At 68.8% G+C, this 53378-nt stretch carries 60 protein-coding genes (2 of these 60 running past the window's edge); 25 read left to right on the forward strand and 35 right to left on the reverse strand.

All coding sequences use genetic code 11. The features are described from left to right. Positions 1–971, forward strand: the 3' portion of a protein-coding gene (locus tag KCG34_RS19155) for a P1 family peptidase (protein WP_211937208.1). The gene continues 28 nt to the left of window position 1, outside the view; the window shows 971 of its 999 coding nt (coding positions 29–999); its start codon lies beyond the left edge, outside the window; it ends in the stop codon at positions 969–971. On the opposite strand, the gene ygfZ is transcribed toward KCG34_RS19155, so the two are convergent. Beyond that, the gene (gene ygfZ / locus KCG34_RS19160) at positions 968–1786 is read right to left on the reverse strand and encodes a CAF17-like 4Fe-4S cluster assembly/insertion protein YgfZ (protein ID WP_211937209.1); all 819 of its coding nucleotides are present in this window, start codon (positions 1784–1786) and stop codon (positions 968–970) included. The genes KCG34_RS19155 and ygfZ overlap by 4 nt on opposite strands. Before the next feature lie 61 nt (positions 1787–1847). Here ygfZ and KCG34_RS19165 point away from each other — a divergent pair, with 61 nt between their 5' ends. From KCG34_RS19165 to KCG34_RS19185, 5 genes are read left to right on the forward strand one after another with little or no spacing between them, the layout of a single operon-like run. Next, the gene (locus tag KCG34_RS19165) at positions 1848–2843 is read left to right on the forward strand and encodes a glycosyltransferase family 9 protein (RefSeq protein WP_211937210.1); all 996 of its coding nucleotides are present in this window, start codon (positions 1848–1850) and stop codon (positions 2841–2843) included. Continuing rightward, positions 2827–4164 (forward strand): dihydroorotase, encoded by a 1338-nt coding sequence (locus tag KCG34_RS19170; RefSeq protein ID WP_211937211.1) that lies wholly within the window; start codon positions 2827–2829, stop codon positions 4162–4164. The genes KCG34_RS19165 and KCG34_RS19170 overlap by 17 nt, the downstream gene beginning before the upstream one ends. A gap of 3 nt (positions 4165–4167) precedes the next feature. After that, positions 4168–4653, forward strand: coding sequence for a helix-turn-helix transcriptional regulator (locus KCG34_RS19175; protein ID WP_211937212.1), 486 nt, complete (start codon positions 4168–4170; stop codon positions 4651–4653). After that, positions 4650–5057: a VOC family protein gene (locus tag KCG34_RS19180; protein ID WP_211937213.1), complete on the forward strand. Its 408-nt coding sequence runs from the start codon at positions 4650–4652 to the stop codon at positions 5055–5057. Before KCG34_RS19175 ends, KCG34_RS19180 begins: the two co-directional genes overlap by 4 nt. Beyond that, positions 5054–5290, forward strand: a complete 237-nt coding sequence (locus tag KCG34_RS19185) for a hypothetical protein (protein WP_211937214.1) — start codon at positions 5054–5056, stop codon at positions 5288–5290. The genes KCG34_RS19180 and KCG34_RS19185 overlap by 4 nt, the downstream gene beginning before the upstream one ends. A gap of 83 nt (positions 5291–5373) precedes the next feature. Here the strand turns inward: KCG34_RS19185 and KCG34_RS19190 are convergent, their stop codons facing one another. The 8 genes from KCG34_RS19190 to KCG34_RS19225 form a co-directional block, all read right to left on the reverse strand. Continuing rightward, entirely contained in the window at positions 5374–5718 is a 345-nt protein-coding gene (locus tag KCG34_RS19190) for a GIY-YIG nuclease family protein (protein ID WP_211937215.1), read from the reverse strand. 658 nt (positions 5719–6376) lie between these two features. Beyond that, complete coding sequence (locus tag KCG34_RS19195; protein WP_211937216.1) at positions 6377–6604, reverse strand: formate dehydrogenase subunit delta; 228 nt, start codon at positions 6602–6604, stop codon at positions 6377–6379. Then, positions 6601–9444: a formate dehydrogenase subunit alpha gene (fdhF, locus tag KCG34_RS19200; RefSeq protein WP_211937217.1), complete on the reverse strand. Its 2844-nt coding sequence runs from the start codon at positions 9442–9444 to the stop codon at positions 6601–6603. Before fdhF ends, KCG34_RS19195 begins: the two co-directional genes overlap by 4 nt. Before the next feature lie 4 nt (positions 9445–9448). Next, positions 9449–10990 (reverse strand): formate dehydrogenase beta subunit, encoded by a 1542-nt coding sequence (locus KCG34_RS19205; protein ID WP_211937218.1) that lies wholly within the window; start codon positions 10988–10990, stop codon positions 9449–9451. A gap of 4 nt (positions 10991–10994) precedes the next feature. Further along, positions 10995–11423, reverse strand: coding sequence for an NAD(P)H-dependent oxidoreductase subunit E (locus KCG34_RS19210; RefSeq protein ID WP_211937219.1), 429 nt, complete (start codon positions 11421–11423; stop codon positions 10995–10997). Between the two features lie 128 nt (positions 11424–11551). Then, positions 11552–12355, reverse strand: a complete 804-nt coding sequence (gene fdhD / locus KCG34_RS19215) for a formate dehydrogenase accessory sulfurtransferase FdhD (RefSeq protein ID WP_211937220.1) — start codon at positions 12353–12355, stop codon at positions 11552–11554. Beyond that, positions 12352–12825, reverse strand: a complete 474-nt coding sequence (locus KCG34_RS19220; protein WP_211937221.1) for an SRPBCC family protein — start codon at positions 12823–12825, stop codon at positions 12352–12354. The genes fdhD and KCG34_RS19220 overlap by 4 nt, the downstream gene beginning before the upstream one ends. After that, positions 12822–13175, reverse strand: coding sequence for an ArsR/SmtB family transcription factor (locus tag KCG34_RS19225; protein WP_211937222.1), 354 nt, complete (start codon positions 13173–13175; stop codon positions 12822–12824). Before KCG34_RS19225 ends, KCG34_RS19220 begins: the two co-directional genes overlap by 4 nt. A gap of 197 nt (positions 13176–13372) precedes the next feature. Here KCG34_RS19225 and KCG34_RS19230 point away from each other — a divergent pair, with 197 nt between their 5' ends. Continuing rightward, positions 13373–13906, forward strand: a complete 534-nt coding sequence (locus tag KCG34_RS19230) for an AAA family ATPase (protein WP_211937223.1) — start codon at positions 13373–13375, stop codon at positions 13904–13906. Positions 13907–13999: 93 nt separating this feature from the next. Beyond that, the gene (locus KCG34_RS19235) at positions 14000–14785 is read left to right on the forward strand and encodes an SDR family NAD(P)-dependent oxidoreductase (RefSeq protein ID WP_211937224.1); all 786 of its coding nucleotides are present in this window, start codon (positions 14000–14002) and stop codon (positions 14783–14785) included. Between the two features lie 21 nt (positions 14786–14806). On the opposite strand, the gene cobS is transcribed toward KCG34_RS19235, so the two are convergent. Continuing rightward, a complete protein-coding gene (cobS, locus tag KCG34_RS19240; RefSeq protein ID WP_211937225.1) occupies positions 14807–15805 on the reverse strand; it encodes a cobaltochelatase subunit CobS in 999 nt (332 codons plus the stop codon). Positions 15806–15871: 66 nt separating this feature from the next. Then, a complete protein-coding gene (locus KCG34_RS19245; protein ID WP_211940897.1) occupies positions 15872–16522 on the reverse strand; it encodes a J domain-containing protein in 651 nt (216 codons plus the stop codon). A gap of 70 nt (positions 16523–16592) precedes the next feature. Here KCG34_RS19245 and KCG34_RS19250 point away from each other — a divergent pair, with 70 nt between their 5' ends. From KCG34_RS19250 to KCG34_RS19260, 3 genes are all read left to right on the forward strand, one after another. Beyond that, a complete protein-coding gene (locus KCG34_RS19250; RefSeq protein ID WP_211937226.1) occupies positions 16593–16868 on the forward strand; it encodes a BolA family protein in 276 nt (91 codons plus the stop codon). Between the two features lie 64 nt (positions 16869–16932). Beyond that, positions 16933–17187: a type II toxin-antitoxin system VapB family antitoxin gene (locus tag KCG34_RS19255; protein WP_211937227.1), complete on the forward strand. Its 255-nt coding sequence runs from the start codon at positions 16933–16935 to the stop codon at positions 17185–17187. Further along, positions 17184–17597 carry a type II toxin-antitoxin system VapC family toxin gene (locus KCG34_RS19260; protein ID WP_211937228.1) on the forward strand — a complete coding sequence of 138 codons (414 nt, stop codon included), beginning with the start codon at positions 17184–17186 and terminating at the stop codon, positions 17595–17597. Before KCG34_RS19255 ends, KCG34_RS19260 begins: the two co-directional genes overlap by 4 nt. A 7-nt stretch (positions 17598–17604) precedes the next feature. On the opposite strand, the gene KCG34_RS19265 is transcribed toward KCG34_RS19260, so the two are convergent. From KCG34_RS19265 to KCG34_RS19275, 3 genes are read right to left on the reverse strand one after another with little or no spacing between them, the layout of a single operon-like run. Then, positions 17605–18846, reverse strand: a complete 1242-nt coding sequence (locus tag KCG34_RS19265; protein ID WP_211940898.1) for an HlyC/CorC family transporter — start codon at positions 18844–18846, stop codon at positions 17605–17607. A gap of 41 nt (positions 18847–18887) precedes the next feature. After that, positions 18888–20009, reverse strand: coding sequence for a 3-dehydroquinate synthase (gene aroB / locus KCG34_RS19270; RefSeq protein WP_211937229.1), 1122 nt, complete (start codon positions 20007–20009; stop codon positions 18888–18890). Continuing rightward, positions 20006–20560, reverse strand: coding sequence for a shikimate kinase (locus tag KCG34_RS19275; protein ID WP_211937230.1), 555 nt, complete (start codon positions 20558–20560; stop codon positions 20006–20008). Before KCG34_RS19275 ends, aroB begins: the two co-directional genes overlap by 4 nt. Positions 20561–20693: 133 nt before the next feature. Here KCG34_RS19275 and KCG34_RS19280 point away from each other — a divergent pair, with 133 nt between their 5' ends. The 4 genes from KCG34_RS19280 to KCG34_RS19295 all read left to right on the forward strand — a co-directional run bounded on the left by KCG34_RS19280 (position 20694) and on the right by KCG34_RS19295 (position 25192). Further along, positions 20694–22151 (forward strand): hypothetical protein, encoded by a 1458-nt coding sequence (locus tag KCG34_RS19280; RefSeq protein WP_211940899.1) that lies wholly within the window; start codon positions 20694–20696, stop codon positions 22149–22151. Position 22152: 1 nt separating this feature from the next. Next, positions 22153–23064 carry a site-specific tyrosine recombinase XerD gene (locus KCG34_RS19285; RefSeq protein ID WP_211937231.1) on the forward strand — a complete coding sequence of 304 codons (912 nt, stop codon included), beginning with the start codon at positions 22153–22155 and terminating at the stop codon, positions 23062–23064. Between the two features lie 94 nt (positions 23065–23158). Next, entirely contained in the window at positions 23159–24145 is a 987-nt protein-coding gene (locus tag KCG34_RS19290; protein ID WP_211937232.1) for an aldo/keto reductase, read from the forward strand. An 84-nt stretch (positions 24146–24229) separates the two neighbouring features. Next, positions 24230–25192, forward strand: coding sequence for an acetyl-CoA carboxylase carboxyltransferase subunit alpha (locus KCG34_RS19295; protein WP_211937233.1), 963 nt, complete (start codon positions 24230–24232; stop codon positions 25190–25192). Between the two features lie 73 nt (positions 25193–25265). Here the strand turns inward: KCG34_RS19295 and KCG34_RS19300 are convergent, their stop codons facing one another. The 4 genes from KCG34_RS19300 to KCG34_RS19315 are packed head-to-tail and all read right to left on the reverse strand — an operon-like array spanning position 25266 to position 28338. Continuing rightward, positions 25266–26273: a threonine aldolase family protein gene (locus KCG34_RS19300; RefSeq protein ID WP_211937234.1), complete on the reverse strand. Its 1008-nt coding sequence runs from the start codon at positions 26271–26273 to the stop codon at positions 25266–25268. Positions 26274–26314: 41 nt separating this feature from the next. Next, positions 26315–27466, reverse strand: coding sequence for an epoxide hydrolase family protein (locus KCG34_RS19305; protein WP_376788203.1), 1152 nt, complete (start codon positions 27464–27466; stop codon positions 26315–26317). Positions 27467–27520: 54 nt separating this feature from the next. Next, entirely contained in the window at positions 27521–27727 is a 207-nt protein-coding gene (locus tag KCG34_RS19310) for a type II toxin-antitoxin system RelB family anti-toxin (protein WP_211937235.1), read from the reverse strand. Continuing rightward, positions 27724–28338, reverse strand: a complete 615-nt coding sequence (locus KCG34_RS19315) for a hypothetical protein (protein WP_211937236.1) — start codon at positions 28336–28338, stop codon at positions 27724–27726. The genes KCG34_RS19310 and KCG34_RS19315 overlap by 4 nt, the downstream gene beginning before the upstream one ends. Before the next feature lie 138 nt (positions 28339–28476). Here KCG34_RS19315 and KCG34_RS19320 point away from each other — a divergent pair, with 138 nt between their 5' ends. Then, positions 28477–28743, forward strand: a complete 267-nt coding sequence (locus KCG34_RS19320) for a glyoxalase superfamily protein (protein WP_211937237.1) — start codon at positions 28477–28479, stop codon at positions 28741–28743. Here the strand turns inward: KCG34_RS19320 and KCG34_RS19325 are convergent. Continuing rightward, positions 28721–29329 carry a TetR/AcrR family transcriptional regulator gene (locus tag KCG34_RS19325; RefSeq protein WP_211937238.1) on the reverse strand — a complete coding sequence of 203 codons (609 nt, stop codon included), beginning with the start codon at positions 29327–29329 and terminating at the stop codon, positions 28721–28723. The two genes, KCG34_RS19320 and KCG34_RS19325, sit on opposite strands and share 23 nt — an antisense overlap. Positions 29330–29412: 83 nt before the next feature. Between KCG34_RS19325 and KCG34_RS19330 the strand changes: the two genes are divergently transcribed. Then, positions 29413–30804, forward strand: coding sequence for a carotenoid oxygenase family protein (locus tag KCG34_RS19330; RefSeq protein WP_211937239.1), 1392 nt, complete (start codon positions 29413–29415; stop codon positions 30802–30804). Here KCG34_RS19330 and xseA read toward each other — a convergent pair. Further along, complete coding sequence (xseA, locus tag KCG34_RS19335) at positions 30801–32252, reverse strand: exodeoxyribonuclease VII large subunit (protein WP_211940901.1); 1452 nt, start codon at positions 32250–32252, stop codon at positions 30801–30803. The genes KCG34_RS19330 and xseA overlap by 4 nt on opposite strands. A 111-nt stretch (positions 32253–32363) precedes the next feature. Between xseA and KCG34_RS19340 the strand changes: the two genes are divergently transcribed. The 6 genes from KCG34_RS19340 to KCG34_RS19365 all read left to right on the forward strand — a co-directional run bounded on the left by KCG34_RS19340 (position 32364) and on the right by KCG34_RS19365 (position 39568). After that, a complete protein-coding gene (locus KCG34_RS19340; RefSeq protein ID WP_211937240.1) occupies positions 32364–32987 on the forward strand; it encodes a cupredoxin domain-containing protein in 624 nt (207 codons plus the stop codon). Between the two features lies 1 nt (position 32988). Beyond that, positions 32989–35334: a putative bifunctional diguanylate cyclase/phosphodiesterase gene (locus KCG34_RS19345; RefSeq protein ID WP_211937241.1), complete on the forward strand. Its 2346-nt coding sequence runs from the start codon at positions 32989–32991 to the stop codon at positions 35332–35334. A 13-nt stretch (positions 35335–35347) separates the two neighbouring features. Then, positions 35348–36586 carry a hypothetical protein gene (locus tag KCG34_RS19350; protein WP_211937242.1) on the forward strand — a complete coding sequence of 413 codons (1239 nt, stop codon included), beginning with the start codon at positions 35348–35350 and terminating at the stop codon, positions 36584–36586. 112 nt (positions 36587–36698) lie between these two features. After that, the gene (locus KCG34_RS19355; protein WP_211937243.1) at positions 36699–37079 is read left to right on the forward strand and encodes a hypothetical protein; all 381 of its coding nucleotides are present in this window, start codon (positions 36699–36701) and stop codon (positions 37077–37079) included. Between the two features lie 59 nt (positions 37080–37138). Next, the gene (gene purD / locus KCG34_RS19360; RefSeq protein ID WP_211937244.1) at positions 37139–38413 is read left to right on the forward strand and encodes a phosphoribosylamine--glycine ligase; all 1275 of its coding nucleotides are present in this window, start codon (positions 37139–37141) and stop codon (positions 38411–38413) included. A gap of 84 nt (positions 38414–38497) precedes the next feature. Further along, complete coding sequence (locus KCG34_RS19365) at positions 38498–39568, forward strand: phosphotransferase (protein ID WP_211937245.1); 1071 nt, start codon at positions 38498–38500, stop codon at positions 39566–39568. Here KCG34_RS19365 and lpxK read toward each other — a convergent pair. The 4 genes from lpxK to KCG34_RS19385 are packed head-to-tail and all read right to left on the reverse strand — an operon-like array spanning position 39524 to position 44290. Then, the gene (gene lpxK, locus KCG34_RS19370) at positions 39524–40552 is read right to left on the reverse strand and encodes a tetraacyldisaccharide 4'-kinase (RefSeq protein WP_211937246.1); all 1029 of its coding nucleotides are present in this window, start codon (positions 40550–40552) and stop codon (positions 39524–39526) included. The genes KCG34_RS19365 and lpxK overlap by 45 nt on opposite strands. Further along, positions 40549–41814: a 3-deoxy-D-manno-octulosonic acid transferase gene (locus KCG34_RS19375; protein WP_249138085.1), complete on the reverse strand. Its 1266-nt coding sequence runs from the start codon at positions 41812–41814 to the stop codon at positions 40549–40551. The genes lpxK and KCG34_RS19375 overlap by 4 nt, the downstream gene beginning before the upstream one ends. Next, positions 41811–42512 (reverse strand): lysophospholipid acyltransferase family protein, encoded by a 702-nt coding sequence (locus KCG34_RS19380; protein WP_211937247.1) that lies wholly within the window; start codon positions 42510–42512, stop codon positions 41811–41813. Before KCG34_RS19380 ends, KCG34_RS19375 begins: the two co-directional genes overlap by 4 nt. Continuing rightward, on the reverse strand, positions 42509–44290 hold the full coding sequence (locus tag KCG34_RS19385) for an ABC transporter ATP-binding protein (RefSeq protein WP_211937248.1): 1782 nt from the start codon (positions 44288–44290) through the stop codon (positions 42509–42511). The genes KCG34_RS19380 and KCG34_RS19385 overlap by 4 nt, the downstream gene beginning before the upstream one ends. 91 nt (positions 44291–44381) lie before the next feature. Between KCG34_RS19385 and KCG34_RS19390 the strand changes: the two genes are divergently transcribed. After that, a complete protein-coding gene (locus KCG34_RS19390; protein ID WP_211937249.1) occupies positions 44382–45047 on the forward strand; it encodes a protein tyrosine phosphatase family protein in 666 nt (221 codons plus the stop codon). 22 nt (positions 45048–45069) lie between these two features. On the opposite strand, the gene KCG34_RS19395 is transcribed toward KCG34_RS19390, so the two are convergent. From KCG34_RS19395 to KCG34_RS19410, 4 genes are read right to left on the reverse strand one after another with little or no spacing between them, the layout of a single operon-like run. Continuing rightward, positions 45070–45315, reverse strand: coding sequence for a DUF4170 domain-containing protein (locus KCG34_RS19395; protein WP_211937250.1), 246 nt, complete (start codon positions 45313–45315; stop codon positions 45070–45072). Positions 45316–45325: 10 nt separating this feature from the next. Then, positions 45326–46129 (reverse strand): 3'(2'),5'-bisphosphate nucleotidase CysQ, encoded by an 804-nt coding sequence (locus KCG34_RS19400; protein ID WP_211937251.1) that lies wholly within the window; start codon positions 46127–46129, stop codon positions 45326–45328. After that, complete coding sequence (locus KCG34_RS19405; RefSeq protein ID WP_211937252.1) at positions 46126–47457, reverse strand: TldD/PmbA family protein; 1332 nt, start codon at positions 47455–47457, stop codon at positions 46126–46128. Before KCG34_RS19405 ends, KCG34_RS19400 begins: the two co-directional genes overlap by 4 nt. 46 nt (positions 47458–47503) lie before the next feature. Next, on the reverse strand, positions 47504–49033 hold the full coding sequence (locus KCG34_RS19410) for a UbiD family decarboxylase (RefSeq protein WP_211937253.1): 1530 nt from the start codon (positions 49031–49033) through the stop codon (positions 47504–47506). Between the two features lie 64 nt (positions 49034–49097). On the opposite strand from KCG34_RS19410, the gene KCG34_RS19415 reads away from it, so the two are divergent. Beyond that, positions 49098–49334, forward strand: coding sequence for a hypothetical protein (locus KCG34_RS19415; protein WP_211937254.1), 237 nt, complete (start codon positions 49098–49100; stop codon positions 49332–49334). Positions 49335–49400: 66 nt separating this feature from the next. Here the strand turns inward: KCG34_RS19415 and KCG34_RS19420 are convergent, their stop codons facing one another. From KCG34_RS19420 to KCG34_RS19450, 7 genes are all read right to left on the reverse strand, one after another. Beyond that, positions 49401–49706 carry an endonuclease domain-containing protein gene (locus KCG34_RS19420; protein WP_249138086.1) on the reverse strand — a complete coding sequence of 102 codons (306 nt, stop codon included), beginning with the start codon at positions 49704–49706 and terminating at the stop codon, positions 49401–49403. 136 nt (positions 49707–49842) lie between these two features. After that, positions 49843–50187 carry an MmcQ/YjbR family DNA-binding protein gene (locus KCG34_RS19425; RefSeq protein WP_211937255.1) on the reverse strand — a complete coding sequence of 115 codons (345 nt, stop codon included), beginning with the start codon at positions 50185–50187 and terminating at the stop codon, positions 49843–49845. A gap of 34 nt (positions 50188–50221) precedes the next feature. Next, positions 50222–50566, reverse strand: a complete 345-nt coding sequence (locus tag KCG34_RS19430) for a VOC family protein (RefSeq protein ID WP_211937256.1) — start codon at positions 50564–50566, stop codon at positions 50222–50224. A 63-nt stretch (positions 50567–50629) separates the two neighbouring features. Further along, positions 50630–51277: a class I SAM-dependent methyltransferase gene (locus KCG34_RS19435; RefSeq protein ID WP_211940904.1), complete on the reverse strand. Its 648-nt coding sequence runs from the start codon at positions 51275–51277 to the stop codon at positions 50630–50632. Then, entirely contained in the window at positions 51277–52227 is a 951-nt protein-coding gene (locus tag KCG34_RS19440; protein WP_211937257.1) for a fatty acid desaturase family protein, read from the reverse strand. Before KCG34_RS19440 ends, KCG34_RS19435 begins: the two co-directional genes overlap by 1 nt. A 76-nt stretch (positions 52228–52303) precedes the next feature. Then, positions 52304–53086, reverse strand: coding sequence for an enoyl-CoA hydratase/isomerase family protein (locus KCG34_RS19445; protein WP_211937258.1), 783 nt, complete (start codon positions 53084–53086; stop codon positions 52304–52306). Beyond that, positions 53083–53378, reverse strand: the 3' end of a protein-coding gene (locus KCG34_RS19450; protein ID WP_211937259.1) for an acyl-CoA dehydrogenase family protein. 886 nt of this gene lie beyond the right edge of the window; the window shows 296 of its 1182 coding nt (coding positions 887–1182); the start codon falls outside the window, past its right edge — the gene reads right to left on this strand; the stop codon is at positions 53083–53085. Before KCG34_RS19450 ends, KCG34_RS19445 begins: the two co-directional genes overlap by 4 nt.

The raw sequence follows: 53378 nt of genomic DNA on the forward strand, positions 1-53378 counted from the left end.
TCACCGACGTGCCGGGCCTCCTCGTGGGCAACGCCACCGACGAGCGGGTGATCAGCGGCGTCACCACCGTGCTCTGTCCCGGCGGTTGGCGCGCCAGCGTCGACGTGCGCGGCGGCGGGCCTGGCGTGCGCGAGACCGAGACCCTGCAACCGGTGAACAGCTTCGCGGTCGCCCATGCCGTGGTGCTGTCGGGGGGCTCGGTGTTCGGCCTGGGCGCCGCCGACGGGGTCGCGGCGGCCCTGTCCGAGGCCGGGGAGGGGATCGAGATCCGCCCGGGTTTGAGGCGCGCGCCGATCGTGCCCTCGGCCATCCTGTTCGACCTGGGCAATGACGGCGACAAGGCCTGGGGCCTGGACCCGCCCTATCGCGCCATGGGCCAGGCTTCGGTCGGCGCCGCGGCTGCCGACTTCGACCTGGGCTCGGTGGGCGCCGGGCGCGGGGCCATGGCCGGGACGCACAAGGGCGGTCTGGGCTCGGCCTCGATCGACCTCGGCGAAGGCCTGATCGTCGGCGCCCTGGTGGCGGTCAATCCGGTGGGCTCGGTCTATATGGCCGACGGCCAGACCTTCTGGGCCTGGCCTTATGAGATCGACGGGGAGTTCGGCGGCGTGCGGCCTGGCGAAATGGCGCCGGCTGTCGAGCCCTTCCCCGACCATTCGCGCCTGGCCGCCTTCGGCCGCCTCAGCCCTGGCGCCAACACCACCATAGCCGTGGTGGCGGTCACCGCCGACCTGACCACGGCCGAGTGCAAGCGCATCGCGACCATGGCCCAGGACGGGCTCGCCCGCGCCATCCGCCCGGTGCACACCCCGGTCGACGGCGACAGCGTTTTCGCGGTGGCGAGCGGCCAGGTCTCGCTGGGCGCCGAGGCCGAGCGCCGGCTCAAGATCGCCATGCTGGGCGCGGCTGCGGCCGATGTCCTCGCACGAGCGATCGCGCGGGGGGTGTTCGAGGCGAGAACCCCGTCCTAGCCCTCCGCCAGCCACCCCGGCCGCAGCACACTCACCGGCCGTCCGTCGACGGTCAGATCCGCGCCTTCGATCCGGTCCAGCCGCAGCAGCGCCATGGCCGCGCCGTCACGGCCGCTCAGCACCTGGCCGGCGCGCAAGCTCCCCGCCAGCACTTCGGCGCCCGGCGCCGGCGGCGGGCCGTCGAAGCGGATCGCCAGCATGCGGTTCTTGATCGCCCCGCGCCGCTTCATGCGGCTGGTGGTCTCCTGGCCGACGAAGCAGCCCTTCTTGAAGTCGACGCCGTTCAGCAGATCGAAGTCGGCCTCGATCGGATAGGTGGTCTCGGGCGGGCAGTCGGCGTCGGGATCGGGGACGCCGAGGGCCAAGCGATGGGCGTGATAGGCGGCCTCGTCGGTCATGATCGCCCCATGCGGTGGCTCGGCGCCATAGCCGCGCGCGCCCATCAGATGCAGCCGTGGGTCCTCGGCCCAGCCAGGGCCATGCGGGACCGGCGCCTGCCAGGCTGCGAGCACCGTTCCCTCGCGCGCGGTGATCTCGACCTTGGCCCTGAGGCGGTAAATCGTGAGGCGCTGGATCAGGGCCTCGCGCCGGTCGGCCGCCACATCGACCAGGCAGCCGTCGTCCAGGCCGAAGAGGAACAGGTCGAACAGCAGCTTGCCCTGGGGCGTCAAAAGAGCGCCGAAGCGCAACTCGCCGGGCTTCAGCGTCTCCGCGTCCTGAGTGATCAGGCCTTGCAGGAAACTCTTCCAATCCGGGCCGGTCACGGCGATCAGGGCGCGGGAGGCGAGGGGGGCGATCAGAGGCGGCAGGGTCATATCGCACACATGGCGCCGCATGTGCTGGAGCGCCAGCACTTGACGCCCTATAGATGGGCCGATGGCGGACAGACCCTTCCCGATCCTCTTCATCTCCAGCACCCGGATCGGCGATGCGGTGCTGAGCAGCGGCCTGATCAAAAAGCTGCACGAGGAGATCCCGCACGCCCGCTTCACCATCGCCGCCGGCCCCCTGGCCGCGCCCCTGTTCACCGCGGTCCCCAATCTCGAGCGGGTGATCGTGATGGCCAAGGAAAAGCGCTCCGGCCACTGGTTCAAGCTGTGGAGCCAGGTGCGCGGCCGCCGCTGGGGCCTGATCGTCGACATGCGCGGCTCCGGCGTGGCGCGCTTCCTGTCCAGCCGCCGCCGGGCCATCTATCGCCGCATCCCCGGCGCTGCTCCGGTGCACAAGGTGGTCGAGGCGGCGCGGGTCTTGAAGGTGGAGGACGAGCCCCCGGCCCCTTTTCTCTACACCACCCCCGAGATCGAAGAGGCCGCCGAGGCTTGGCTGGCCGGCCACGGCCCGATCCTGGCCGTGGCGCCGGGCGCCAACTGGGTCGGCAAGGCCTGGCCGCCGGAACGCTTCGCCGAGGCCTGCGCCCGCATCCTGGGGACGCATGGCTCGATGCCGGACGGGCGCCTTCTGATCGTCGGTTCGGCCGCCGATCGCGAGCCGGCCCGGGCGGTCAAGCTGGCGGTGTCGCGCGACCGCATCATCGGCGGCGAGCCGGGCAAGCTGGACCTGCTGACCACCTATGCCTGCCTCAAGCGCGTGCGGCTGTTCATCGGCAATGATTCCGGCACCATGCACCTGGCCGCCGCCGCCGGGGCGCCGACCATCGGCCTGTTCGGCCCCTCGGACGACGCCCTCTACGCCCCCTGGGGGCCGAAGGGCCGGGTGGTGCGCGGCTCGCGCGACCTGGCGGCCATCCGCAAGGTCGATCCGGAGCTGAACCAGGCCGTGTGCCACATGTTCGATCTCAGCGTGGATTCGGTGGTGGAGGCCGCCGCCCGCCTGCTCAAGGAAACGGAGGTTCCCCTTGCCGCAAACCTATGACCTGATCGTGCGCGGCGGCGAGGTGGTGAACCATGCCGGCCGCGGCCTGGCCGACGTCGGGATCAAGGACGGGCGCATCGCCGCCATCGGCGACCTGGCCCAGGCCTCGGCGGGCGAGGTCTATGACGCCACGGGCCTTCATGTCCTGCCGGGCGTTATCGACACCCAGGTGCACTTCCGCGAGCCGGGCCTGGAGTGGAAGGAAGACCTGGAGACCGGCGCCCGCAGCGCTGTCCTCGGCGGCGTCGTGGCGGTGTTCGAGATGCCCAACACCGAGCCGACCACCACCGACGCCGAGGCCCTGGCCGACAAACTGGCGCGGGCCAAGGGGCGCATGCACTGCGACCACGCCTTCTATGTCGGCGGCACGCACGAGAACGCAGAGTTCCTGGGCGAGCTGGAGCGTCTGCCCGGCTGCTGCGGGGTCAAGGTGTTCATGGGCGCCTCGACCGGCACCCTCTTGGTGGCCGACGACGAGGGCGTGGAGAAGGTGCTGCGCAACATCAACCGCCGCGCGGCCTTCCACTCCGAGGACGAATACCGCCTGGCCGAGCGCCGGCCGCTGGCGCGCACCGGCGACTGGACCAGCCATCCGGAGGTGCGTGACGCCCAGTCGGCGATCCAGTCCACCGAGCGGCTGGTGCGGCTGGCGCGCAAGGTCGGCAAGCGCATCCACGTGCTGCACGTGACCACGGCCCAGGAGATCGAGTTCCTGGCCGGCTGCAAGGACGTGGCCAGCGTCGAGCTGACCCCCCAGCACCTGACCCTGACCGGGCCCGAGGCCTATGAGCGGCTGAAGGCCTTCGCCCAGATGAATCCGCCGATCCGCGATGCGTCGCACCAGCCAGGCCTGTGGCGCGCGATCGAAATGGGCGTCGCCGACGTGTTCGGATCCGACCATGCCCCGCACACCCGAGAGGAGAAGGCGCGGCCCTATCCGGCCTCGCCCTCGGGCATGCCGGGGGTGCAGACCCTGGTGCCGATCATGCTGACCCACGTCGCCAATGGCCGGCTGACCCTGGAGCGGTTCGTCGACATGACCAGCCACGGCGCCCAGCGGGTATTCGGTCTGGCCGGCAAGGGGCGCCTGGCCGAGGGCTATGACGGCGACCTGACCATCGTCGACCTCAAGGCCCGCCGCACCATCACCCACGAGATGATGGCCACCCGCTCCGGTTGGACCCCCTTCGACGGCTTCGAGGCCAAGGCCTGGCCGGTGGCGACCATCGTCCGTGGCCGGATCGTGATGCGCGACGACGAGGTGACAGCCGAGGGGACCGGCCAGCCCTGCCGGTTCGTGGAGACCCTGGGGGCGGCGTAGCCCATGGCCGCTGGCCAGGATCCCGAACTCCTGCGCCGCCTGCTACGGGCGAAGGACCGCATGGACGCCGCTTCGGACGAGGCCTGGCCTATCCGCAGGCTGGCGCGGGTGAGCGGCGTGTCCGAGGCCCATTTCGCCCGCTCGTTCAGAGACGCCTTCGGCCTGCCGCCGCACCGCTACCAGCTCACGCGGCGGATCGAGCGGGCCAAGTCCCTCTTGCGCGACACCGACCTGCCGATCATCGACATCGCCTTCCAGACCGGCTGGAACAGCCTGGGCACCTTCGGGCGCACCTTCCGCGACATCACCGGCGAGAGCCCCAGCGAGCTGCGCGCCCGCGAACAGGTCGAGCCGCACGAACGCGACCGCGTGCCGGCCTGCTACCTGATCGCCGCCCACCGGCCTCCCCTCACAATAGCAGTTTCGGAGAAGCGACGGCAGGAAGCGGGCTCTATCAACGGGACAGAGGATGATTTGGAGGTCCCATGAACCAGGGTGTCAGCGTTGTTGGCCTTTATGTCCGCGATCAGGACGAGGCCCTTGAATTCTATGTCGAAAAGCTGGGCTTCCGCGTCCACACGGACGCCAAGAACGGCGACTATCGCTGGCTGACGGTGCAGCATCCCGACCAGCCGTCGTTCCAGCTGGGCCTGTTCACGCCCCAGGCGCCGCTGGTCGACGCCGCCACCGCCCAGGCCTTGCGCGAAGCGGTGGCCAAGGGGGCCATGCCGCCCCTGGTGCTGACGGTGCAGGACTGCCGCGCGGCTCACGCCCGGATGCACGCCGCCGGCGTCGAGTTCACCCAGGAGCCGGTGGACCGCTACGGCGCGGTCGACGCCAGCTTCCGCGACCCCTCCGGGAACGGATGGAAGCTGATCGAGGCGCGGCCATGAGCTTCAGCGCCTGGATGAGGAAGATCCACCGCTGGCTGTCGGTCGCCTTCACAGTCGGCTTCATCGTCAACGCCACGGTCATCTGGGGGCTAGGGCAGAAATCGCCGCCGTTTTGGATGTACCTCCTGGCCCTGATCCCGCTGTTCCTGCTGCTGCCGACGGGGGTTTACCTGTTCGCCCTGCCGTATGCGGCGCGGTGGGGGCGGAGGGCGCGTGAGGTCGGGGCGACCTAATTCCTCAAAAAAACCTCGTCATCCCGGCCGGAGCGCTCGCAAGAGCGCGGAGAGCCGGGACCCAGCATCCCCTCACTCGACGCTCAACCCGGTGAGCGCAGCGTCCAAGACAACGGGCCTTCTGGAACCTCAAACCACTCATCCGAAAGGTCGCGCCACTCCGGATTCTCGGCCTCGATCAAGGCCAGCTTCCAGGCGCGTCGCCAGCGCTTGATGCTCTTTTCCCTGCGGATCGCCTCAAGCATCGTCGGGTGCTCCTCGTACCAGACGAGCCGCTTGCAGCCATATGTCTTGGAGAAGCCTTCGAAGATCCCGAGCTTGTGCTGTTCGATGCGGGTCATCAGCGCGCTGGTCACGCCGACATAGAGCGTGCTGTTCCGCGCGCTCGCCAGAATATAGACCGTGATCCAAGAGTCCCGATTGACCATAGGGCGAGCTTAGCCGGCGCCGCTTGCGTCTGTCAGCTCACGGATTGCAGCGTCGAGCGCGGAGCTGCTGGGTCCCGGCTCTCCGCTGCGCTCCGGCCGGGATGACGCGGTTTTTTGGTGTGAGTGAGAAGGGAATATCCCTTCAACCCCTTGCCGAGATCAAAGCCCGGCGAAGCCGGCCGCGCCGCGGCGGAGCCAAAGGCGCCGGTCTTGACCCGGCCAACCGCCGGAGCACACTGGCCTGCAAGGGCTCAAGGGAGCCATCCAGCCGCAGAGCGGGCCGAAAATCGAACGCTTGGCCCGAGCGAGGTGAGGCAAATGGCAAAATCCGAGTTGGCGAACATCCACACGATTGCCGTGGGTCCCTATTTGTTCGCACTGGGTGTTGTCGCAATCGTCGCAACAATGATCTTTGCGTTCCGATCCCCAAAGATGCCGCACGCGACTTGCCCGGCGACCGCTTTCGTAAAGGATCGCGAGTGGTGTGGTATCTGGGCGCGGCAGTCGATCGCAGACACCAAGATCGCCGTTCAATCCGATGGTTCGTGCCGCATCTGCAATGTGCCGCTGGGGCCAGTGGCTGAGAGATCCTCACAGCAATAGCGAAATTTGGCTTTAGACCGTTCCAGGCATCAACGCCCATCGGCCAACCAGGCGCTCAAGCCCCCGCCGCCAGCTTCTCCACCGCCGCCTTCGCCACCGGGTCCAGCCCCTCTCCGCCGCCCTGCAGGTGCGCGATGATCGCCTTGCGCATCCGCGGCTCCCAGAACAGGCGCAGGTGGTTGCGCACGCCTTCGACGGGGTCGGCGTGGCGTTGGCTGGCGAAGAAGGTGGCGATCTGGTTGGCCATCATCACCAGCTTGGCGTCGCCTTTCACCTCGCTCATTCGGCGGCCTCGACGGGAGCGATCCGACGGCTCTTGCGGCTCAGGTCCTCATAGGCCTCCTGCCACTTCGTCGGGCCGTTCGAAGGCGAGACCTGCACCGCGGTGACCTTGTATTCCGGGCAGTTGGTGGCCCAGTCGGAGAACTCCGTGGTCACCACATTGGCCTGGGTGTCGGGGTGGTGGAAGGTCGTATAGACCACCCCCGGCGCCACGCGGTCGGTGACCTTGGCCCTGAGGCTGATCGAGCCCGTGCGGCTGGTCAGTTGTACGAAGTCGCCGTCGCGTACGCCGCGGTTCTCGGCGTCGTGCGGGTGGATCTCCAGCCGGTCTTCCTCGTGCCAGACCACGTTGGCCGTGCGCCGGGTCTGGGCGCCGACATTGTACTGGCTGAGGATGCGGCCGGTGGTCAGCAGCAGCGGGAAGCGCGGCCCGGTCTTTTCGTCCGTGGGCACATATTCGGTGATGACGAACTTGCCCTTGCCGCGGACGAAGCCGTCGATGTGCATCACCGGCGTGCCTTCGGGCGCGGCTTCGTTGCACGGCCACTGCACCGAGCCCATCTCGTCCAGCTTCTTGAACGACACCCCGGCGAAGGTCGGGGTCAGCCGGGCGATCTCGTCCATGATCTCGGACGGATGGCTGTAGGCCATCGGATAGCCGAGGGCGTTGGACAGGATCTGGGTGATCTCCCAGTCGGCATAGCCGTTCTTCGGCGCCATCACCTGGCGCACCGGCTGGATGCGCCGTTCGGCGTTGGTGAAGGTGCCGTCCTTCTCCAGGAAGGTCGAGCCGGGCAGGAAGACGTGGGCGTAGTTGGCGGTCTCGTTCAGGAACAGGTCCTGCACGATCACACATTCCATGGCCGCCAGCCCGGCCGAGACGTGGGCGGTATTGGGGTCGGACTGCAGGATGTCCTCGCCCTGGATGTAGAGGGCCTTGAAGGTCCCCTCGACCGCTGCGTCCAGCATGTTGTTGATTCTGAGGCCTGGCTCGTTGTCCAGGCTGACGCCCCAGGCCTGCTCGAACTCGCCCCGGACCTTGTCGTTGGAGACGTGGCGGTAGCCTGAGAGCTCGTGCGGGAACGAGCCCATGTCGCACGAGCCCTGCACATTGTTCTGGCCGCGCAGCGGGTTCACCCCCACGCCCAACTTGCCGATATTGCCGGTGGCCATGGCGAGGTTGGCCATGGCCATCACCGTGGTCGAGCCCTGGCTGTGCTCGGTCACGCCCAGGCCGTAGAAGATCGCCGCCCGGCCGCCGGTGGCGTAGAGCCTGGCCGCGGCGCGCATGGCCTCCGCCGGCACGCCGCAACGCTCGGACACCGCCTCGGGCGAATGCGCCGGCTCGGAGACGAAGGCGGCCCAGTCCTGGTACTCGTCCCAGTCGCACCGTTCACGGACGAAAGCCTCGTCGGCCAAGCCTTCGGTGACGATCACATGGGCCAGGGCGGTCAGCACCGCCACATTGGTCCCGGGCTTCAAGGGCAAATGCTGCTCGGCCACGATATGCGGCGAGCGGACCATGTCGATCCGGCGCGGGTCGACCACGATCAGCTTGGCGCCTTCCCGCAAGCGCTTCTTCAGCCGCGAGGCGAACACCGGATGGCCGTCGGTCGGGTTGGCGCCGATGATCAGGGCCACGTCCGTATGCTCGACGGAATCGAAGTCCTGGGTGCCGGCCGAGGTGCCGAAGGTGGTGCTGAGGCCATAGCCAGTCGGCGAGTGGCAGACCCGGGCGCAGGTGTCGACATTGTTGTTGCCGAAGCCGGCGCGGACCAGCTTCTGCACCAGGAAAGTCTCTTCGTTGGTGCAGCGCGATGAGGTGATGCCACCGACGCTGTCGCGGCCATATTTGGTCTGGATCCGCTTCAGTTCGGCGGCGGCGTGGCCGATGGCCTCGTCCCAGGTCACTTCGCGCCAGGGATCGCTGATCCGTTCCCGGATCATGGGCTTCAGGATCCGTTCCTTGTGGCTGGCGTAGCCATAGGCGAAGCGGCCCTTGACGCAGGAATGGCCGCGATTGGCCTTGCCGTCTTTCCACGGGACCATGCGCACCAGCTCATCGCCGCGCATCTCGGCCTTGAAGGCGCAGCCAACGCCGCAATAGGCGCAGGTCGTGACCACCGAGTGCTCGGGCGTGCCCATCTCGATCACCGACTTTTCCGTCAGGGTCGCGGTGGGGCAGGCCTGGACGCAGGCGCCGCAGGAGACGCATTCCGAAGACAGGAACGGCTCGGACTGGCCGGCGGCCACCCGGCTCGCAAAGCCGCGGCCGGTGATGGTCAGGGCGAAGGTGCCCTGCACCTCCTCGCAGGCGCGCACGCAGCGGGAGCAAACGATGCACTTGGAGGCGTCATAGGTGAAATAGGGGTTGGACTCGTCCTTGGCCGAGACCAGGTGGTTGTCGCCCTCATAGCCGTAGCGCACGTCGCGCAGGCCCACGGCGCCGGCCATATCCTGCAGTTCGCAGTCGCCATTGGCGGCGCAGGTCAAACAGTCCAGCGGGTGGTCGGAGATGTAGAGCTCCATCACCCCCTTGCGGATGGACGCAAGCCGCGGGGTCTGGGTCTTGACCACCATGCCCTCGGCCACCGGCGTGGTGCAGCTGGCGGGCGTGCCGTTGCGCCCCTCGATCTCCACCAGGCAGAGGCGACAGGAGCCGAACGCCTCGATGCTGTCGGTAGCGCAGAGCTTGGGGATGGTGGTGCCCATCTCCTGCGCCGCGCGCATCACCGACGTTCCGGCGGGGACCTGCACCTTCTGGCCGTCGATGGTCAGGCTTACCAGGGTCTCGGACTTGGATACGGGCGTTCCGAAATCGACTTCGATCACGCGGGGCATACTGTCAGACCTCCTGCCCGACGGGTTCTGGGGTCGTCACCCCGAAATCCTCCGGGAAATGGGTCACTGCGCTCATCACCGGATAGGGGGTGAAGCCGCCGAGGGCGCACAGGGATCCGTATTTCATAGTTTCGCACAGATCGGTCAGCACGGCGAGGTTGGCCGCCCGCGCCTCATCGGCGCGAATCTTGTCGATCACCTCGACGCCGCGCACCGCGCCGATGCGGCAGGGGGTGCACTTGCCGCAGCTTTCGATGGCGCAGAACTCCATGGCGAAGCGGGCCTGGGCGGCCATGTCGACGCCTTCGGAGAACACCACCACCCCGCCGTGGCCAATCAGGCCGTCACGGGCGGCGAAGGCCTCGTAGTCGAACGGGGTGTCGAACAGCCGTCGCGGGAAATAAGCGCCCAAGGGGCCGCCGACCTGCACCGCGCGCACCGGGCGGCCGCTGAGCGTGCCGCCGCCTATCTCGTCCACCAGCTCGCCGAGGCTGATCCCGAACGGAACCTCGACCAGCCCGCCGTTCTTGATGTCGCCGGCCAGCTGCACGGGCATGGTCCCGCGCGAGCGGCCGTGGCCGAGGGCGACATAGGTCTCCGGCCCATCCGCCAGGATATGGGGGACGGCGGCGAAGGACAGCACGTTGTTGATCACGGTCGGCTGGCCGAACAGGCCCTTGTGCGCCGGCAGGGGCGGCTTGGCGCGGACCTGGCCGCGCTTGCCCTCCAGGCTGTCCAGCAGCGAGGTCTCCTCGCCGCAGACATAGGCCCCGGCGCCCATGCGCACCTCGATGTCGAAGGCGGCTCCCAGGAGGCCGTCCGCGCGGGCGGTCTCGACGGCCCTGTTCATCGCCTCGACAGCCAGCGGATATTCCGAGCGGATATAGACGAAGCCCTTGGTCGCCCCGACCGCCAGGCCGCAGATGGCCATGCCTTCGATCAGCAGGAAGGGGTCGCCTTCCATGATCATGCGGTCGGCGAAGGTGCCGCTGTCGCCCTCGTCGGCGTTGCAGACCACGTATTTGCGATCGGCCGGCGTGTCGGCCACGGTCTTCCATTTGATCCCGGTCGGGAAACCGGCGCCGCCGCGGCCGCGCAGGCCCGACTTGGTGACGGCCTCGATGGTCGCCGCGGCGCCGATCGACCGGGCCTTCTTCAAGCCCTCGCCGCCGCCATGGGCGCGGTACTCGTCCAGCGACTGCGGATCGGTGATCCCGCAGCGGGCGAAGGTCAGGCGGGTCTGGCGCAGGAAGAAGGGCAGGTCTTCGGGCTTGCCGAGGCGCTTGGGATGTTCGCCGCCCGAGAACAGCCCCGCCGCAACCAGCGCCGGAACCTCGTCCGGCGTGATGGGGCCATAGCCGATGCGGCCCTCGGTCGTCTCGACCTCGACCAGCGGCTCAAGCTCGAACGCTCCGCGCGAGCCGTTGCGGACAATGTGGATCGCCTGGCCGATCTTGGCGGCCTCCGGCGCGATGGCCCCGGCCACCTCGTCGGCGCCGACGGCCACCGCCGCGCTGTCTCCAGGGATGAAAATTCGGACAGTCATGGCCTCAAGCCCCCGCCAGCGCGATCAGCCGCTCTGCCGTCAACCGCGCCACCGGGCGGCCGTCGATCAGGGCCGAGGGGCCGCTGGCGCAGAGGCCCAGGCAATAGACCGGCTCGAAGGCGACCTTGCCGTCCACGGCCTTGACCAGGGTCTCGACGCCGCGGGCCTGGCAGGCCTCGGCGCGGCAGAGCTTGATGCTACGGCCCTCGGCCGGCGTCTCGCGGAAGTCGTGATAGAAGCTGACCACCCCATGCACCTCGGCGCGGCTCAGGTTCAGCGCCCCGGCGATGATGGGCACGGCGGCGGGCGGGACGCAGCCGAAGGTCTCCTGGATCTCATGCAGGATCGGCAGCAGGGGGCCTTCCAGGTCGGCCAGGGCGGTGATGATCTCCACCGTCCGTTCCGGCGACCAGGTCTCAAAATTGTGGGCCATGCAACGCGGCTCCGTCCCTAACGCCCTCGCCATGGCGCAAGTCTATCCGGAACGCAAATTCCGATTGTTGAATGCACCGTGCAGGAAATTGGATGGATACGACGCCGATGGGCCGGATTTTGGGCCGATCAGGCGGAAATTCGCTGTGAATGGGTGAAAACCTCGAACCCGTCCTCGCGGGCGACGGCGATCAACGTGATCCCCGCTTCCTCCGCCGTGCGCACGGCCAAGGCCGTGGGCGCAGAGACGGCGACCAGGATCGGGGCGCCCAGGCGGGCGGTCTTTTGCACCATTTCGATGGAGACTCGGCTGGTCAGCAGAACGGCGCCATTGGCGGCTTCCTCTTTGGTGCGGGCCATGGCGCCGATCAGCTTGTCTAGGGCGTTGTGCCGGCCAACGTCCTCGCGCGAGGCGATTAGCCCGCCGCGCCAGAAGCTGGCCGCATGGGCCGCACGGGTCGCCGCGCCCAGGGGCTGGGCGGCGTCGAGCGCGGCCATGGCCGCCAGGATATCGTCCGCCGTCAGGCGGGTTTCCTTCCCCCCCACCGGCGGCCAGCGCCGCACCGCCTGCTCCAGGCTGTCTATGCCGCAGAGGCCGCAGCCGGTGGGGCCGGCCATCATCCGTCTCCGCTCGGCCAGGCGCGCGGCGCGGTCCGGCGCAAGCCACATGCGGATTTCGACGCCGAGCGGCTGGTCGACGATCTCAAGGCCGCGGATCTGGTCGGGCGCGTCCACCACCCCCTCGGTCAGGCTGAAGCCGATGGCGAAATCCTCCAGGTCGGCCGGCGTCGCCATCATCACCGCATAGGTCGAGGCGTCGTAGACCAGGGCGACCGGCGTCTCCTCGGGGACTTCGCGCGCACCAGGCCGCGCCTGGCCGTCACTCCAGGCGTCGCGGGGAACGGGGCGGGACCAGGCGCGCGGTTTGCTCATGCGTCGGCCGGAGCCTCGGTCAATGAGACGGCCAGGGCGTCGAGCAGGAACTTCGTGCCCTCCTCACGGCCGTCCGGTCCGTCGGAGTCGGCGAAGAACACGCCCTGTTCGGTGAAGCACAGGCGGGTTCCGCCGCCGTCCGGCCGCAACTCGACGGTGGTCAGGGATACGGAGATGCGGGTCCGGTCCATCTGCATGTCATAGCTGAACACAATGCGCTCGTTCGGCACGATGTCCCAATAGCGCGCCTGGAAGATGTGGTGCATGCCGCCGGGCGGGCCGACGTCGCTGATCTCCTGGCCGCCGACGCGGAAATCGAGTTCGTGATGGTTGCGCACCCAGCCGGGCGGGCCGTTGAACCATTGCTGCTTGGCCTTGATGTCGGAAAAGGCCTTGAACACTCGCGCCGGGGCGGCGTCGAACCGGCGCTCGATGCAGAAGGTTCCGTGGGTCACGTTCCTTTGGGTCATGGCGGGTCTCCTTCGGGTTCGTCTTCGGGCGTGGCGGCTAGAAAGCCGGCGAGGTTGTCGAAGCGCTGCACCCACAGGGCCCGCCGCTCGCTCAGCCAGCGCTCGGCGGCCTGCAGGGCGTCGGGCTCCAGGCGGCAGGTGCGCACCCGGCCGACCTTTTCCGAGGCGATCAGGCCGGCGCTCTCCAGCATCTGCAGATGCTGCACCACCGCCGGCAGCGACATGGCGAGCGGTTGGGCCAGTTCGCTGACCGAGGCCGGCCCGCAGGTCAGTCGCTCGATCATGCCGCGGCGGGTGGGGTCCGCCAGGGCCTGGAACATCAGGTCGAGCGAGGCTTGTTGGTTAGGCATATGCTTAAGTATGGCGATTTCGGGCCGAGCGCAAGAGATAGTTCACCAGTTACCTAAGTTTCTTCCTGTTGCCGGCTACCGGCTTTCGTGACTGGATGAAGCCTTCTCAGCCCTCATCGATTGAGCCGCGCCACCGCGCGCCCTGGGCTGTCATTTCCAAAAACCAAGCCAGCCCTAAATCCTCGCAAGGAGACCCCATGCGACGCTACATCCTCACCGGCGCGCCCGGCGCAGGGAAGACCTCGATCCTGAGAGCTCTCGAATGCGAGGGCTGCTGCGTGGTCGAGGAGGCCGCCACCCATCACAACGAGCTGCGCCATGCCATGGGCGTGGCCGAACCGCATCTCGAGCCGGATTTCATCGAGTCGATCACCGCTCTGCAGCTGCGCCGGATCGCCGCCGCCCCGCCGGCGCCCATCCAGTTCCATGATCGCTCGCCGGTCTGCACCCTTGCGCTCTGCCGGCTGCTGGACCGAGCGGTTCCGCCGATCCTGGCTGAGGCCCTGGCGCGCATCGCCGCCGAGGGCGCGTTCGAGCAACGGGTTCTGTTCGTCGCCGAACAGGGCTTCGTCACGCCGACGGCCGTGCGGCGGATCAGCCATGCCGAGGCGCTGCGCTTCGAGGCGCTGCACCGGGAGGCCTATCTGGAACGAGGCTACGACCTGGTCGAGATCTCCCGCGGACCGCTGCCGGCGAGGGTTGCGCAGGTGAAACTGGCCGTCGGCCTCTGACCGCGCCCTTGTCCGTTTCCGAACACGCGGTATGACTGCAATTCAAACAAGCGTTGGGCGCTGGGCCCGCCGCCGAAGCCGAGGGACGTGCAGATGACCAAGGACCTGTTCTCGCTGGAGGGCCGCGTGGCCCTGGTCACCGGCGGCTCGCGCGGGATCGGCAAGATGATCGCCGCCGGCTACGTGGCCCAAGGGGCCAAGGTCTACGTCTCCTCGCGCAAGCCCGGCCCCTGCGACGAGACCGCGGCCGAGCTCAGCGCGGGTGGCGGGACCTGCATCTCCCTGCCGCAGGACGTCTCGACGGTGGAGGGCTGCAGGGCCCTGGCGGCGCGCTTCGCCGAGCACGAACCCAAGCTCGACATCCTGGTCAACAACGCCGGCGCCGCCTGGGGCGCGGCCTTCGACGAGTTCCCCGAGAGCGGCTGGGACAAGGTGATGAACCTGAACGTCAAGTCGCCCTTCTTCCTGACCCAGGCCCTGCATCCCCAGCTGCGCGCCGCCGCCAGCGCCGACCAGCCGGCCAAGGTGATCAACGTCGCCTCGATCGACGGCATCCGGCCCAATCCGATGGAGACCTACTCCTATCACGCCAGCAAGTCGGGCCTGATCCACCTGACCCGGCGCATGGCCGCGACCCTGATCCGCGACAACATCGTCGTCACCGCGATCGCGCCGGGCGCCTTCGCTTCGGAAATGAACCGCGACGCCCGCGACCATGGCGACGCAGTGGCCAAGCGCATCCCAGCCCGCCGCATCGGCCGCGACGAGGACATGCAGGGCGTGGCCATCTACCTGGCCTCGCGCGCCGGCGACTATGCGGTGGGCATCACCATCGCCGTGGACGGCGGGGTGGCGTTCGCGGACGTCGGCGGGGTCTAACGGCCCCGCCGCTTCGGATCGTCAGGCCACCTTCACCCGGGTGGCCGATTCCGGCAGGTCCGTGCCGAACGAGCGCTGGAAGAACTCGGCGACCGTGGGCCGCTCCAGCTCGTCGCACTTGTTCAGGAAGGTCAGGCGGAAGGCCAGGGCCAGGTCGCCTTGGAAGATTTCGGCGTTCTGCGCCCAGGTGATCACGGTCCGCGGGCTCATGACGGTGGAGATGTCGCCGTTCATGAAGGCGTTGCGAGTCATGTCCGCCACCCGCACCATGGCCGCGATCTTCCGCTTGCCGTCGGCGTTGTCGTAGGCCGGGTTCTTGGCCAGGACGATCTCGGCCTCGGTGTCGTGGGGCAGGTAGTTCAGGGTGGTGACGATCGACCAGCGGTCCATCTGGCCCTGATTGATCTGCTGGGTGCCGTGATAGAGGCCGGTGGTGTCGCCCAGGCCGATGGTGTTGGTGGTCGAGAACAGGCGGAAATAGGGGTTGGCCCGGATCACGCGGTTCTGGTCGAGCAAAGTCAGTTTGCCGCCCGCCTCCAGCACCCGCTGGATCACGAACATCACGTCCGGCCGGCCGGCGTCGTACTCGTCGAACACCAGGGCGATCGGCCGCTGCAGCGCCCAGGGCAGGATGCCTTCGCGGAACTCGGTGACCTGCTTGCCTTCCTTCAGGACGATGGCGTCTTTGCCGACGAGGTCGATCCGGCTGACGTGGCTGTCCAGGTTCACCCGCACCAGCGGCCAGTTCAGCCGGGCGGCGACCTGCTCGATGTGGGTCGACTTGCCGGTGCCGTGATAGCCCTGGATCATCACCCGCCGGTCGTAGGCGAGGCCCGCGCAGATGGCGAGCGTCGTCTGCGGGTCGAACTTGTAGGCCGAGTCGAAGTCCGGCACGTGGCTGTCGCGCGTGGAGAAGGCCGGCACCTTCATGTCGGAGTCGATGCCGAAGACGTCTCGCACGGAGACCATCTTGTCGGGGGTGGCGGTGATCAGCGGATCGGGTTCGGTCAGGCTGGACATGCCGCACGAATTACCGGCTTTGCGCCCGCTTGCAAACCGTTGTGATGCGGTCAGACGGCGGAAAACCTAGGCCAGCTTGGCTTTCCGCAACGTCGCATAGGCCTTGATGACCCGTTGCAGCTTGTGCTCGGCCGAGCGGTCGCCGCCATTGGTGTCCGGGTGGCAGCGCTTGACCAGCTCGATGTAGCGCACGCGGATCGCCTCCGCCTGAGCGGTGATGTCGAGGTCGAGGTCGGCCAGGGCGTTGCGTTCCAGCTTGCCGAGCTTGCGCTCAGGCGCGCCGGCGCCGGCCTGCTCGGCTCTGCGGCGGGCCGCAGCGAACAGGCCGAAGGGGTCGTTGAATTCGCGCTCGCGCGCGGCCTTGGCGGCCATGGCCTCGCGCGAGTTGCGCTGGGCGCCAAAGGCCCAGGTCGGCCGGTCGCCGGCCGCGTTGCGGGATTGATGGGCGCGAATCTGCGACTCGCTCATCCCCGCGAAGAAGTCCCATTGGCGGTTATATTCCGCGGCGTGGGCGATGCAGAACCAGTAGTGCTCGTTCAGCATGTCTCGCGATTTCGGCGCCTTGGCCGCGCCCGCCAGGCGGCAGCCCGGGTGGTCGCATGGCTTTTCCCCCGGCTTCAGCGCATTGACGTCGGCCTCCGCGGCCTCCTCCTCGGGCTTGGGGGGACGCACGCGGATGTCGACGAATTTGGGCCGGTATTGAAAGGCGCCGCTCATGGTCCGAAGTATGCGGGTGAAGAACTTGCGATCAAGAATTGACACGAACGATTTAAGGAGCGCGAACGCCATGGGCGCCGTCACAGAAGCCATCCGCGACAAGCTGGCGCGGGCCTTCCAGCCGATGCGTCTCGAAATCGTCGACGACAGCGCCCGCCACCACGGGCACGCAGGATCGCGCGAGGGCGGCGAGAGCCATTTCAATGTAGTGATCGAGGCCGCCGCTTTCGAGGGCCAGGGCCGCGTGCAGCGGCAACGCGCCGTCTATGCCGCGCTCAAGGATGAACTGGCCGGCCCGATCCACGCCCTCTCGGTCAAGGCCCTGGCGCCGGGGGAGGCGGAGTAGGGGTCGTAGTGGCGCACGATGGCAATTGATGATATCTAGAACGAAATTCTAGAAAGGCTGCGTGATGGCGTTGAGCATCAAAACAGAAGAGGCTGATCGGCTCGCGCGTGAACTGACCAGCCTTACAGGCGAGACCATGACCAGCGCGGTGACCCGCGCGCTCAGAGAGGCTCTGGAGCGTGAACGCAAGGCGCGTGAAGAGGACGCGGATTTGCCGGCACGAATTGCGGCCCACGTCGAGGAACTCAGGACACGCTACGACTTCGCGCGACCTGTGACGAAGGAAGAGTGGGACGCTGTCTGGGAAGGCATGGAGTGATCGCGATCGACTCGTCGGCGGTCATCGCCATTTTCCATAACGAGCCGACAGCGTCGGCATTGCAGGTCCGCATTTCCGCTGAACCCCCAGGTGAGCGGCGAATGTCAGTAGCGTCTTATCTGGAAGTTGGTGCTGTCATGGCCGGCCGCGCGACAGGCGACCGTCTTGGCGCCGTCGCTGATCTCGACGTCTTCCTAGCGTTGTCTGGCATCACGCTCCAGCCCGTCGACCATGCCCAGGCCCGCATCGCGCTGCGCGCCCGGATCGAGCTTGGTCGTGGCATGGGGCATGGTGGCGTACTGAACTATGGAGATTGCTTTTCCTACGCTTTGGCGAAGGCTCTGCGCGCACCGTTGCTGTTCGTGGGAGACGATTTTCACAAGACTGACGTCGAGGTCGCAGTGATCTGACGGAAGCCTATCCCTCTTCGATCTCCGCGATCGGCGGGCTGACCCTCAGGCCAGTGATCTGGTTTCTCTGTCGGCGCAGAACCTGGAACCGGTGACCGTAGAAGATGAAGGTCTGGCCCTGGACCGGGATCGCCTGGGCTTCGTGGATGACTAGGCCGGCGATGGTCACCGCCTGGTCGTCGGGCAGGTCCCAGTCCATCACCCGGTTCAGGTCGCGGATCGCCACCGACCCGTCGGCGATCACCGAGCCGTCGGCCTGGCGGCGCACGCCCTCGACCACGATGTCGTGCTCGTCCTCGATCTCGCCGACGATCTCCTCGAGGATGTCCTCCAACGTCACCAGTCCCTGCAGGGCGCCGTACTCGTCGACCACCAGGGCGAAGTGGTTGCGGCGCTTCAGGAAGGCGTTCAGCTGGTCCTTCAGGTTGGTGGTGTCGGGGATGAACCAGGGCTCGACGGCGATGGCGGGGATGTCCAGCGCCTCGACCTTGCCGCCTGAGGCGGCCAGGGCCCGCGCCAGGTCCTTGGCGTGCAGCACGCCGACGATGTTGTCGGTGTCCTCGCGATAGAGCGGGATGCGGGTGTGCGGGTCGGCCAGGGCGGCGTCGACCAGCTCGTGCGCCGGCAGGTCGGCGTCGAGCATCGAGATCGACTTGCGGTGCACCATGATCTGCGACACGTCCATCTCGGCCAGGTCGAGCACGCCGCCCAGCATCCAGCGGTCGCGCGTCTCCACCAAGCCTTCGGAGTGGTGATACTCGACCGCCCCGCGGATCTCCTCGTGCGCGGCCAGGACGTCCATCTCCGGGTCGATCTCGACCCCGAACAGGCCCAGCGTCTTGCGCACGATGAACTGAACGCCGCGGACGATCGGGCCGAACAGATAGACCATCAGTTCGGTCGGGGCCGACAGAAAACGCGCCACGTCGTCCGGATGGGTGATGGCCAGGGTCTTGGGCAGCACCTCGGCGAACACCAGGACCAGCACGGTCATCAGGGTGGTGGCGGCCGCCACGCCCCAGGCGCCGGGGATCGACTTGGTCAGGACCTCGGTCACCAGGGCCGAGGAGAGAAAGTTGATCAGGTTGGCGCCCAGAAGCACCGCCCCGATCATCAGCTCGCGATTGTCGGTCAGCCGGTTGACCCGCTTGGCGGCCCGGTCGCCGTCGCGCTCCAACTGGTGCATGCGCCCGCGGCTGGCGGCGGTCATGGCGGTCTCGGCGGCCGAGAACAGGGCCGAGACAGCCATCAGCCCCAGGATGAAGGGGGCGAGGGCGAATAGGGCGACTTTCACGGGCTGGCTCCCTCGGCGACCAGGAAGGCGCGGACGGCGGCCGCGTCGGCCCTCTTGGCGGTGAAGGCCTGGCCGATGGCGCGGGCCAGGATCAGGGTCAGGCTGCCGCCCTCGGCCTTCTTGTCCTGGGCCATGTGCTCCACCAGCCGGTCTGCGGCGAAGGGCGCGCCGGGGATTTCGCTCATCCGTGTCGGCAAGCCGGCGGCGGCTGTCGCGCGCTCGACCCGCGCCGCGTCCTGGGCGCTGCACAGGCCCTGGGCGGCGGAGAAGCGGAACGCCTGGGCGCAGCCCAGGGCCACGGCCTCGCCGTGCAGCAGGGCCTCGCCGAAGCCGACCTCGGCCTCTAGAGCGTGGCCGAAGGTGTGGCCGAGGTTGAGCAACGCCCGGCGGCCCGCTTCCTTTTCATCCTCGGCGACGATTTCGGCCTTCATCTCCACAGAACGCGCGACTGCGTAGGCCAGGGCCGCAGGCTCGCGCGCCAACACCGCCGCGCCGTTGGCCTCCAGCCATTCGAAAAAGGCGAAATCGCCCAGCATGCCGTACTTGATGATCTCGGCGTAGCCGGCGCGGATCTCGCGCTGCGGCAGGGTCGACAGCACCTCCAGGTCGGCCAGCACCAGCCGCGGCTGGTGAAAGGCGCCGATCAGGTTCTTGCCACGCGGGGTGTCGATGGCCGTCTTGCCGCCTACCGAGGAGTCGACCTGGGCCAGCAGCGTGGTGGGGATCTGCACGAAGTCGATGCCGCGCTTGTAGATCGCCGCCGCGAATCCGGCGAGATCGCCCGCCACCCCGCCGCCGAAGGCGATGATCACATCGCCGCGGTCCAGCGACAGGGCCAGGAGGTCGTCGCTCAGCCGCGCCAACTGCTCGAAGCTCTTGGACGCTTCGCCCGAAGGGATGGTGATCAGGTCGGCGGCGATCCCTGCCGCGGTCAGGCCGGCGCGCAGCCGTTCGCCGTGCAGCCGCGCCACCGTTTCGTCGGCCACGATCGCCGTGCGGGCGCGCTTGAGGAACGGGCGGATGTGCTCGCCCGCCGCGCCGATCAGGCCCGGCCCGATCAGCACCTGATAGGCGCGCTCGCCCAGGCCGACCGGAATGGCGCGGACGGGGGCGATCATGGCGAGGCTCCTTCGGCGGCGAGGCGGGTGCGCAGGGCCTCGATGATGGCGTTGACGGTGGTCGAGTGCGGCGACTCGATCGACTCCACGGTGATGTCGGCCAGGGCGTAGACGGGGTGGCGCAAGGCGGCCAGTTCGCGCAAGGTTTCGGCGGGGTCCTTGCCCTGTAGCAGGGGGCGGTCATTTTTGCGCCCCACCCGCTCGACCAGGACGTCGATATCCGCCTTCAGCCAGACCGAGATCGCCTTGTCCTTGATCAGGGCGCGGGTCTCGTCGTTCATGAACGCTCCGCCCCCGGTGGCCAGCACGTGCGGGGGATCTTGCAATAGGCGCGCGATCACTCGCCGCTCGCCGGCGCGAAAGGCCGGTTCGCCCAGCTCGGCGAAGATGTCTGAAACGGAGCGGCCAGCGGCCTTCTCCACCTCTTCGTCGGCGTCGCGGAACGGCAGGCCCAGCGCGCCGGCCAGCCTTCGGCCGACGCTGGTCTTGCCCGCGCCCATCAGGCCCACCAGGACGATGGTGTGGCGGCGCAGGGCGGGTTCGACCGTCATGGGCGGCGGCCTTGCGCGGCGAAGGGCTCTCGGCTCTGTTTCATCTGTCCTGGCGCTTTACACGAGGTTGCGCTTTTCCGCCAAGATCGGCACTTGATCTGTCAGCGGGGCGCATGAGGACATCGGCTTGGTGATGACGATCTCGCGGCGAGTATCTCGGTACGGTCTCTGCGCCACGGCGCTGGTCCTGGCGACGGCGGGGTACGCCTCGGCCCAGGTCGAGGTGCAGTCGCTGACGAAGCTCGATCTGTTCTCCGCCGGCCGCGACGCCGGTTTTGGCCAGGACGTCTGGAAGGGAACTTCGGCCGACCTCGCCCGGTCGGTGATCCCGGTCCTGGCCAGCCGGCCCCTGTCGCCTGCGACGACCTCGCTGGCGCGGCGGCTCCTGGCCCAGTCGGCCACCGCGCCCGACGGCGCCGGCGCCGACGCCGACCTTGCTGCGGCCCGGGTCAAGGCGCTGCTGGCCCTGGGTGAAGCGCCCCTGGTCGACTCCATCCTCGATCGCACCCCGAACCTGTCGCAGAACGCGCTCCTGTCCCAGGCGGCGGCCGAGGCGGCGCTGGACCTCGGCAAGGACGACAAGGCCTGCGCCATCGGCGAGGCGCTGACAGAGGGGCGCGGCGGAATTTATTGGTTGAGGCTTCGGGCCTATTGCCAGATCGTCGCCGGCAAGACCGACGCGGCCCAGCTGACCTTTACCCTGGCCAACCAGCAGGCCAAGGACCCCGCCCTCGCGCGACTGATGACGGCTGCGATCAGCGGGGCCGGCGATCCCGGCCCGGCTTCCTTGCACAGCGGGCTCGAATACGCCCTCTCGCGCCGGCTCAAGCTGGACCTGGCGCCCGCCCTCGCCACCGCCAGCCCGGCCGTCGCCGATCAGGTGACCGACAGCCTCGCCGCCGCGCCGCCGCCTGGCGCGGCCGGAGCCGCCCCGCCCGAGGCGGACATGATCGCCAAGCTCAAGGCCGCCAAGGGCTTCCCGGCCTTCGTCGCCGCCGCCAAGTTGGCCAGGCCGGCGATCGCCAGCCTGGTGCAGACCAAGGCCCCGATCGCCGACCCGCTGCTGGAGGCCAGGGCCGCCCTGGCCGCCGGCGACGTGGACGACGCCCAGGCGATCCGCACGGTTCTGACCCAGCCGGGCGCGCCGCAAGTCGATCCCCTCAGCTTGGCCATCCTCGACGCGGCCCTGGCCGCCGCGGTCGGCAAGCCGGACTCGCCGACCCTCGACCGGCTGATCGAGCGCGGCGGGGTCGGCGACGCCAAAGCCCGTGTCCGCGGCCAGGCGGCCTCGGCCATCTTCGCCGCCCTCGGCGGGGAGATGAGCGACCAGGCGCGCGCCCAGTTCGCCGGCTTCGATTTCCGCCACGGCGACGCCTCGGCCGCCCGGCTGATGCTGCTGGAGACCGACGCCGAGGCCGGTCGGGTGGGCGAGACCGCGCTGCTGGCCCTGTCGGTGGCCGAGGCCGGCGGGGCGGCTGGCCCGGCCGCCTCGGATCGCGCCCGCATCATCCAGGCCCTGGCCCGGGTGGGGCGCAAGGCCGACGCCCAGGCTTTCGCCGTGGAGGGCCTCCTGAGCCTCGAGGCACGATGAGATGAGCGCGGCGGGCTGGCGCGAGGCGTTCCTGGAAATGATGGCGGTGGAGCGCGCCGCCGCGAAGAACACCCTGACCGCCTACGCCAAGGACCTGGACGATGCGCAGGGCTTCCTGGCCGGTCGTGGCCGCGACCTTGCCGACGCGGCGGCCGAGGACGTCGAAGCCTATTTCGGCGACCTGGGCGCGCGGGGACTGTCCGCCGCCACCGCCGCGCGCCGGAGGGCCTCCCTGCGCGGCTTCTACCGCTTCGTTCTGGGTGAGGGCTGGCGCAAGGATGATCCCGCCCGCCGCGTGGACGCGCCCAAGAAGGGCCGGCCCCTGCCCAAGATCCTGGCCCGCGAGGAGGTCGATCGCCTCATCGCCGCGGCGACGGCGAGGGACGGGGCTCAGGGCCTCAGGCTCGGCTGCATGGTCGAGTTGCTCTACGCCTCGGGCCTCAGAATCTCCGAGCTGATCGCCTTGCCGTTGGCGGCGGTGGCGCGCGACCCGGCCTATCTGATCGTCAAGGGAAAGGGCGGCAAGGAGCGGCTCGCGCCCCTGAACGGCGCGGCGCGGGAGGCGGTCAAGGCCTATCTGCCCGCGCGCAAGGGCTTCTTCGCCAAGGGTGTGAAGGAAAGCCCCTGGCTGTTTCCCTCCCGCGGCCAGGGTGGCCGGCTGACCGCACGCCGCTTCGCCCAGCTGCTGGACGAGGCGGCCCTCGCCGCCGGGATCGATCCGGCCAAGGTCAGCCCGCACAGCCTGCGCCACGCCTTCGCCACCCACCTGCTGGAGGGCGGCGCCGACCTCAGAACGGTGCAGAAGCTGCTGGGCCACAGCGACATCGCCACCACCCAGATCTACACCCATGTCACCAGTGAGCGGCTGAAGGCGGTGGTACAGCAGGCCCATCCGTTGGCGAAGAAACGATAGGCCGCCTCCGTTTTTGCCGCGTGCGATGGTTGCGAGGTCGCTCGCCGACGCCAATCTAAAAGGCTCCCCTACCCAATCGATACGGAGCCACGCCATGCAGATGCGAACCCTCGGCGCGAACGGACCCCAGGTCTCGGCCATCGGCCTCGGCTGCATGGGGATGACCTGGGCCTATGGGGCCAGCGACGAGCGCCAGAGCCTCGCCGCCCTGGACCGCGCCCTGGAGCTCGGGATCAACTTCTTCGACACCGCCGAGGTTTATGGCCCCTACACCAACGAGGAGCTCCTGGGCCGCGCCCTCGGCCATCGGCGGGACAACCTGGTCATCGCCACCAAGTTCGGCTTCAAGCTGGCCGGCGGGCCGCGCCCGGCCGGGGTCGACAGCCGGCCGGAGAACGTCAAGGCGGTGGCCGACGCCTCGCTCAAGCGGCTGAAGCTCGACCACATCGACCTGTTCTACCAGCACCGCGTCGATCCGGACGTGCCGATCGAGGAGACGGTCGGGGCCATGGCCGACCTGGTCAAGGCGGGCAAGGTCCGCTTCCTGGGCCTCTCCGAGGCCGGCGCCGCCACCATCCGCCGCGCTCACGCCACCCATCCGATCACCGCCCTGCAGTCGGAGTATTCCCTTTGGACCCGCGACCCCGAGGCCGAGATTCTGCCCCTGTGCCGCGAGCTCGGCATCGGCTTCGTGCCCTACAGCCCGCTGGGCCGTGGTTTCCTGACTGGCAAGATCAGCGTCTCGGAGGAATTCGAGGAAGGCGATTTCCGCCGCGCCCTGCCGCGCTTCCAGGCCGACGCCATGGCCCACAACATGGCGGTGGTCGAGGCGCTGAAGCGCGTGGCCGAGGCCAAGGGGACCACGCCGGCGCAACTGGCCCTGGCCTGGCTGCTGCACCAGGGGCCGGACATCATCCCGATCCCCGGCGCCCGCAAGATCGCCCACCTGGAGGACAACGCCGCCTCGGCCGCGGTGAAGCTGACGGGCGAGGACCTGAAGGCCATCAATGAGGCCGCCCCCGCCTCGGCCTTCGCCGGCGCGCGTTACACCGAGCAGATGATGAGCATGGTCGGGCGCTAAGGGGTCGAAAGCGGCGGCTTGCGGGCGGGGCTCTTCCCGCCTAATTTCCGCCGCTTCGCCCACGGCGACGCCACAAAGGACCGCATGTCCGCGCATTACCTCGACTTCGAACGGCCGATCGCCGACCTGGAAGCCAAGATCGACGAACTGTCCAAGCTGTCGGACACCGCCGGGTCCGGCGCCTTCGACAACGAGATCGCCTCGCTGCGCCAGCGGGCCGAGGCCATGCGCCGCGACGCCTATTCCAAGCTGGACACCTGGCAGAAGATCCAGGTCGCCCGCCACCCCGAGCGGCCGCACTGCACCCACTACATCGCCGGCCTGATCGACGACTATGTCGAGCTGCGCGGCGACCGCCGCTTCGGCGACGACCAGGCGATCGTCGGCGGCCTGGGCCGGTTCCGCGGCAATCCCGTGGTGGTGATCGGCAACGAGAAGGGCCACGACACCACCACCCGCATCAAGCACAATTTCGGCCTGGCGCGGCCCGAGGGCTATCGCAAGGCGGTGCGCCTGATGGACCTGGCCGACCAGTACAATCTGCCGGTGATCAGCTTCGGCGACACCTCGGGCGCCTATCCGGGCCTGGGCGCCGAGGAGCGCGGCCAGGGCGAGGCCATCGCCCGCTCCACCGAGCGCTGCCTGACCCTGGGCGTGCCCATGGTCGCCACCATCATCGGCGAGGGGGGCTCGGGCGGGGTCCTGGCCATCGTCTCGGCAAACCGGGTGCTGATCCTGGAGCACGCGGTGCTGTCGGTGGCCTCGCCGGAAGCCGGCGCTTCGATCCTGTTCCGCGACCGCGGCGAGGCGGGACGCCTGGCCACGGCCTGGAAGATGACCGCCCAGGACCTGCTGCAGCAGAAGATCGTCGACCGCATCATCGAAGAGCCCCTCGGCGGCGCCCACGCCAACCCCGAGGAAGCCATTCGCCGCACGGGCGACGTGATCGAAGAGGAACTGGGCCGGCTCGCCGACCTCTCTCCTGACGCCCTGCGCAAGCAGCGGGCCGATCGGTTCTATGCGATCGGGCGCAGCGGGGCGGCTTAGCCTCAGGCCGTCGCGGGAATTTCCCCTTTACCCGCTCACCCCGGTGAGCGGGTAAAGGGGGCGCGCCGATTTTTCAGGCCGTAGCCCGGATCGCCGCCGCCAGTTCCTCCACCACCGCCTCGGTCGTCGCCCAGGCGCACATGAAGCGGACCGAGCCGTCGTCGCAGCGGAAGGCCAGCCAGCCGGCGTCGGTCAGGCGTTTGTGGCGTTCGGGGCTGAGCTCGGCGAAGAGTCCGTTGGACTCCACCGGGTGCAGCGCCTTCAGCCCGCACTCGGCCGCCAGCTTGCGGGCCATGGCGTTGGCGTGGGCGGCGTGACGCTGATAGGCGCCGCTCTCCAGCATCCCGATCCAGGGGGCGGCGTAGAAGCGGCTCTTGGACGGCAATTGCCCGGCGTTCTTCAGCCGGGCGTCGAAGCGGCGCGCCAGGGCCTTGTCGAAGATCACCAGGGCCTCGGTGGGCGTCATGCCGGCCTTGGTTCCGCCGACGACCAGCAGGTCGACGCCCAGGCCCGGGATGGCCTTGGGGTCGAAGCCGGCGGCGATGGCGTTGGCCAGGCGCGCGCCGTCCATGTGGACGCCCAGCCCCTTGGCCTTGGCCGCGGCCGTCAGCCGGCGCAGGTGGTCCAGCCCATAGACCGCGCCGTATTCGGTGGCCTGGGTCAGGGACAGGGCCGCCGGCGGCTGGGCGTGGGCGTGCTCGGGCTCGGCCAGCACGGCCTTCAGAGCCTCTGAATCGATGCGCGCCGAAGCGCCGGGAAGGCCGCGGATTGTCAGGCCGTGGCCAAAGGCGTTCGGGGCGCCGGTCTCCGCCACCGCGACGTGGGCCTCCGCATGCGCCAGCACCCGCTCGAACGGGCGGCAGAGCGCCGCCAGCGAAATGGCGTTGGCGGCGGTGCCCGAGGCGACGAAGCGCACCTCAGCGTCGGCGTCCAGCAGCCCGCGGATCAGGTCGGCGGCGCGGGCGCAATAGCCGTCCTCGCCATAGGAATCGACCGCCCCGGCATTGGCAGCGACCAGGGCGTCCAGCGCCTCGGGGGCGGCGCCGTGGGTGTTGTCGGAGGCGAAGTCTTGTCTGAGCATGACGGGGCTTTAACGGGTCAGGCGCCCTCGCCACAACCCCGCTAGAGCTCGCGCGCCCAGGCCCGGACGTCGTTGACGAACAGCTCCGGCTCCTCCATGGCGGCGAAGTGGCCGCCCGAGGGCATCTCGGTCCAGCGCGTGATGTTGTAGGCGCGCTCGGCCCAGGTCCGGGGCGGCGCCTGGTAGAGCGCCTCGCCCGGGAAGTTGGCGAAGGCGGTCGGGGTCTCGCAGCGCACCCCGGCCTCGATCTGGGCCAGGCCGCCTTCCTCCAGCAGCGCCCGATAGTACCAAGCTCCCGTCGTGAACGAGCCGGTCATCACATAGATCATGATGTTGGTGATCAGCTGATCCAGCTTGTAGGCTTCGTCGATCTTCTTGGTGCGCAGGTCCGACCAGTCGTAGAACCGCTCCAGGATCCACGCCGCCTGGCCCACCGGATTGCCGGCGCCCAGCCAGGCCAGGGACTGCGGCTTGGACATCTGCAGGCCGAAATAGGCGCCCAGCATCTGCATCGCCGCCTGGGTGCGCGCCAGCCAGGCGGTCTCGGCCTCGCTGGTCGGGCCACCCTTCGGCCGGAAGCCGATCATGTTCAGGTGGATGGCCTTGCAGTGCTCGCCGTGGTCGTAGCCCAGCCACGAGGTGACCAGGCCGCCCCAGTCGCCGCCCTGGGCCAGGTAGCGCTTGTAGCCCAGGGCCTCGGTCATCAATGCATTGAACAGCCGCGCCGTGCCGCGCTGGCCGAACGGGCGGCTGGGCTTGGAGGAGAAGCCGAAACCGGGCAGGGACGGGACCACTACGTCGAAGGCGTCCTTGGGATCGCCGCCATGGCGCGAGGGGTTGGCCAGCTTGTCGATCGAGGCCCAGAACTCGTAGTGGCTGCCCGGCCAGCCGTGGGTCAGGATCAGGGGCCGCTTGCCGCCCGCCTCGCCGACCACGTGCACGAAGTGGATGTCGAAATCCTCGATTCGGGCAGTGAACTGGGGAAACCGGTTCAGCTTGGTCACCGCCGCGCGCCAGTCGTAGGTCTCGGTCCAGTGGTCGCAGATCCGCTTCAGGAAGGCGGCGTCGCAGCCATAGGCCCAGCCATTCTCCACCTCGGGCGCCGGCGGGAAGGGATAGGCCCGCACCTGGGCCAGCACCGGATCCACCTCGTCCTTGGACCACTCCACCTCGAACGGCTTCACCGGGATCATGGCGTCCTCCTCGCATTTTTCGGCGGTAAGCCTGAGGGGGTGACGCGAGGTCGGTCAACTGCTGCTATCGCTCTCGTCCTCGAATATGGCCTCGATCGGGCGTTCGAACAGGCGCGCGATGCGAAAAGCCAGGGGCAGGCTGGGATCGTACTTGCCGGTCTCGATGGCGTTGACGCTCTGGCGCGAGACGTCCAGCCGCTCGGCCAGGTCCGCCTGGCTCCAGCCGAGCTCGGCGCGCAGAACGCGCAGGCGATTCTTCAACGGTACCTCCGGCTGACCATCTGCGTGGTGGCGCCGAGCTGGACGAAGAAGGCCACCGGTACGACCCAGAGCCACAGGTGCGGAGCCAGGCCGAAGTTCTCCAAAAAGCCCAGGACGGTGGCCTCGCAGAGGGTCAGGCCGCCGCTCCACATCAGGCTGGCGCGGGTGATCTCGCGCTTCAGCTCGTCGGTCTCCTCGGCGACATAGCGGCCCAGGGCCCAGAACATGCCGATGATCGGCAGGGCCGGCGCCACGGCGACCGCATAGCCCAGCGGGCCCTTGGCGTAGCCCAGCTTGAACAGCTCCACCGCGGCCATCAGCACGAACACATAGACGATCGAGATCATCGCCTGCCGGCGCTGGTAGCGGTGCTGGGCCGGGCGCATCGTGCAGCGCCTGAACAGGCGAAGGTAGGCCATCATCGCCGCCATCGGCGACAGGGTGAGCAGGAAGAGGCCCAGCCAGGCCCAATTGTTCCACCAGTTCAACGCCAGGATCGCCGCGCCGGCGGGAAAGCAGGCGGCCGGCAGGGCCACCAGGGCGATGCGGACGGCGAGCGGCAGGCTCCCGGCCGGCGGCGGGCTTGGCGGGGCCATGGACTGGCTGGGCATATCAAAGCTCCTTGTCGAAATGACAAGGATACATGACACGTTCGCTCCGAAGTTGTCAAGCAAAGTTGACATAGTGGACTTGCGGAGATCGTTTGTTTGAATTATATCCGGGTAAAATATGGATTTGGAGATTGCGTCATGAGCTTCGAATGGCCGAGCACCGGCGACCGCGTGGCGGGGGACTATCTCGGCCATGCCTTCGAGGGCGTTGTCACCGGCGTGGATTTCGCGCACGAGCCTCTGGGGCGGCGCTATGCGGTGCGCTTCGATGCGCCCGTCGAGATCAGCAAGTCCAAGCTGATGAGCAATCTGCGGCAGAACGTGCGCGCCCTGATCGCGCCCACCGGCGCCAGCATAGACGCCAAGGGGCGGCCTGACGGGATCATGACCCTGCGCCGGGCCTGACCCCCCGCGCAAGGGCGCCGGACAATGCGCGCCGCACGGCGTCGAAATCGACATCGTCAGCGAACTTGCTGCTCAGCCTCAGCATGACCAGGCCATGCAGGGCGGCCCAGAAGGCGTGGGCCAGCACGATCGGGTCGCCCGCGATACGGCCCTCGGCCATCAACAGCTCGATATGGGCGGTCATGGTCTTCTTGGCGCGCAACAGCGCGCGCACCAGGTCGGGATAGTCGCCCTCGGTCGGCTGGCTGAGGTCGAACATCAGCCCATAGGCCGCCGGCTGTTCCAGGGCGAAGCGGACATAGGCGTCGCTGGCCGCGGCGGCGCGCTCGTCCGCCGTGCCGGGCTTGGCGAACGCCGTCTCCAGCGCCTCGGAGAAGCGGTCGAAGCCGCGCGCGCGGACCGCGGCCAGCATCTCGTCCTTGTCCTTGAAGTAGCGATAGGGGGTCATGGCGCTGACCCCCAGCTCGCCCGCCAGCTGGCGCAGGGACACCGCCTCCAGGCCCTTCTCTGCGAACAGTCGCTCGGCTGCGTCGATCAGCCGTTCGCGGAAATCGGCGATCTCGGCCTCGCTCAGCACCTTGGGCATCGGCTCTCCTGAAAGTGACTTGCATCTTCTATAGTCTTACGATATAAATTTACATCGTATATTTATCTATAGGGAGTCCGGCCATGGACGGATCGGTGACCACGAACCCCTTCCTGCGCGGCAACTACGCCCCGGTGCGCAGCGAGGACGATTTCGAGCTGAAGATCACGGGCGAGATCCCCGCGGGCCTGGCCGGCAGCCTCTATCGCACCGGCCCCAACCCGCAGTTCGAGCCCGACAGCGACTATCACTGGTTCGTCGGCGACGGCATGGTGCACGGCTTCCACGTCGATGCGGGCAAGGTCCGCTACCTGAACCGCTATGTGCGCACGCCCAAGTGGAAGCTGGAGAACGAGCACGGCCGGCGCCTGTTCAATACCTGGGGCGACCCGCGCAAAACCGATCCCCTGGCCATGGGCCAGGACGGCGGGGTCGCCAACACCAACATCCTCTGGCACGGCGGCAAGCTGTTGGCCCTGGAGGAGGCGCATCCGGCCACGGCCATGGACCCGATCACCCTGGAGACCACCGGCTATGTCGACCTGGGCGGTAAGGTCACCGCCCACCCCAAGATCGACCCCGACACCGGCGAGATGGTGTTCTTCGCCTATATGGACGAAGCCATGCCGTTCTCGAACAAGGTCAGCTACGGCGTGGCCGACGCGGCGGGGCGGCTTGTGCGGCGCGAGACCTTCGAGGCGCCCTATTGCAGCATGATCCACGACTTCCTGGTCACCGAGCACTATGTGCTGTTCCCGGTGCTGCCCCTGACCGGCGACTTCGCCCGGGCCATGGCCGGCGGGCCGGCCTTCGCCTGGGAGCCGGACAAGGGCGCCTATGTGGGGGTGATGCGGCGCGACGCCAGCGTGGACACCATCCGCTGGTTCCATACCGAGGCCAACTACGTCTTCCACCCGATGAACGCGTGGGAAGAGGACGGCCGCATCGTCGCCGACGTCATGCAGTACGAGCGTGCGCCGCTGTTCCCGGACGTGAATGGCGAGCGGGGCGACAACGCCGCAGCCCGCATGGCCCGATGGACCTTCGACCTGTCGGGCGCCAGCGACCACATCAAGCGCGACTATATCGACGACCTGCCGGGCGAGTTCCCCCGCTTCGACGAACGCCGAGCCGGGCTCTCCTATCGTCATGGCTGGTGGGCGGGCCAGACCGCGCGCAATGGCGAAATCCGTCCCGACGCCATCGCCCACCTGGACCTTGCGACCGGCAAGCGCAGCGTGTTCGAACTGCCGTTCGGCGATGCGACGTCCGAGCCGGTGTTCGTGCCGCGCTCAGCCTCGGCTGAGGAGGGCGATGGCTGGCTGCTGGCCGTGGCCTATCGCGCGCCAGTGGACCGCAGCGAGCTTCTGGTGTTCGAGGCCCAGGACGTAGCGGCGGGGCCGATCGCGACGGCCCAGGTTCCCCGCCGCGTGCCCTTCGGCTTCCACGGGAATTGGCGGTCGGCCCAGGGCTAGAACAGATCGCCCTGCTGCGTGGCGGCCGCCGGCTTCTTCGCTGGCGGCTTGCGCGCGGGCGGGGCCGCTCCGCCTTCGCCGTCGATCACCGCCTCGCGGGTCCCATCGGCGAAGGTCAGGCGGACCTGTTCGCCGGACTGGAGCACGGCTGCCGAGCGCGCGAGGGCGCCATCCGCCCGGTTGACCCGGGCGAAGCCGCGCGCCAGGGGGCCGTCGGGATTGAATGAGACGCGCAGCTTGTCGAGCGCCGTCAGTTGCTCGGCGGCGCGTTCGAGGCGGCGGATGACGGCGGGCGGCATGCGGCCCGAGAACTCGGCCAAGCGCTCAGCCTTCTGCGCCTGGGGTCTCAGCAGCAGCCCGGGCGAGAGCCGGCCAGCCACCCGGACCAGGTCCCGCTCGTGCGCGGCCGCGTTTCGCTCCAGCCCCGCGCCCAGTCGCCCGGCGGCGAGGTCGAAGCGCTGCTGCGCCAGGGCCAGGATGTCGGCGGGCCTGGGCAGGCCGCGCGCAGCGGCGGCCAGGCGGTTGCGCAAGGTCTCCCTCAGCCGCTCCATCGAGCGGGTCAGGCGGCTGTCGCGGTCGGCGACGGCGGCGCGCAGCTCGGCCAGCACCGGGGTCGCCATCTCGGCTGCGGCGGTGGGGGTGGGGGCCCTGCGGTCGGAGACGAAGTCGATCAGGGTGGTGTCGGTCTCGTGCCCCACGGCCGAGATCAACGGGATCTCGCTTGCGGCCGCCGCCCGGGCCAGGGCCTCGTCATTGAAGGCCCAGAGGTCTTCCACCGAGCCGCCGCCGCGCGCCACGATCAACACGTCCGGCCGCGGGACCGGCCCATCCGAGCCCATGGCGTTGAAGCCGGCTATGGCCGCGGCCACCTGCCGCGCCGCCTGGTCGCCCTGCACCACCACCGGCCAGACCAGCACATGGCAGGGCCAGCGGTCGCGGATGCGGTGCAGGATGTCGCGGATCACCGCGCCCGTAGGGCTGGTGATCACGCCCACAACCGCCGGGCTGGCCGGCAGGGGCCGCTTGCGCTCGGGTGCGAACAGGCCCTCGGCGGCCAGCCTGGCCTTCAGCTTTTCCAGCTGAGCCAGGAGCGCGCCGATGCCCGCCGGCTCCATGGTCTCGATGACGATCTGGTACTTGGACGAGGCCGGGTATGTGGTGATCTTGCCGGTGACGATCACCTCCAGACCCTGCTGCGGCTGGACCGCCAGGCCGCGCACCTGGCCCTTCCAAACCACCCCGTCGATCGAGGCGCGCTCGTCCTTGATCGTCAGGTAGCAATGGCCGGAGGCGTGGCGCGTGACCTTGGACAGTTCGCCCCTCAGGCGGACAAAGCCGTAGGTCTCCTCCAGGGTGCGCTTGAGCGCGAAGGCCAGCTCCGAGACGGAATAGGCCTTGGCGTTGCCGTCGCTCTCGGCGGCTGGGGCGGGATGGGGATCGTCGGTCAGGCTCACCGGGCCAAGATAGGGTATTCGACCGAGTCTGAAAGCCCGCCGTCGCTCTGCTCGGTCTCGCTGATTTTACTTGGAATTCACTCGGCGCGGTTAACCCTTGCGGACATGCGCGCCCTTTTCGCCCTTGCCGCGTGGCTGCTGGCCGCCGGCGCCGCCTCCGCCGCCGACCTGACGGTCCAGGTCAAGACGACCGCCGGCGCGCCGGTGGCCGACGCCGTGGTGACGGTCTATCCGCAGGCGGGCGCGGCCCCCTTAAGCGCCAACCACTTCGACTGGCCCATGCGGGTCAGCCAGCAGAACATCCAGTTCCATCCCTTCGTGCTGATCGCGCCTGTGGGGGCCACAGTGGCCTTTCCCAACCTCGATAAGGTGCGCCACCACGTCTATTCCTTCTCGGCGACCCATCCGTTCGAGCTGAAGCTCTACGGCTCGGACCAGGAGCGCAGCGTGCGCTTCGACAAGGCCGGGGTGATCGCGCTGGGCTGCAATATCCACGATCAGATGGTCGCCTTCGTCAAGGTGGTCGACACCCCCTATGCGGCCAAGACCGACGCCAGCGGCATGGTGACCTTGCACGATCTGCCGGCCGGGGCGGCGACATTGAAGCTCTGGAGGCCCTATCTGCACGCGCCGGGCAACGAGGTCAGCCGCACCGTAAGCGTGGGCCATGGGACCGAGGCCTTCGCCATCGACGTGCGCCAGCCCCCGGCCATGCACAACATGTACTGACATGCTGGCCTTCCGTCGCCTGCGCACCAAGCTGACGGTGCTTTATGCCGGCCTGTTCGCCCTGGGGCTCCTGCTCGCCTCGGCCGAGGTCTATTCGGCGATTTCCGACAACGCCCAGCGCGTCGTGCGCGGCGAACTGGCGGCCAGCGGCACCGTGTTCGACCGCATCTGGGCCCTGCGCACGGCCCAGCTCGAGAACGGCGCAGGACTGTTGTCCCGCGACTTCGGCTTCCGCTCGGCCATCGCCACCCACGATGCGGCGACGATCAGCTCGGCGCTGGAAAATCTGCGCGTGCGCCTCGGCGCCGACACCGCCTTCGTCATCGGCGCGGATGGCGGCAGCCTCGCCGGCGGGGACGGCGGAGCCTTTTCCAGCCTGACCCCGGCGACCCTGGCCGGGATCGAGGGCGATGATGCGGTGGCCGGCGTGTTCGTCATGCACGGCGAACCCTACCAGGCGATTTCCGCTCCGGTCCTTGCGCCCCTGCCCATGGGCTGGGTCGTGTTCGCCCAACGGCTCGATCGAGACCAGATGAACGCCCTGGAAAAGCTCTCGGCCATCCCGCTCGACGCCTCGGTCCTGGCTCGCGCGCCCGGCGGCGCCTGGGGCGAAGCAGGTCATCCGCGAGACGCCAAGGCGCAGGCGACGGTGGGCCGTTTCATCGAGGCGACCCTCAAGGCGAGCCACGCCAGCCCAGGCAAGCTGGACACGGCGGCCGGCGACAGCATGGCCCTGGTCAAGCCGCTGCACAGCTTCGACCCCGGCGCGCCGATCGTCCTGATGCTGCGCTATCCCATGGCCCGGGCCATGGCCCCCTATCACCCATTGCTGGGCGCGCTCGGCCTGATCGGCCTGGCCGGCTTGGCGCTCCTGATCGCCGGCAGCTGGGCCTTGGCGCGCGGCGTGACGCGGCCTCTTTCCGATCTGGAGCAGGCCGCTCATCGCCTGCAGCGCGGCGAGGCGGCGAGCGTCACCGTCACCGCCCGCGACGAGATCGGCCGCCTGGCCGAGGGCTTCAACAGCATGGCCGCCGAGATCGGCGAGCGCGAGCGGCGCATCACCCACATGGCGCTGCACGACGGCGATACCGACCTGCCCAATCGGGAGGCACTGGCGCGCGATATCGCAGCCCTGGCCGAGCGCGCGCGCGCCGAGCGGATCTATGTCGCGGCCCTCGGCGTCGATCGCCTGACCCATGTGCGCGGCGCCATCGGCCATGCCCTGTTCGGCGAGATGATGCGTGAGCTGGGCGCGCGCCTGGCCAGGCTGGCGCCCGAGACCCGGCCCGCCCGCCTGACCACCGCCATTCTCGGCGTGGCTTTCGAGGCTGAGAGCCGCGAGGCCGCCATGGCCCGGGCCGAAGCGCTGCGCGAGGCGCTGGAAGAGCCCCTGCGCCTGGCCGAGAACGTGGTCGACGTCAGCCTGACCCTGGGCCTCGCACCCTATGCAGAGGACGCCGACCGGGTCGCTTCGCCGATCGACCGGGCCAATATCGCCGTCGACCAGGCCCGCTCAGCCAAACGGGCGGCCATGGCCTTCGACGCCAAGGCCTATGGCGACCCCGCCGCCAACCTGTCGCTGATGAGCGAGATGCGCGCCTCGATCGAGGCCGGCCACATGGCGCTCTACCATCAGCCCAAGTTCGACCTGCGCCGCCGCGGGGTGACGGGAACCGAGGCCCTGGTGCGCTGGATCCACCCGACCCGCGGCTTTCTGCCGCCCGACCGCTTCATCGGCATGGCCGAGGAGACCGGCCACATCCGCGCCCTGACCGAATGGGTTCTGGCCCAGGCGGTGCGTGATCAGAAGGCCATGGCCGCCGCCGGCCACGAGCTTGCGGTCTCAGTCAACGTCTCCGGCCGCCTGCTGGGCGACCTCGCCTTCGCCGAGGCGGCGCTCGAACTGGTGGCTGGCGCCTGCGGCGACATTTGCTTCGAGATCACCGAGACGGCGGTGGTGGAGAACCCGGAGCTGGCCCTGGCGGTGATCGACCGTTTCACCGCCGCGGGCGTCGCCGTCTCCATCGACGACTACGGCACCGGCCTCTCGTCCCTGGCCTATCTGAAGCAGATCCGCGCGGGCGAACTGAAGATCGACAAGTCGTTCGTCTTCGCCATGGGCGAAAGCCAGCGCGACGCGCTGCTGGTCCGCTCGACCATCGACCTGGCCCACGGCCTCGGCATGAAGGTCACCGCCGAAGGCATCGAGACCGAGGCGGCCCTGGCTCTGCTCACCGGCATGGGCTGCGACCTGGCCCAGGGCTACCTGATCGCAAAACCGATGCCGCTCAATGGCTTGTTGAACTTTCTCAGCGAGGATGCCGAGGTCTTGAAATCCCGCGCCTAGAAAGGGAGCGGCCTTGTCCATTCGCTTGCTCGCCGTCCTCGTACTGGCGTCGGCCCCGACCGCGGCGTTGGCGCAGTCGCAAGCCGGCCTGGCGCAGCTGATCGCGCCCCAGACCTTTTCCGCCTACCTCGACCTGCGCGCCACCGCCAGTGACGGGGAGAAGTCCTGGCTGGACGGCGGCTTCGGCAAGACCCGCTATGGCGGCGAGGGCGCCCGGCTCAGTGTCGGGGAGGCGGCCATAGCCTGGAACCCCTATTTGACCAGCAACCTGGATGCGGTGGTCGAGGGCGAGATCCAGCCTGACCACGACCACGGCGCGCGTATCGGCGAGGCCTTCGTGCGCTATCGCCCCTTGCCGATCGACGGCGTCCACATCGCCGTCCGCGCCGGCCTGTTCTATCCGCCGATCTCGCAGGAGCACGAGGGCCTGTTCTGGACCCCGGCCGAAACCATCACCCCCTCGGCGATCAACAGCTGGGTGGGCGAGGAGGTCAAGGTGGTCGGCTTCGAGGTCTCGGCCAGGAAGGCGTTCGGCGAGCGCGAGATCGGCGCCACTGCGGCGGTGTTCGGCTTCAACGACACCTCGGGCACGCTCCTGGCCACCCGCGGCTGGGCTCTGGACGACGTCAAGACCAACGCCAGCGGGCGCTATCGCCTGCCCCCGTTGGCCGACTTCATGGAATACGTCCAGGCGGAAGTGACCAATCCGGTGCGCAGCCTCGATGGCCGCGCGGGCGCCTATGGCCGGCTGGATTTCAAGCCGACGGCGCGTCTCAGCCTGGACGCGGTGTTCTACGACAACCTCGGCGACCTGAGATCGTTTCGAAAGCTGCAATGGGCCTGGGACACTCGCTTCCTGGGCCTCGGCGCCACCTTCGCCATCGACGACAACACGCGCCTGATGGGCCAGGCCATGATCGGCGATACCCGCATGGGCTATGGCGATCCCTGGGTGAACACCGGCTTTTCGTCGGCCTATCTGATGGCGACCCGATGGTTTGGCGAGGACTCGGTCAGCGGGCGGATCGATGTCTTCAGCACCAAGAACCGCACCGATCCCGAATACGGCCTGACCCAGGAGCACGGCTGGGCGATCACCGCCGACTACAAAAGAAAGCTCGGCCGCCATCTGACCGGCCTGGTCGAAATGCTGCACGTGGAATCCGATCGCCCGGCCCGCACCGACATCCTCAGCGAGCCGGCGCAGCAGACCCAGACCGTGGTCCAGGCGGCGCTGAGGCTCGCCTACTAGGCGGTCCCGGCCCGGTGTCTGTCACGTATCGAAATACGATGTGACCGGATCAACGCCCCACGGCCGAGCTCGGGTCTTGATTCCAGAGCGCTATGATCTGATATGGGCCGCAATGAGAAATTGGCTGAAATCCCTGGCGGTCGTCGCCGCCGTCGTCGCCATTCCGGGCCTGGTGTCCGCGGACGTGGACACGGTGACCGGCGCGTGGGCGGTCAAGGGCAAGGTCGAAGGCTATCCGGTCCAGGTGCGCTGCGAGTTCGAGCGCCAGGGCGAGGGCCTGGCCGGCCTGTGCCGCGACGGCGACGCCAGCGGCGAGGCCCATGTGCTGACCGAGAGCGGGGTAAAGGGTGATCACGTCTCGTGGACCTATCACCGCCGTTTCCTGTTCAAGACCTACCGCGCTCAATATGATGGCGTGGTCAATGGCGCCTCCATGACCGGCACGATTTCGGTCGCCGGCTACACCGGCCCCTTCACCGCCACCCGGCAATAGCCCCACCCTTCAGCCCAGCCTCTTGACGTTGCGCCCGTCCGGCGCGACAGGGCGGCCCCATGAACATTCTCCTCGTCGGTTCGGGCGGCCGCGAGCACGCCCTGGCCTGGAAGATCCAGCAGTCCCCGCTTCTGAAGCGGCTGGTCTGCGCCCCCGGCAACCCTGGCATGGCCGCCCTGGCCGAGACCCGGAACCTCAAGGCGACAGACGTGCCGGGGCTTATGGCCCTGGCCCAGGAGATCGCCGCCGACCTGGTGGTGATCGGCCCCGAGGTCTCGGTGGAGGCTGGCCTAGCCGACGCCCTGGAGGCCGCCGGCATTCCCTGCTTCGGCCCGACCAAGGCCGCCGGCCAGCTTGAATCCTCCAAGGCCTTCACCAAGGCCTTTTGCGACCGTCACAAGCTGCCGACCGCCACCTATGGCGTGTTCGACAAGGCCGCCCCGGCCAAGGCCTTCCTCGACCGCTTCGAGGCGCCCTATGTGATCAAAGCCGACGGCCTGGCCGCCGGCAAGGGCGTCGTGATCGCCGAGAGCCGCGAGGCCGCCGAGGCCGCGATCGACGACATGCTGGGCGGCGGCTTCGGCGCGGCCGGGGCCCGGGTGGTGATCGAGGAGTTTCTCGAGGGCGAGATCGCCTCGCTGTTCGCCCTGTCGGACGGCAAGACTTGCATCCTGTTCGGCGGCGCCCAGGACCACAAGCGCGCCTATGACGGCGACGAGGGCCCCAACACCGGCGGCATGGGAACCTATGCCCCGACCCCGGTGCTGTCCGATGCGGTGGTCGAGGCCGCCCGCACGCGCCTGATCGAACCGGCCCTGGCTGGTATCGCGGCCGAGGGCGCGCCCTATCGCGGCGTGATCTTCTGCGAGATGATGATCACCAGGGACGGCCCCAAGCTGGTGGAGTTCAACGTCCGCTTCGGTGATCCGGAGTGCCAGGTCCTGATGCTGCGCCTGGAGAGCGACCTCGTCCCCTATCTCGTCGCCTGCGCCAAGGGCGCCCTGGGCGGGATGCCGAAGCCGGTCTGGCGTGACGAGGCCGCCATGTGCGTGGTGCTGGCGGCCAAGGGCTATCCCGCTGCGCCGGAGACCGGGACGGTGATCGGCGGCGCCGAGTCCTATCTGGGCGAGGGCGTGGTGGTGTTCCACGCCGGCACCGCCCGCAACGGCCATGGCGAGCTGGTCGCGGCCGGCGGGCGGGTGCTGAACGTCTGCGCCCACGCCAAGACCCTGGCCGAGGCCAGGGCCCGCGCCTATTCGGCGATCGAGCACCGCATCGACTGGCCCGGCGGCTTCCACCGCACCGACATCGGCTGGCGGGCCCTGGGGCGGTAGCCCTCCCGCTGCGTCCGGCGCTTTGCAGCCCGCCTCGCCCTCGCTAAAGTCGAAATTCAAACGAGCGTAAGAGGGATGGACGCGATGGCCGACGACACCGCCGAACAGCAGCGCGAGCAGCTGAACACGGGCACCAAGCCGGTCGCCGAAAGCCACCGCTTCGACGAGGCCCGGCTGCTGGCCTGGATGCAGGCCAATGTCGAGGGCTTCGAAGGCCCGCTGGAGGTGCGCCAGTTCAAGGGCGGCCAGTCCAATCCCACCTACCAGCTGGTCACGCCGGGCAAGAAGTACGTCATGCGACGCAAGCCGCCGGGCAAGCTCTTGCCCTCGGCCCACGCGGTCGATCGCGAATTCCGGGTGATCTCGGCCCTCTATCCCACCGGCTTCCCGGTGGCGCGGCCCTACGGCCTGTGCGTCGACGACGAGGTCATCGGCACCATGTTCTACGTCATGGACATGGTCGAGGGGCGGATCCTCTGGGATCAGACCCTGCCGAGCTATCAGCCGGCCGAGCGCCACGCCCTGTTCATGGCCAAGATCAGGACCCTGGCCGACCTGCACAACACCGACTACCAGGCCGTGGGCCTGGAGGGTTTCGGCAAGCCCGGCAACTATTTCGCCCGCCAGATCGACCGCTGGTCCAAGCAGTACAAGGCCTCCGAAACGGTCCATCTGGAGTCGATCGAGCGATTGATCGAGTGGCTGCCCAAGACCACACCCGCCGACGACCAGACCACCATCGTCCACGGCGACTATCGCCTGGACAACATGGTCATGCACCCGACCGAGCCGCGGGTGATCGCAGTCTTGGACTGGGAGCTCTCGACCCTGGGCAATCCGCTGGCCGACTTCACCTATCTGCTGATGAACTGGGTCAACGGGGCGATATCGACCCTGCCGGACCTGAAGGGCCACGGCATCCCAACCATGGACGAGGCGGTCGCCGAATACTGCCGCCTGACCGGCCGAGACGGCCTGCCGGACCTGAACTGGTACATGGCCTACAACATGTTCCGGCTGGCCGGCATCTGCCAGGGCATCGTCGGCCGGGTGCGCGACGGCACCGCCAACAGTCCCCAGGCCGCGGCCATGGCCGAGCGCGTGCCGCTGCTAGGCGAGGCCGCCTGGGAATACGCCAAGAAGGCTGGGGCGTAGCAGGGCCTTTAGCGCCGCCTCGTCCTCGAACCGCGCCCGGACCGGCCAAGCGACCGCCTTGGCGCGCCAGTCCGGCGGCAGGCGCGCCCAGTCCTTTTCCGTGGTGACCAGGCCGGCGCCCAGCTCGGTGGCGCGACGCTCCAAAAAGCGCAGGGTGTCGGCGCCATAGGCGGCATGGTCGGGCAGGGGAACGAAGTCGGCCAGGTCGCAGCCGGCGGCGAGCAGGGCGCGCTCGACCTTCCAGGGTTTGCCCACGCCGGCGAAGCCGAGCTGGCGGCCCCTAGGCGGCGGCGCGGCAGGCTCCAGCCGTGCGGTCAGCACCGGCTTTCCCTGGAACAGCGCCAAAAGCTCAGGGTCGGGCGCATCGAGGCTGGCGGGCAGCAGCACGATAACAGCGTCCGCCCGCGCCAGGCCCGGGGCCAGTGGCTCGCGCATCGGCCCGGCGGGGAACACGGCCCCGTCGCCGAACGGCCATTCCCCGTCGCGGGTCTCGCCATCGACCACCACCAGCGACAGAGCCTTCTTCAGGCTGGGGTTCTGGTGGCCGTCGTCCATCACGATCGCCTGGGCGCCAGCCGCCTTGGCCGCCACCGCGCCGGCGACGCGGTCGCGGGCGATCCAGAACGGCCCGTCGCCGGCCAGCATCAGGGGCTCGTCGCCGACCGCGGCGGCGTCGTGCCGGGCGGGATCGACCTCGATAGGCCCGGCGAGGCTGCCGCCATGGCCGCGCGACAGGCCGGCGGCCTCCACGCCGTCCGCCCGCAGCAGGCGCAGAATCTCGCGCACCACCGGCGTCTTGCCGGTTCCGCCGACGGTCAGGTTGCCGACGCAGATCACCGGCAGGCCCGCATCGACCGGCTGGGCTCGGCGGATGCGCCGCGCCGTCGCCCAGGCCCAGATCCAGGATGCTGGCTTGAGCAGGGCGCGCAGCACCGGGGCGGAGTTGTCACGCGCATACCACCAGCGCGGCGTGGCGAGCCTCATGGCAGCAACTCCACCACCCGCCCCAGCGCCGCCCGCGCCTCGACGTCCCGCGCCTGGGCATAGGCCCAAGCCCGCCCGGCTCGCGCGGCCAGGGCCGGGTCGCCGGGCAGGGCCGCGCTCATGACGGCGCCGAGTTCGCTGGCTTCGATCAGGGCGCAGCCGTCGACGGCGATCAGTTCGGCATAGGCGGTGGCCCAGTTCTCGACCTGGCCACCGGAGACAAACGGGCAGTCCAGCCTGGCCGGCTCCAGCGGATTGTGCCCGCCGACGCCGCTTACAAAGCCGCCGCCGATCACCGCCAGCCGCGCCAGGCGGAACCACAGGCCGAGTTCGCCCAGGGTGTCGGCGACGTGGACGCTGACCGCGTTGAGGCCCTGGCCTGCACTGCGAAGGGAGACGGCGCCCAGGCGCGCCTCAGCCAAGGCCGCGATCTGGGGACCGCGCTCGGGATGGCGGGGAACGATCACCAGCAAGGCTTCGGGCGCTGCGATCTCGGCGAAGGCCCCCAGCACCAGCTCATCCTCGCCGGGGTGCGTGCTGGCGGCGAGGATCAACGGCCTGCCGCCAATCTCAGTGCGCAGGGCGTCCAGCGCCGCGGGGTCGACCGGCAACGCCTCAGCGCCGAATTTGAGATCGGCCAGGCCCGCAACCTTGGCGCCCAGGCGCTCCAGCCGCGCCGCCGCCGTCGCGTCCTGGGCCAGGACGAGGTCGAAGGCGCCGAACAATGCTCGGGCGGAGCGCGGCAGGCGCGACCAGCTGCGGGCGCTGTCTTCCGACAGCTTCGCCGACAGCAGGGCCATGCGCGCGCCCCGCCGCTTCGTCTCCAGCAACAGGTTCGGCCACAGCTCGCTCTCGACCCGCACCGCCAGGTCGGGCCGCCAGTGATCCAGGAAGCGCGCAACCGCCGCCGGCCCATCGATCGGCGCATAGTGATGGATCGCGCCCGCCGGCAATCGCCGCGCGAGCAACTCGGCCGAGGTGCGGGTGCCCGAGGTGACCAGCACAGTCGCGTCGGGTCGGCGCGTGCGGAAGGCTTCGACCAGGGGCAGAAGGGACAGGCTCTCGCCGACGCTGGCGCCGTGCAGCCAGGCGAGCGGCCCTGGCGGACGGGCGACCGAGGCGCGGCCCAGCCGCTCGCCCAGGCGCGCCGGATCCTCCTTGCCGCGCCGTGCGCGTCCTTGCAGCAGGCGCGGGGCCAGGGGTTCGATCAGGCCCGTCAGGCCGGCATAGAGGGCCAGCGGCAGGGGCCCGCCCTGGCTCAAACCTGGCTCCCGGCCAGGATCGCCTCGGCCTTGTTCTGCGCCGCGATCAGACGCGCCTGCCAGTCGGCGCGGGTGGCCTCGCGCGTGGCCTCGTCGGTGGCTGCCGGAGCATAGAGCGGCCCGTCGAACACCACGCAACCGCGGCCGAAGGGCACGGGGACGCGCGCCTTGTCCCAGCTCTTGAACTGTATGGCGGGTGTGGCGGCGAGGCCGAACAGCACCACCGGGACCTTGGCCGCCTGGGCCATGATCACCGTGCCCTCGGGCATCACCTGGTTGGGGCCGCGCGGGCCGTCGGGGGTGATGGCGATCAGGCCGCCGTCGCGCATGAAGCGCAGGGCCTGGCGGAAAGCGGCCGCACCGCCCTTGTCGGCGTCCTTGCCCTTCTTGGCCGCCGAGCCGCGGATCGAGGGAAAGCCCAGGCGTTCGACCGTGCGCGCGGTCAGCTCCCCGTCGCGAGAGGCCGAGATGATCACCCGCCGCGGTTTGTGCTTCAGCACCCGCCGGCAGACCACCGCCATGGTGATGCGCCCGTGCCAGAAGGCGCCGATAGCGCCCTGGTCCGAGGCGACCATGGAATCCACCCCTGCCCGGTCCTCGAACCGCCAGCGGGTGGTCTCGAGCGCGAAGTTCACATAGCCGGTCAGGATCCAGGAGATGGCGCTCTGCACCAGCGGATGGCGGACGAAGGAGCTCACTCGGCCGCCTCCGGCGTGGATTCCAGGTCCTGGGCCTTGGCCAGGCGCGCATAGAGGCCGCCGGCGCGCACCAGTTCGTTGTGCGTGCCGGTCTCCACCACCCTGCCGCGGTCGATGACATAGATGCGGTCGGCGTTCTTCACCGTCGATAGGCGGTGGGCGATCAGAAGCGTGGTGCGGCCGGCCATCAGCCGCTCCAGGGCCGCCTGCACCTGGGCCTCGCTCTCGGTATCGAGGGCGCTGGTGGCCTCATCGAGCAGCAGGATCGGGGCGTTCTTCAGGAAGGCGCGGGCGATCGCGATACGCTGGCGCTGGCCGCCGGAGAGGCGCGCCCCGGCCTCGCCCACCGGGGTGTCGTAGCCCTTGGGCAGGGACAGGATGAAGTCGTGCGCCGCGGCCTGCTGGGCGGCGGATTCGATCTCGGCCTGGCTGGCCTCGGGATTGGGATAGGCGATGTTGGCGCGGATCGTGTCGTCGAACAGGAACGGCTCCTGGGTGACCAGGGCGATGTGATGGCGCAGGCTCGCCAGGGTCAGGCTGCGCACGTCGCGCCCGTCCAGGGTGACCGCGCCGGCGGTCACGTCATAGAAGCGCGGGATCAGGTTCAGGATGGTGCTCTTGCCGCCGCCCGACGGGCCGACCAGGGCCACGGTCTCGCCGCGGCGGGCTTCGAGGGAAACTCCATGAAGAGCCTGCTCATCCGCGCCATAGCTGAAATCGACGGTTTCGAACCGGAGATGAAATTCGCCCCCCTGCAGCGGCGCAGCGCTCGGCGCATCCCTAATCTCTGGCTCCACGTCGAGCGCGGCGAACAGCCTGGCCGCCGCCGTAAGCCCCTCGCTGAACACGGTCTGCAGGTTCGCTAGCTGTCGCAGGGACTGGGAGGCCATGCTGAGCGCGCCCAGGAAGGCGACCAGGGCGCCGACGCTGATATGGCCGCCCAACGCGCGCCAACCGGCATAGGCCAAAACTCCCGCCGTAATCAGCGTCATCAACGCTTCGGTGGCCGGCGCCGCCGTGGCGCGGGCGTTGGCGCCCTTGATCAGATGTTCCTGACGGCGGTCGATCACTGCCGAGACGCGGTTTTCCTCAAAGGCCTCGCGGTTCTCGATCTTGACGATCTTGATTCCGTCCAGGCTCTCCATCAGCACGGTCGCCAGGGCCGAGGTCTCGGTCATGGCCCCCGTGGCGGCCTTCTTGGTTTTTCGCGCATAGCGCCGCATGATCAGCAGTGCGATCGGCGCGGCCGCGAGCAGGCCGACCGAAAGCAGCGGGTCGTTGATCACCATGACTGCGCCCGCGCCGATCACGGTCAGGAAGTGTTGGGTGTAGTTCACGACGCCGTTGGTGGCCGCCTCACGGATTAGGCCGGCGTCATAGAGCACGGATGCGACGTGCGATCCGGAATGGGTGGTCCGCAGGCGGGCGAGGTCGGCTCGGACCATGCGCCCGAACAGTTGCAGCTGTATGTCCCCCACGATCCGGTTGCCGATGCCGTTGACCAGCATGGCCTGACCCACCTGGGCGGCGGCGCGACCCAGCGCTAAGGTCGCGACCAGCACCGGGATACGCAGCAGGGCGCCGGGCTTCGGATGGGCGATCAGGTCGTCGATCGCGGGCTGAAGCAGGCGGATCAGTTCGGCGCTCAGCCCGGCCACGGCGATCGCGCAGACGATCGACAGGGCGAAACCCGTCCAGCGCGGTGCGAGATAGTCGCGGGCCACGCGACCGATGAGGCCGAAACGAGGTTGGTTCGGCGTGGAAACATTGCCCGTCATTCTTGGGGCGGCCTCATCCGCCTTTGATCCGCCGTCAGGCGACAGCTAAGAGGGGCTGGCTATTACGAATCCAACGCCCGCGCAGCAAGTTTTGACCCAATTCGATCTGACGACATTCTTCGGGCGGCTGAAAGCCTATCTCGACTACCTGTGGACCGACCATGCCTGGCTGCGCCTGGGCTTCATGAACGACCACTGGGTCAGCGACGAGCTGGTGCGCGCCAACCAGCCCTGGCCGTTCCAGCTGAAGCTGTGGAAGAAGCGCGGGATCAAGACCGTGATCAACCTGCGCGGCGGGTTCGACACCTCGACCCACGCGCTGGAGCGCGACGCCTGCGAGCGGCTGGGCATGACCATGGTCGACTTCGTGGTCACCTCGCGCGAGGTCCCTTCGCGGGCGCGGGTCCTGGGCGCGCGGCAGATGTTCGACACCATCGAGTACCCGGCCCTGATTCACTGCAAGTCCGGCGCGGACCGGGCCGGGATCATGAGCGTGCTCTACGCCCACTTTCGCCTGGGCCAGCCGATCCGCGAGGCCATGGCCCAGCTCTCGCCCAAGTACCTGCATGTGAAGGCCGGCCTGACCGGGGTGCTGGACTATGTGTTCGAGCGCTACCTGGCCGAGGGCGAACCGAAGGGCCAAAGCTTCCTGCAGTGGGTCGAAAGCGACGCCTACGATCCGGTCGCGATCAAGAAGGACTTCCGCGCCAACTGGTGGGGGACGCTGCTGACGGAGAAGCTGGCGCGGCGGGAGTAGGGCGCCCCTCGCCCCTCGCCCCTCAGTGCGGCTGGCTCTCGTCGTGGTGTTCGTCGGGGTCCAGCAGCTTGTGGGCGTGGATGATGAAATAGCGGGTCAGGGCGTTGTCGACGGTGGCCTGGGCCTTGGACTTCCAGGCGGCGAAGGCCTCGGCGTAGTTGGGATAGGCGCCGACGAAGTCGACCTTCTTCAGGTCGCGGAACTGATATTCCCCTACGCCGGTCAATTCGCCGCCGATGACGAGGTGAAGCAGCTGGCGATCGGGCATAGTCGGCCTTTCAGGGTGAATTTGGCAGATCGATATGCCTGACGCGGCGTAAGATCAACTCGTGCAGGCTTGGGCCGGCGACGACTAGGCTGGGGACCTTGGGCGAGGGGCGATTGAAGGCGAAATCGCGGCCCTTGTGATCGCTGACCGCGCAGCCGGCCTCGCGGGCGATCAGGCCGGCCGCGGCCAGATCCCACTCGGCCTTGGACGACAGCGCCAGGGTGGCGTCGAACTCGGCCGAGGCCACCGAGCAGATGCGGTAGGCGACCGAGTTGCGGCTCTCGATCCGCATCTGCGGCCACGGCTCCGCCCAGGCCGGATGGCGCATCATCGGGGCGTCGGCCAGCATGGCGCAGTCGGCGATCGCCTCGCGGTCGCCGCAGGCCAGGGGCAAGCCGTTCATCGCCGCACCCTCGCCGGCTATCGCCTGGTAGATCTCATCGCGGTCCGGGGCGAACACCACCCCTGCCAGCGACCGGCCGTCCTCGACCACGGCGATCGAGACCGCCCACCAGGGCCGGTGCTTGACGAAGGCGCGGGTGCCGTCGATCGGATCGACCACAAACACCCGACGGCGTTCCAGTCGCGCCGGATCGTCCGCCGTCTCTTCCGAGAGCCAGCCATAGTCCGGCCGGGCGCGGGCCAGGGTGTCGCGCAGCAAGGTGTCGACGGCCAGGTCGGCGTTGCTGACCGGTGTCTTGTCGGCCTTGTAGGTGGTGGTCAGGCCGGCGGCCCGCAGAGTCAGGGCCACGGCGCCGGCGGCGCGCGCGGCTTCGGTGATCAGGTCGAGGTCGGCCTGGGCGTTCGCTGTCATCGCCCCGCGATCGCCAGGGCGTCGACCAGCAGCGAAGGCGAATTGGATGCGCCGCGGATCTCGAGGTCCGAGCCGGCCACCAGCCTCTGATAGATGTCGACCAGGTTGCCGGCCACGGTGATCTCGGTGACCGGATAGGCCATCTCGCCCTTCTCGAACCAGAAGCCGGACACCCCGACCGACCAGTCGCCGGTGTGCGGATTGAGCGACGGGCCGAACATGGAGGTGACCAAGAGGCCCTCGCCGGCGTCGCGCATCAGCCCGGCCTGGTCCAGGGTTCCGGGCCGGACGGTCAGGTTGGTGGTCGAAACCCCGGGCGACCCGGCCAGGCCGCGAGAGGCGTGGCCGGTGGTCGTAAGACCCAGCTGCTTCGCCGAGCTGCAGTTTAGGAGCCAGGTGGTCAGGACCCCGTCGTCGATCAGGTTGCGGGCGTGGTTGGCCACGCCCTCGTCGTCGAAGGGGCTGGAGCCCAGGCCGCGCCGGCGATGGGGATCCTCGGCGACCACGAAGCCGGCGGGAAAGATCTGCTCGCCCAGCCTGTCCTTCAGGAACGAGGCGCCGCGGGCGATGGCTGGGCCGGCTATGGCCCCCAGCATCGGTCCGATCAGCGACATGGCCAGGCGGTTTTCGAAGATCACGGGGGCAGTGGTCGAGGCGATCTTGCGCGCGCCCAGACGGCTGACCGCCCGCTTGCCCGCCTCGGCGCCGATGGCCTCGGGGGTGGGCAGGTCGGCCTGCCATCGCTGGCTGCGCCCCTCGCCGCCGCGCTCCATGCCGTTTTCGTCGCCGGCCACGACCGAAGCCGAGATCGAGAAACCGGAGGCCGCGTGCGGACCGGAGAAACCGTTGCTGGTGACCAGCCGCCAGGCCGAGCTGGACCAGCCGGCCGAACCGCCCTCGCTGTTGGTCACGCCCGGGGTGGCCAGGGCTGTGCTCTCGGCCGCGAGGGCCTGATCCTCCAACTCGGCGGCGGTGGGCTCGGTAGGGTCGAACAGGTCCAGTTCGGGCCAGGGGCCGCGGGAGAGGATCTCCGACGGCGCGAGGCCGGCATAGGGCTCCTCGGGCGCCAGCCGGGCCATGGCCACGGCGCGCTCGACCAGCCGCGCGCGGGCGGCGGCCGAGAGGTCCGAGCCGGACACGCTGGCCTGGCGCTTGCCGATGAAGACGCGCAGGCCCAGGTCGCGCGCCTCCTCGCGCTCGACCTCCTCCAGCTTGCCCATGCGCACCGAGATCGACAGCGACTGGCGCTCGGCGCCCACCGCCTCGGCCGCGTCGGCGCCGGCCTTCAGCGCGGCCGACACCAAGTCTTGCAGCAGATTTTCATCCATGGGCGGAGTTATGAACGATGGGGGGGCGCGGCGGCAACCGGGAAGCTCACTTCCAGATCGGCTTGCCCTCGCCCGGCAGGCCGAGGCGGTCCCAGATTTCGCTGACCCGCTCGACCACGCCCGGGTCCATGGAGAGCTTCTGGCCCCACTCGCGCCTGGTCTCCGGCGGCCACTTGTCGGTGGCGTCCAGGCCGATCTTCGAGCCCAGGCCGGACTCGGGCGAGGCGAAGTCCAGATAGTCGATCGGGGTGTTCTCGATCACGGTGATGTCGCGGGCTGGGTCCATTCGGGTGGAGATGGCCCACATCACGTCCTTCCAATCACGGGCGTCGATGTCGTCGTCCACCACGATCACCCACTTGGTGTACATGAACTGGCGCAGGTACGACCATACGCCCAGCATCACCCGCTTGGCGTGGCCGGGATAGGCCTTCTTCATCGACACCACGGCGATGCGGTAGCTGCAGCCCTCGGGCGGCAGCCAGAAGTCGACGATCTCGGGGAATTGCTGCTGGATCAGGGGAATGAACACCTCGTTCAGCGCCTCGCCGAGCACGCTGGGCTCGTCCGGCGGGCGGCCAGTGAAGGTGGTCAGGTAGATGGGGTCGCGCCGCATGGTGACGGCGGTGACCTCGAAGATCGGGAAGCGCTCGACCGAGTTGTAGTAGCCGGTGTGGTCTCCGTAGGGGCCCTCGTCGGCATATTCGTCGAGGAGCACGTGGCCCTCCAGCACGATCTCGGCCTCGGCGGGAACCATCAGGGGCTGGGTTTTGGCCGGGACCAGTTCGGCCTTGGCCCCGCGCAGCAGCCCGGCGAACTGGTATTCCGACAGGGTGTCCGGCACCGGCGTCACCGCGGCCAGAATCAGGCCGGGATCGGCCCCAAGGACCGCGCAGGCGGGCAGGGGCTCTGGCTTGCCGGCCGCCTTCCAGCGGCGATGGTGCTGCGCCCCGCCGCGGTGGGCCAGCCAGCGCATGATGCAGCGGTTCTTACCGACCACCTGCATGCGGTAGATGCCGAGGTTGAAGTCGTCCTCGCGGCTCTCGGAGGGGCCCTTGGTCACCACCAGGGGCCAGGTGATCAGGGGCGCCGGCTCGCCGGGCCAGCAGGTCTGGATCGGCAGTTTGGCGAGGTCGATGTCCTCGCCCTTCAGCACCACCTCCTGCACCGCCGCCTTCTTCACCGTCTTGGGCCGCATGCCCATCACGGTCTTGGCCAGGGGCAGCATGTCCCAGGCGTCCTTCAGGCCCCGCGGCGGCTCGGGCTGACGCAGGAAGGCCAGCAGTTCGCCAACTTCGCGCAGTTCGCCGGCGGTGGTGCGCTCCTGGTCGTCCAGGGTCACGCCCATGGCCACGCGCTTGACCGTGCCGAAGAGGTTGACCAGACAGGGGATGGACGAGGGCTGGCCGTCGGCGCGGACAGGGTTTTCGAAAAGCACCGCCGGGCCGCCGGTCGCCAGCAGGCGGGTGCAGATCTCGGTCATCTCCAGCACGGTGGAGACGGGCTCTTTCACCCGCACCAGCTCGCCGGCTGCTTCCAGCTTGGCGATGAATTCCCGCAGGGACCGATAGGCCATGAAATGCTCCGCTGTGCGGCCGCGGAAGCTAGAGGGTTTCGCCGCTGTGGCCTAGACTTGAGCCATGCTGTTCGAAATCGAAGTCGAAGAAGCGCCGGCGCGTTTCGCCGAACTGATGGCCACCATCGCTGCCGGCTACGGCGTCCTGATCAAGCGCGGCGACGAGGTGGTGGCGCGGCTTGTGCCTGAAGCTGCGTTTCATGAGGGGACGGAGGCCGATGACGATGGCCTGACGCCTGAGGAGCGCGAGGCGCGGGAGACCATGGAAGCGTTCGCTGCGGCGATGAACGATAGTTTCTAGTTCCCTTCTCCCCTTGCGGGAGAAGGAGGGGCCCGCGGCGAAGCCGTGGGAGGATGAGGGGTCGCGCTAGCCTTTGCCGATCACGTGCAGGATCGCGCTGCAGACCCCTTCCAGATTGTCGTTGACCTCGTTGTTCCAGAACCTCAGTACCCGGTAGCCCCTAGTGCTGAGCCAAGCGTCGCGCTCCGCGTCATAAGCGTTGTCAGCGTGTTGTCCGCCATCGCACTCGATGACGAGCCTGGGCGAGTGGCAGGCAAAATCGACAATGTAGAGGCCGATTGGAACCTGCCGACGGATCTTCAGGCCTCCGACTTGACCGCCCCTCAGCGCGGACCAGAGTCTGCGTTCGGCGGGCGTGAGTTCGCGACGCATAGAGCGGGCGCGGGTCTTCAGAACTTGGCGGATCGGCTGTGGCGCGTCGGGATCGCTGGATCGAGGCCAGTGTGACCCCTCATCCTCCCGTTCGCTTCGCGAACGGGCCCCTCCTTCTCCCGCAAGGGGAGAAGGGTTAGTCACGCTCCGCATCCCGCTGCTTGACCAGCTTCTTCGGCGCCACGGCGCGCCAGCGGCGTTCCAGGAAGCCGCGCAATGAGCCTGGGTCGATAGAGGCGATGCGGGCCAGGACGATGGGATAGTTCTTGTAGTGGTCGGTGAGGTGGAAGGTCTCGGGCTCGACTTCCATCAGCATCTCGCGCTCGTCGAAATCGACGCCCAGGAGGACCAGGCTGGCGTCCTCGGCCCTGAGGCGGGTGAAGAACTTGCCATTGGCCTTGAAAGAGGGGTGGCCATAGGAGGTTCCCTCCTCGACCAGGGGGAAGGACAGCACCAGCGCCTTGACCTCATCCTCGGTCATGCCGAGCCCTCCGGAGCCCTAAAGTCAAAGCGTCCTACGCCTCGGCGAACACCGCAAGCTCGTTGCCGGCCGGGTCGCGGAAATGGAAGCGGCGTCCGCCGGGGAACGAGAAGATCGGCACGCTGATCACCCCGCCGGCGGCCTTGACCCTGGCCTCCATGGCCTCCAGGTCGTGGGCGAACAGCACCACCAGCGGCTTTTTCACTCCGGTCGCGGGATCGGCGTCGAAGCCGCCGTCCAGGCCGCCATCCTCGAAGGCGGCGTAGCTCGGGCCATAGTCGACGAAGCGCCAGCCGAAGGCGGTCTGGTAGAAGCTCTTGGTCGCCGGAAGGTCGCCGCCGGGCATCTCCACATAGTCGATCTTGCCGTCCTCGCGCATGGCGTCGCCCTCAAAAGTTCCTTTTTTGTTCTTATCCGGAAGGCGGCGGCGAGTCGAGTCGATTCAGTCCGGAAAGGTCCACACCGCCGTGCGCTTGACGGTCATGTCCTCGAGCTCGCGGGTGGTCTCGACCTGGTATTCGGCGAGCTTCTTCAGGCCGTCCTTGGGGAAGTAGGTGCGGCCGGGGTCGCCGATCAGGACCCGGGTTCCGTTGGCCCTCGCCGCGGCCAGCCAGGCCAGCACCCGCTCGGCCAGAGGTTTTTCGTAGCAGATGTCGCCTGCGGTGATCAGGCCACAGGCCGGGGGCGGGGCGTCCAGCAGGTTGATGTCGGTGAAGCTCAGGGTGAGGTCATTCGCCGTGGCGTTGGCTTCCACGGCGGCTGAGCAGAAGACATCTATGTCGGCGGCCAGTGCGCTCTTCGCGCCAGCCTTCATCGCTGCGATCGCCACCAATCCCGAGCCTGAGGCGAAATCGACCACGGTCTTGCCGGCCGCTTCCTCGGGATGATCCATCAGATAGCGCGCCAGGGCCTGGCCGCCGGCCCAGGCGAAGGCCCAGAACGGCGGCGGCAGGCCCATCTCGCCTAGCTCCTCCTCGGTCAGCCGCCAGATCGGAGTTATCTCGTCGGCCAGCCAGAGCTGGATCTCGGGCGTATGCGGCGGGCGCTGCAGGCGGGTGTTGTCGCGGATGAACTGGGCGCGGTCCTGGATCACGCCCCGGCCATATCGACCGGGGCGGCCCGGCGCAACACGGCGAGATAGCCGGGCGCAGTCTCCATGCGCCCAGTCACGCCCCTGGCTCTCAGCATGCGGTTGATCTTCGGCAGCCGATAGCAGGGGACGTGCATGAACAGGTGATGTTCGCCGTGATAGTTCACGTAGTAGGGGGCCAGCAGGGCCCGCTCGATCAGGCCCGCATGGGTGGTGCGGGCATGGCGCAGCGGGTCGGGCTCGTTCTTGGCCACCAGGGCGTGCTCGGCGATGTTGCGGATGCGGGTGATCAGCGGGTACCAACTGGCCATCGGGACCAGCCACAGCACGAAATAGGCCCACCAGGCGCCGGCCAGGCTGCAGGCGGCCAGGATGGCCAGCTGCCAGCCATAGAAGCGGCGCTGGCGCCTGACCTCGGCCAGAAAGATCGGCAGCACCGGCGCGCCCTTGGGCCGGGCCTTGAGCTGGGCGCGCAGGACGGCGCTGCGCTGCTTGAAGAAGGTCTGCCCCGTGAGGTCGCGCACGACCTTGCGCCACAGCGAGGAGCGGGTGATCGGGAACGGGGCCGAGAGGCCCAGGTCCGGGTCTTCGGCCTGCTGGGCGAACTTGTGGTGGCCCAGGTGATAGTCGCGATAGCTGGAAAGCCGCGCCCCCACCGGCGCGCCGCACAGCCACTCGCCCAGGAAGTCGTTGGTCTTCTGGTCCGGGTGGATCGCCCCATGGGCGGCGTCGTGCATCAGGATGGCGAGGCCCAGCTGGCGCGCGCCGATCAGCATGATCGCCAGGGGAATGGTCACCGGCCAGATCACGCCGACAATCATGCAGCCAGCGATCACCGCCCAGCAGTGCGCGATCATCAGCGGCCCAGCCCAGGCCGAACGCATCGCCAGGGGCGCCCATTCCTCCTGGGTGAAGAACTCCTTGGGGCTGACGCGAGCGGCGACGGGCATTGTCTTCAGTCTTCTTCTTTGTCTTGAGCGCCAGGATGAGCCTTTCGGCCCAACCCGGCAACCTTGGCCGGGGTGATCAGGCCCCAGTGAAGGCGCCCGGGCGGCGCTCGGCCACCGCGCGGACGCCCTCGGCGAAGTCCTTGGTCTTCATCAGCCGCTGCTGCTCGGCGAACTCGTGGTTGGTCTGGGCGCGGACCGCGGCGGCGAGGCCTTGGCGCAAGGTCGCCCGGCTCGACTGGACGGCGAGGGGCGCGTTCTCGGCGATCTCCTGGGCCAGGGCGATGGCCGCCTGGCGGACTTCCTCGAGCGGGACCACGGCGTCCACCAGGCCCCATTCCAGCGCCTCGTCCGCCTTGATACGCCTTGCGGTCTGCAGCATCAGCGCGGCCCGCTGCTGGCCGATCAGGCGAGGCAGGGTGTGGCTGATGCCGAAGCCGGCGTGGAAGCCCAGCTTGACGAAATTGGCCGAGAACCGCGCCTCGGGCGCGGCGATGCGGAAGTCGGCGACCAGGGCCAGGCCCAGGCCTGCGCCCACGGCGGCTCCCTGGATCGCAGCCACGATCGGCTTCGTGTTGGAGAATAGCCGCACCGCCTCGGTGTAGAGCGGATTGATCCCCGCCCCGTCGCCGCGGGTCACGGCGTTGGGCGCATGCAGGTCGGCGCCGCCACAGAACACCCGGCCCTCGGTCGCCAGAACGACGGCGCGAACCTCGTTGTCGGCATCCAGCGCCTCGAATGCGTCTGCCAAGGCGCGCATCAGGGGCGTGGAGACGTGGTTGTTCGGCGGATGGTCGATGATGGCCAGGGCTACATGGCCCCGCCGTTCGATGCGCACGTCCCCATAGGCCTCGGCGGTCATCGGCTTCTCCCCAGCAGGTTTCTCGCGACCACCCATTTATGCACCTCGGTCGGGCCGTCATAGATGCGCATGGTCCGCAGCTTGGCCGCCATCAGCTGCAACGGCAGCTCCTTGGTCATGCCCATGGCGCCGAAGGTCTGCATGGCCCGGTCGACCACGGTCCAGGCCATTTCGGTGGCGAAGGCCTTGATCATCGATATCTCGACCCTGACGTCCTTGCCGGCGTCCAGCTTGACGGCGCAGTCATAGGTCATGAGGCGCGCGGCGTGGATCTGGGTCGCGGCGTCCGCCA

It is taken from the genome of Phenylobacterium montanum (assembly GCF_018135625.1).
Taxonomy (GTDB): Bacteria; Pseudomonadota; Alphaproteobacteria; order Caulobacterales; family Caulobacteraceae; genus Poindextera; species Poindextera montana.

Excerpts from the sequence above, each read along its gene's own strand:
- KCG34_RS19205 (WP_211937218.1), bottom strand. The coding sequence starts at position 10,990 with ATGACTGTCCGAATTTTCATCCCTGGAGACAGCGCGGCGGTGGCCGTC.
- KCG34_RS19275 (WP_211937230.1), bottom strand. The coding sequence starts at position 20,560 with ATGACGGTCGAACCCGCCCTGCGCCGCCACACCATCGTCCTGGTGGGC.
- KCG34_RS19280 (WP_211940899.1), top strand. The coding sequence starts at position 20,694 with ATGACGATCTCGCGGCGAGTATCTCGGTACGGTCTCTGCGCCACGGCG.
- KCG34_RS19400 (WP_211937251.1), bottom strand. The coding sequence starts at position 46,129 with ATGACAGCGAACGCCCAGGCCGACCTCGACCTGATCACCGAAGCCGCG.
- KCG34_RS19265 (WP_211940898.1), bottom strand. The coding sequence starts at position 18,846 with ATGGCTGTCTCGGCCCTGTTCTCGGCCGCCGAGACCGCCATGACCGCC.
- KCG34_RS19295 (WP_211937233.1), top strand. The coding sequence starts at position 24,230 with ATGTCCGCGCATTACCTCGACTTCGAACGGCCGATCGCCGACCTGGAA.
- KCG34_RS19195 (WP_211937216.1), bottom strand. The coding sequence starts at position 6,604 with ATGAGCGAGGTGAAAGGCGACGCCAAGCTGGTGATGATGGCCAACCAG.
- KCG34_RS19315 (WP_211937236.1), bottom strand. The coding sequence starts at position 28,338 with ATGCCCAGCCAGTCCATGGCCCCGCCAAGCCCGCCGCCGGCCGGGAGC.
- KCG34_RS19245 (WP_211940897.1), bottom strand. The coding sequence starts at position 16,522 with ATGAGCGGCGCCTTTCAATACCGGCCCAAATTCGTCGACATCCGCGTG.
- KCG34_RS19395 (WP_211937250.1), bottom strand. The coding sequence starts at position 45,315 with ATGCCCGATCGCCAGCTGCTTCACCTCGTCATCGGCGGCGAATTGACC.
- KCG34_RS19410 (WP_211937253.1), bottom strand. The coding sequence starts at position 49,033 with ATGGCCTATCGGTCCCTGCGGGAATTCATCGCCAAGCTGGAAGCAGCC.
- KCG34_RS19305 (WP_376788203.1), bottom strand. The coding sequence starts at position 27,466 with ATGATCCCGGTGAAGCCGTTCGAGGTGGAGTGGTCCAAGGACGAGGTG.
- KCG34_RS19425 (WP_211937255.1), bottom strand. The coding sequence starts at position 50,187 with ATGACCGAGGATGAGGTCAAGGCGCTGGTGCTGTCCTTCCCCCTGGTC.
- KCG34_RS19355 (WP_211937243.1), top strand. The coding sequence starts at position 36,699 with ATGAGAAATTGGCTGAAATCCCTGGCGGTCGTCGCCGCCGTCGTCGCC.
- KCG34_RS19180 (WP_211937213.1), top strand. The coding sequence starts at position 4,650 with ATGAACCAGGGTGTCAGCGTTGTTGGCCTTTATGTCCGCGATCAGGAC.
- KCG34_RS19325 (WP_211937238.1), bottom strand. The coding sequence starts at position 29,329 with ATGCCCAAGGTGCTGAGCGAGGCCGAGATCGCCGATTTCCGCGAACGG.
- KCG34_RS19255 (WP_211937227.1), top strand. The coding sequence starts at position 16,933 with ATGGCGTTGAGCATCAAAACAGAAGAGGCTGATCGGCTCGCGCGTGAA.
- KCG34_RS19340 (WP_211937240.1), top strand. The coding sequence starts at position 32,364 with ATGCGCGCCCTTTTCGCCCTTGCCGCGTGGCTGCTGGCCGCCGGCGCC.
- fdhD (WP_211937220.1), bottom strand. The coding sequence starts at position 12,355 with ATGAGCAAACCGCGCGCCTGGTCCCGCCCCGTTCCCCGCGACGCCTGG.
- KCG34_RS19175 (WP_211937212.1), top strand. The coding sequence starts at position 4,168 with ATGGCCGCTGGCCAGGATCCCGAACTCCTGCGCCGCCTGCTACGGGCG.
- KCG34_RS19415 (WP_211937254.1), top strand. The coding sequence starts at position 49,098 with ATGCTGTTCGAAATCGAAGTCGAAGAAGCGCCGGCGCGTTTCGCCGAA.
- KCG34_RS19320 (WP_211937237.1), top strand. The coding sequence starts at position 28,477 with ATGAGCTTCGAATGGCCGAGCACCGGCGACCGCGTGGCGGGGGACTAT.
- KCG34_RS19220 (WP_211937221.1), bottom strand. The coding sequence starts at position 12,825 with ATGACCCAAAGGAACGTGACCCACGGAACCTTCTGCATCGAGCGCCGG.
- KCG34_RS19405 (WP_211937252.1), bottom strand. The coding sequence starts at position 47,457 with ATGGATGAAAATCTGCTGCAAGACTTGGTGTCGGCCGCGCTGAAGGCC.
- KCG34_RS19430 (WP_211937256.1), bottom strand. The coding sequence starts at position 50,566 with ATGCGCGAGGACGGCAAGATCGACTATGTGGAGATGCCCGGCGGCGAC.
- KCG34_RS19345 (WP_211937241.1), top strand. The coding sequence starts at position 32,989 with ATGCTGGCCTTCCGTCGCCTGCGCACCAAGCTGACGGTGCTTTATGCC.
- KCG34_RS19420 (WP_249138086.1), bottom strand. The coding sequence starts at position 49,706 with ATGCGTCGCGAACTCACGCCCGCCGAACGCAGACTCTGGTCCGCGCTG.
- KCG34_RS19300 (WP_211937234.1), bottom strand. The coding sequence starts at position 26,273 with ATGCTCAGACAAGACTTCGCCTCCGACAACACCCACGGCGCCGCCCCC.
- KCG34_RS19165 (WP_211937210.1), top strand. The coding sequence starts at position 1,848 with ATGGCGGACAGACCCTTCCCGATCCTCTTCATCTCCAGCACCCGGATC.
- KCG34_RS19440 (WP_211937257.1), bottom strand. The coding sequence starts at position 52,227 with ATGCCCGTCGCCGCTCGCGTCAGCCCCAAGGAGTTCTTCACCCAGGAG.
- cobS (WP_211937225.1), bottom strand. The coding sequence starts at position 15,805 with ATGTCCAGCCTGACCGAACCCGATCCGCTGATCACCGCCACCCCCGAC.
- KCG34_RS19230 (WP_211937223.1), top strand. The coding sequence starts at position 13,373 with ATGCGACGCTACATCCTCACCGGCGCGCCCGGCGCAGGGAAGACCTCG.
- KCG34_RS19235 (WP_211937224.1), top strand. The coding sequence starts at position 14,000 with ATGACCAAGGACCTGTTCTCGCTGGAGGGCCGCGTGGCCCTGGTCACC.
- KCG34_RS19250 (WP_211937226.1), top strand. The coding sequence starts at position 16,593 with ATGGGCGCCGTCACAGAAGCCATCCGCGACAAGCTGGCGCGGGCCTTC.
- KCG34_RS19210 (WP_211937219.1), bottom strand. The coding sequence starts at position 11,423 with ATGGCCCACAATTTTGAGACCTGGTCGCCGGAACGGACGGTGGAGATC.
- KCG34_RS19290 (WP_211937232.1), top strand. The coding sequence starts at position 23,159 with ATGCAGATGCGAACCCTCGGCGCGAACGGACCCCAGGTCTCGGCCATC.
- KCG34_RS19330 (WP_211937239.1), top strand. The coding sequence starts at position 29,413 with ATGGACGGATCGGTGACCACGAACCCCTTCCTGCGCGGCAACTACGCC.
- ygfZ (WP_211937209.1), bottom strand. The coding sequence starts at position 1,786 with ATGACCCTGCCGCCTCTGATCGCCCCCCTCGCCTCCCGCGCCCTGATC.
- KCG34_RS19445 (WP_211937258.1), bottom strand. The coding sequence starts at position 53,086 with ATGACCGCCGAGGCCTATGGGGACGTGCGCATCGAACGGCGGGGCCAT.
- KCG34_RS19365 (WP_211937245.1), top strand. The coding sequence starts at position 38,498 with ATGGCCGACGACACCGCCGAACAGCAGCGCGAGCAGCTGAACACGGGC.
- KCG34_RS19185 (WP_211937214.1), top strand. The coding sequence starts at position 5,054 with ATGAGCTTCAGCGCCTGGATGAGGAAGATCCACCGCTGGCTGTCGGTC.
- purD (WP_211937244.1), top strand. The coding sequence starts at position 37,139 with ATGAACATTCTCCTCGTCGGTTCGGGCGGCCGCGAGCACGCCCTGGCC.
- KCG34_RS19225 (WP_211937222.1), bottom strand. The coding sequence starts at position 13,175 with ATGCCTAACCAACAAGCCTCGCTCGACCTGATGTTCCAGGCCCTGGCG.
- KCG34_RS19385 (WP_211937248.1), bottom strand. The coding sequence starts at position 44,290 with ATGACGGGCAATGTTTCCACGCCGAACCAACCTCGTTTCGGCCTCATC.
- KCG34_RS19285 (WP_211937231.1), top strand. The coding sequence starts at position 22,153 with ATGAGCGCGGCGGGCTGGCGCGAGGCGTTCCTGGAAATGATGGCGGTG.
- aroB (WP_211937229.1), bottom strand. The coding sequence starts at position 20,009 with ATGATCGCCCCCGTCCGCGCCATTCCGGTCGGCCTGGGCGAGCGCGCC.
- KCG34_RS19190 (WP_211937215.1), bottom strand. The coding sequence starts at position 5,718 with ATGGTCAATCGGGACTCTTGGATCACGGTCTATATTCTGGCGAGCGCG.
- lpxK (WP_211937246.1), bottom strand. The coding sequence starts at position 40,552 with ATGAGGCTCGCCACGCCGCGCTGGTGGTATGCGCGTGACAACTCCGCC.
- fdhF (WP_211937217.1), bottom strand. The coding sequence starts at position 9,444 with ATGCCCCGCGTGATCGAAGTCGATTTCGGAACGCCCGTATCCAAGTCC.